This is a genomic window from Nocardia sp. NPDC058658 (assembly GCF_042716665.1).
GTDB lineage: Bacteria > Actinomycetota > Actinomycetes > Mycobacteriales > Mycobacteriaceae > Nocardia.
The window spans coordinates 1-55406 of sequence record NZ_JBHXRR010000012.1; the positions used below are offsets into that span (position 1 = coordinate 1).

At 67.5% G+C, this 55406-nt stretch carries 57 protein-coding genes (1 of these 57 running past the window's edge); 18 read left to right on the top strand and 39 right to left on the bottom strand.

What is annotated here, in order from left to right; translation table 11 throughout:
- Positions 1-90 precede the first annotated feature (90 nt).
- From ACFWUP_RS18370 to ACFWUP_RS18430, 13 genes are all read right to left on the bottom strand, one after another.
- Complete coding sequence (locus tag ACFWUP_RS18370) at positions 91-1632, bottom strand: phytoene desaturase family protein (protein WP_379235724.1); 1542 nt, start codon at positions 1630-1632, stop codon at positions 91-93.
- Positions 1625-2377 carry an SDR family NAD(P)-dependent oxidoreductase gene (locus ACFWUP_RS18375; protein WP_379235726.1) on the bottom strand — a complete coding sequence of 251 codons (753 nt, stop codon included), beginning with the start codon at positions 2375-2377 and terminating at the stop codon, positions 1625-1627. The genes ACFWUP_RS18370 and ACFWUP_RS18375 overlap by 8 nt, the downstream gene beginning before the upstream one ends.
- The gene (locus ACFWUP_RS18380) at positions 2361-2753 is read right to left on the bottom strand and encodes a lipocalin-like domain-containing protein (protein ID WP_379235728.1); all 393 of its coding nucleotides are present in this window, start codon (positions 2751-2753) and stop codon (positions 2361-2363) included. The genes ACFWUP_RS18375 and ACFWUP_RS18380 overlap by 17 nt, the downstream gene beginning before the upstream one ends.
- Before the next feature lie 3 nt (positions 2754-2756).
- On the bottom strand, positions 2757-2921 hold the full coding sequence (locus tag ACFWUP_RS18385; RefSeq protein ID WP_379235730.1) for a hypothetical protein: 165 nt from the start codon (positions 2919-2921) through the stop codon (positions 2757-2759).
- A 9-nt stretch (positions 2922-2930) separates the two neighbouring features.
- Positions 2931-4436, bottom strand: coding sequence for an acyl-CoA carboxylase subunit beta (locus tag ACFWUP_RS18390; RefSeq protein WP_379236015.1), 1506 nt, complete (start codon positions 4434-4436; stop codon positions 2931-2933).
- 92 nt (positions 4437-4528) lie between these two features.
- Entirely contained in the window at positions 4529-5383 is an 855-nt protein-coding gene (locus ACFWUP_RS18395; protein WP_379235732.1) for an alpha/beta hydrolase, read from the bottom strand.
- The gene (locus tag ACFWUP_RS18400; protein WP_379235734.1) at positions 5380-6330 is read right to left on the bottom strand and encodes an aromatase/cyclase; all 951 of its coding nucleotides are present in this window, start codon (positions 6328-6330) and stop codon (positions 5380-5382) included. Before ACFWUP_RS18400 ends, ACFWUP_RS18395 begins: the two co-directional genes overlap by 4 nt.
- 13 nt (positions 6331-6343) lie before the next feature.
- The gene (gene fabG, locus ACFWUP_RS18405; protein ID WP_379235736.1) at positions 6344-7120 is read right to left on the bottom strand and encodes a 3-oxoacyl-ACP reductase FabG; all 777 of its coding nucleotides are present in this window, start codon (positions 7118-7120) and stop codon (positions 6344-6346) included.
- 11 nt (positions 7121-7131) lie between these two features.
- Positions 7132-7389 carry an acyl carrier protein gene (locus ACFWUP_RS18410; RefSeq protein ID WP_379235738.1) on the bottom strand — a complete coding sequence of 86 codons (258 nt, stop codon included), beginning with the start codon at positions 7387-7389 and terminating at the stop codon, positions 7132-7134.
- On the bottom strand, positions 7386-8630 hold the full coding sequence (locus ACFWUP_RS18415; RefSeq protein WP_379235740.1) for a ketosynthase chain-length factor: 1245 nt from the start codon (positions 8628-8630) through the stop codon (positions 7386-7388). Before ACFWUP_RS18415 ends, ACFWUP_RS18410 begins: the two co-directional genes overlap by 4 nt.
- Complete coding sequence (locus ACFWUP_RS18420) at positions 8627-9898, bottom strand: beta-ketoacyl-[acyl-carrier-protein] synthase family protein (protein ID WP_379235742.1); 1272 nt, start codon at positions 9896-9898, stop codon at positions 8627-8629. Before ACFWUP_RS18420 ends, ACFWUP_RS18415 begins: the two co-directional genes overlap by 4 nt.
- Positions 9895-10509 carry a TcmI family type II polyketide cyclase gene (locus ACFWUP_RS18425; RefSeq protein ID WP_379235744.1) on the bottom strand — a complete coding sequence of 205 codons (615 nt, stop codon included), beginning with the start codon at positions 10507-10509 and terminating at the stop codon, positions 9895-9897. The genes ACFWUP_RS18420 and ACFWUP_RS18425 overlap by 4 nt, the downstream gene beginning before the upstream one ends.
- Before the next feature lie 16 nt (positions 10510-10525).
- Positions 10526-12256, bottom strand: a complete 1731-nt coding sequence (locus ACFWUP_RS18430) for an acetyl/propionyl/methylcrotonyl-CoA carboxylase subunit alpha (RefSeq protein WP_379235746.1) — start codon at positions 12254-12256, stop codon at positions 10526-10528.
- A gap of 300 nt (positions 12257-12556) precedes the next feature.
- On the opposite strand from ACFWUP_RS18430, the gene ACFWUP_RS18435 reads away from it, so the two are divergent.
- The 3 genes from ACFWUP_RS18435 to ACFWUP_RS18445 are packed head-to-tail and all read left to right on the top strand — an operon-like array spanning position 12557 to position 14037.
- On the top strand, positions 12557-13015 hold the full coding sequence (locus tag ACFWUP_RS18435; RefSeq protein WP_379235748.1) for a MarR family winged helix-turn-helix transcriptional regulator: 459 nt from the start codon (positions 12557-12559) through the stop codon (positions 13013-13015).
- 20 nt (positions 13016-13035) lie between these two features.
- Positions 13036-13524, top strand: coding sequence for a hypothetical protein (locus ACFWUP_RS18440; RefSeq protein ID WP_379235750.1), 489 nt, complete (start codon positions 13036-13038; stop codon positions 13522-13524).
- Between the two features lie 3 nt (positions 13525-13527).
- On the top strand, positions 13528-14037 hold the full coding sequence (locus tag ACFWUP_RS18445; protein ID WP_379235752.1) for a nuclear transport factor 2 family protein: 510 nt from the start codon (positions 13528-13530) through the stop codon (positions 14035-14037).
- Between the two features lie 50 nt (positions 14038-14087).
- On the opposite strand, the gene ACFWUP_RS18450 is transcribed toward ACFWUP_RS18445, so the two are convergent.
- Positions 14088-14828: a response regulator transcription factor gene (locus tag ACFWUP_RS18450; protein ID WP_379235754.1), complete on the bottom strand. Its 741-nt coding sequence runs from the start codon at positions 14826-14828 to the stop codon at positions 14088-14090.
- 183 nt (positions 14829-15011) lie between these two features.
- Positions 15012-15965, bottom strand: a complete 954-nt coding sequence (locus tag ACFWUP_RS18455) for a helix-turn-helix domain-containing protein (RefSeq protein WP_379235756.1) — start codon at positions 15963-15965, stop codon at positions 15012-15014.
- Positions 15966-16050: 85 nt separating this feature from the next.
- Between ACFWUP_RS18455 and ACFWUP_RS18460 the strand changes: the two genes are divergently transcribed.
- Positions 16051-16218: a hypothetical protein gene (locus ACFWUP_RS18460; protein WP_379235758.1), complete on the top strand. Its 168-nt coding sequence runs from the start codon at positions 16051-16053 to the stop codon at positions 16216-16218.
- Between the two features lie 58 nt (positions 16219-16276).
- Here the strand turns inward: ACFWUP_RS18460 and ACFWUP_RS18465 are convergent, their stop codons facing one another.
- Positions 16277-16876 carry a DUF3043 domain-containing protein gene (locus tag ACFWUP_RS18465; RefSeq protein WP_379236017.1) on the bottom strand — a complete coding sequence of 200 codons (600 nt, stop codon included), beginning with the start codon at positions 16874-16876 and terminating at the stop codon, positions 16277-16279.
- Between the two features lie 315 nt (positions 16877-17191).
- Between ACFWUP_RS18465 and ACFWUP_RS18470 the strand changes: the two genes are divergently transcribed.
- On the top strand, positions 17192-17548 hold the full coding sequence (locus tag ACFWUP_RS18470) for an iron-sulfur cluster assembly accessory protein (protein WP_056816608.1): 357 nt from the start codon (positions 17192-17194) through the stop codon (positions 17546-17548).
- A 221-nt stretch (positions 17549-17769) separates the two neighbouring features.
- Positions 17770-18696 (top strand): carbohydrate kinase family protein, encoded by a 927-nt coding sequence (locus tag ACFWUP_RS18475; RefSeq protein ID WP_379236019.1) that lies wholly within the window; start codon positions 17770-17772, stop codon positions 18694-18696.
- A gap of 115 nt (positions 18697-18811) precedes the next feature.
- Here ACFWUP_RS18475 and asnB read toward each other — a convergent pair whose 3' ends face one another.
- Positions 18812-20755, bottom strand: coding sequence for an asparagine synthase (glutamine-hydrolyzing) (gene asnB / locus ACFWUP_RS18480; RefSeq protein ID WP_379236021.1), 1944 nt, complete (start codon positions 20753-20755; stop codon positions 18812-18814).
- A 475-nt stretch (positions 20756-21230) separates the two neighbouring features.
- On the opposite strand from asnB, the gene ACFWUP_RS18485 reads away from it, so the two are divergent.
- Entirely contained in the window at positions 21231-22226 is a 996-nt protein-coding gene (locus ACFWUP_RS18485) for a cytochrome c oxidase subunit II (protein ID WP_379236023.1), read from the top strand.
- 10 nt (positions 22227-22236) lie between these two features.
- Positions 22237-22653, top strand: a complete 417-nt coding sequence (locus tag ACFWUP_RS18490) for a cytochrome c oxidase subunit 4 (protein WP_379235760.1) — start codon at positions 22237-22239, stop codon at positions 22651-22653.
- A 381-nt stretch (positions 22654-23034) separates the two neighbouring features.
- Here the strand turns inward: ACFWUP_RS18490 and ACFWUP_RS18495 are convergent, their stop codons facing one another.
- The 13 genes from ACFWUP_RS18495 to ACFWUP_RS18555 all read right to left on the bottom strand — a co-directional run bounded on the left by ACFWUP_RS18495 (position 23035) and on the right by ACFWUP_RS18555 (position 36473).
- Positions 23035-24306 carry an FAD-dependent oxidoreductase gene (locus ACFWUP_RS18495; RefSeq protein ID WP_379235762.1) on the bottom strand — a complete coding sequence of 424 codons (1272 nt, stop codon included), beginning with the start codon at positions 24304-24306 and terminating at the stop codon, positions 23035-23037.
- Positions 24307-24357: 51 nt separating this feature from the next.
- On the bottom strand, positions 24358-25911 hold the full coding sequence (locus ACFWUP_RS18500; RefSeq protein ID WP_379235764.1) for an alkaline phosphatase D family protein: 1554 nt from the start codon (positions 25909-25911) through the stop codon (positions 24358-24360).
- An 87-nt stretch (positions 25912-25998) separates the two neighbouring features.
- Positions 25999-27384: an ABC1 kinase family protein gene (locus ACFWUP_RS18505; RefSeq protein WP_379235766.1), complete on the bottom strand. Its 1386-nt coding sequence runs from the start codon at positions 27382-27384 to the stop codon at positions 25999-26001.
- A gap of 183 nt (positions 27385-27567) precedes the next feature.
- Complete coding sequence (locus tag ACFWUP_RS18510) at positions 27568-28296, bottom strand: lysophospholipid acyltransferase family protein (RefSeq protein ID WP_379236025.1); 729 nt, start codon at positions 28294-28296, stop codon at positions 27568-27570.
- Positions 28297-28414: 118 nt separating this feature from the next.
- Complete coding sequence (locus ACFWUP_RS18515) at positions 28415-29410, bottom strand: ROK family protein (protein ID WP_379235768.1); 996 nt, start codon at positions 29408-29410, stop codon at positions 28415-28417.
- Entirely contained in the window at positions 29407-30168 is a 762-nt protein-coding gene (locus tag ACFWUP_RS18520) for a hypothetical protein (protein ID WP_379235770.1), read from the bottom strand. Before ACFWUP_RS18520 ends, ACFWUP_RS18515 begins: the two co-directional genes overlap by 4 nt.
- On the bottom strand, positions 30158-31438 hold the full coding sequence (locus tag ACFWUP_RS18525) for an ArsA family ATPase (RefSeq protein ID WP_379236026.1): 1281 nt from the start codon (positions 31436-31438) through the stop codon (positions 30158-30160). Before ACFWUP_RS18525 ends, ACFWUP_RS18520 begins: the two co-directional genes overlap by 11 nt.
- Positions 31435-31872, bottom strand: coding sequence for an SRPBCC family protein (locus tag ACFWUP_RS18530; protein ID WP_379235771.1), 438 nt, complete (start codon positions 31870-31872; stop codon positions 31435-31437). Before ACFWUP_RS18530 ends, ACFWUP_RS18525 begins: the two co-directional genes overlap by 4 nt.
- A gap of 35 nt (positions 31873-31907) precedes the next feature.
- Positions 31908-32300, bottom strand: a complete 393-nt coding sequence (locus tag ACFWUP_RS18535; protein WP_379235773.1) for a polyketide cyclase / dehydrase and lipid transport — start codon at positions 32298-32300, stop codon at positions 31908-31910.
- A gap of 43 nt (positions 32301-32343) precedes the next feature.
- Entirely contained in the window at positions 32344-33471 is a 1128-nt protein-coding gene (locus ACFWUP_RS18540; RefSeq protein ID WP_379235775.1) for a glycosyltransferase family 4 protein, read from the bottom strand.
- A 76-nt stretch (positions 33472-33547) separates the two neighbouring features.
- Positions 33548-34546, bottom strand: a complete 999-nt coding sequence (locus ACFWUP_RS18545; RefSeq protein ID WP_379235776.1) for a peptidase MA family metallohydrolase — start codon at positions 34544-34546, stop codon at positions 33548-33550.
- A gap of 9 nt (positions 34547-34555) precedes the next feature.
- Complete coding sequence (locus tag ACFWUP_RS18550) at positions 34556-35620, bottom strand: NlpC/P60 family protein (RefSeq protein WP_379235778.1); 1065 nt, start codon at positions 35618-35620, stop codon at positions 34556-34558.
- 283 nt (positions 35621-35903) lie between these two features.
- Positions 35904-36473, bottom strand: a complete 570-nt coding sequence (locus ACFWUP_RS18555; protein ID WP_379235780.1) for a C40 family peptidase — start codon at positions 36471-36473, stop codon at positions 35904-35906.
- Between the two features lie 584 nt (positions 36474-37057).
- On the opposite strand from ACFWUP_RS18555, the gene ACFWUP_RS18560 reads away from it, so the two are divergent.
- The 3 genes from ACFWUP_RS18560 to ACFWUP_RS18570 all read left to right on the top strand — a co-directional run bounded on the left by ACFWUP_RS18560 (position 37058) and on the right by ACFWUP_RS18570 (position 39765).
- Positions 37058-38845, top strand: a complete 1788-nt coding sequence (locus tag ACFWUP_RS18560; RefSeq protein WP_379235782.1) for a DEDD exonuclease domain-containing protein — start codon at positions 37058-37060, stop codon at positions 38843-38845.
- Between the two features lie 88 nt (positions 38846-38933).
- Positions 38934-39485, top strand: coding sequence for a hypothetical protein (locus ACFWUP_RS18565; protein ID WP_379235784.1), 552 nt, complete (start codon positions 38934-38936; stop codon positions 39483-39485).
- A 4-nt stretch (positions 39486-39489) separates the two neighbouring features.
- Positions 39490-39765: an Lrp/AsnC family transcriptional regulator gene (locus ACFWUP_RS18570; RefSeq protein ID WP_379235786.1), complete on the top strand. Its 276-nt coding sequence runs from the start codon at positions 39490-39492 to the stop codon at positions 39763-39765.
- A gap of 5 nt (positions 39766-39770) precedes the next feature.
- On the opposite strand, the gene trpD is transcribed toward ACFWUP_RS18570, so the two are convergent.
- Both trpD and ACFWUP_RS18580 read right to left on the bottom strand, forming a co-directional pair.
- Positions 39771-40832, bottom strand: a complete 1062-nt coding sequence (trpD, locus tag ACFWUP_RS18575) for an anthranilate phosphoribosyltransferase (RefSeq protein ID WP_379235788.1) — start codon at positions 40830-40832, stop codon at positions 39771-39773.
- A gap of 93 nt (positions 40833-40925) precedes the next feature.
- Positions 40926-41342, bottom strand: a complete 417-nt coding sequence (locus tag ACFWUP_RS18580; protein ID WP_379235790.1) for a hypothetical protein — start codon at positions 41340-41342, stop codon at positions 40926-40928.
- A gap of 181 nt (positions 41343-41523) precedes the next feature.
- On the opposite strand from ACFWUP_RS18580, the gene ACFWUP_RS18585 reads away from it, so the two are divergent.
- From ACFWUP_RS18585 to ACFWUP_RS18600, 4 genes are read left to right on the top strand one after another with little or no spacing between them, the layout of a single operon-like run.
- Positions 41524-42135, top strand: a complete 612-nt coding sequence (locus ACFWUP_RS18585) for a heme-copper oxidase subunit III (RefSeq protein WP_379235792.1) — start codon at positions 41524-41526, stop codon at positions 42133-42135.
- 58 nt (positions 42136-42193) lie between these two features.
- Positions 42194-43060, top strand: coding sequence for a c-type cytochrome (locus tag ACFWUP_RS18590; RefSeq protein WP_379235794.1), 867 nt, complete (start codon positions 42194-42196; stop codon positions 43058-43060).
- Entirely contained in the window at positions 43057-44193 is a 1137-nt protein-coding gene (locus ACFWUP_RS18595) for a ubiquinol-cytochrome c reductase iron-sulfur subunit (protein WP_379235796.1), read from the top strand. Before ACFWUP_RS18590 ends, ACFWUP_RS18595 begins: the two co-directional genes overlap by 4 nt.
- Positions 44190-45821, top strand: a complete 1632-nt coding sequence (locus tag ACFWUP_RS18600; protein WP_379235798.1) for a cytochrome bc complex cytochrome b subunit — start codon at positions 44190-44192, stop codon at positions 45819-45821. Before ACFWUP_RS18595 ends, ACFWUP_RS18600 begins: the two co-directional genes overlap by 4 nt.
- A gap of 52 nt (positions 45822-45873) precedes the next feature.
- On the opposite strand, the gene ACFWUP_RS18605 is transcribed toward ACFWUP_RS18600, so the two are convergent.
- Positions 45874-46371: a polyadenylate-specific 3'-exoribonuclease AS gene (locus ACFWUP_RS18605; protein ID WP_379235800.1), complete on the bottom strand. Its 498-nt coding sequence runs from the start codon at positions 46369-46371 to the stop codon at positions 45874-45876.
- A 307-nt stretch (positions 46372-46678) separates the two neighbouring features.
- On the opposite strand from ACFWUP_RS18605, the gene ACFWUP_RS18610 reads away from it, so the two are divergent.
- Positions 46679-47002 carry an HNH endonuclease gene (locus ACFWUP_RS18610; protein ID WP_379235802.1) on the top strand — a complete coding sequence of 108 codons (324 nt, stop codon included), beginning with the start codon at positions 46679-46681 and terminating at the stop codon, positions 47000-47002.
- Between the two features lie 3 nt (positions 47003-47005).
- Entirely contained in the window at positions 47006-48391 is a 1386-nt protein-coding gene (locus ACFWUP_RS18615) for a class II 3-deoxy-7-phosphoheptulonate synthase (protein WP_379235804.1), read from the top strand.
- A gap of 90 nt (positions 48392-48481) precedes the next feature.
- Here ACFWUP_RS18615 and pknB read toward each other — a convergent pair whose 3' ends face one another.
- Positions 48482-50428 (bottom strand): Stk1 family PASTA domain-containing Ser/Thr kinase, encoded by a 1947-nt coding sequence (gene pknB, locus ACFWUP_RS18620; RefSeq protein WP_379236028.1) that lies wholly within the window; start codon positions 50426-50428, stop codon positions 48482-48484.
- Positions 50429-50520: 92 nt separating this feature from the next.
- On the opposite strand from pknB, the gene ACFWUP_RS18625 reads away from it, so the two are divergent.
- Positions 50521-50889 carry an Rv2175c family DNA-binding protein gene (locus ACFWUP_RS18625; RefSeq protein WP_379235806.1) on the top strand — a complete coding sequence of 123 codons (369 nt, stop codon included), beginning with the start codon at positions 50521-50523 and terminating at the stop codon, positions 50887-50889.
- Positions 50890-50894: 5 nt separating this feature from the next.
- On the opposite strand, the gene ACFWUP_RS18630 is transcribed toward ACFWUP_RS18625, so the two are convergent.
- The 5 genes from ACFWUP_RS18630 to crtI form a co-directional block, all read right to left on the bottom strand.
- Entirely contained in the window at positions 50895-51305 is a 411-nt protein-coding gene (locus ACFWUP_RS18630; RefSeq protein ID WP_379235808.1) for a type II toxin-antitoxin system VapC family toxin, read from the bottom strand.
- On the bottom strand, positions 51302-51583 hold the full coding sequence (locus tag ACFWUP_RS18635) for a type II toxin-antitoxin system Phd/YefM family antitoxin (protein ID WP_379235810.1): 282 nt from the start codon (positions 51581-51583) through the stop codon (positions 51302-51304). Before ACFWUP_RS18635 ends, ACFWUP_RS18630 begins: the two co-directional genes overlap by 4 nt.
- Positions 51584-51757: 174 nt before the next feature.
- The gene (locus tag ACFWUP_RS18640; protein ID WP_379235812.1) at positions 51758-52756 is read right to left on the bottom strand and encodes a phytoene/squalene synthase family protein; all 999 of its coding nucleotides are present in this window, start codon (positions 52754-52756) and stop codon (positions 51758-51760) included.
- A gap of 30 nt (positions 52757-52786) precedes the next feature.
- Positions 52787-54448 (bottom strand): alpha-(1->6)-mannopyranosyltransferase A, encoded by a 1662-nt coding sequence (locus ACFWUP_RS18645; protein WP_379235814.1) that lies wholly within the window; start codon positions 54446-54448, stop codon positions 52787-52789.
- 101 nt (positions 54449-54549) lie between these two features.
- Positions 54550-55406: the 3' portion of a phytoene desaturase family protein gene (gene crtI, locus ACFWUP_RS18650; protein WP_379235816.1), read on the bottom strand. 691 nt of this gene lie beyond the right edge of the window; only the last 857 of its 1548 coding nucleotides appear in the window; the start codon falls outside the window, past its right edge — the gene reads right to left on this strand; its stop codon occupies positions 54550-54552.

The following is a 55406-nucleotide window of genomic DNA, read 5'->3' on the forward strand; positions in this document are numbered from 1 at the left end:
GGCGTGCTGGCGCACTGAAACCGCTTACAACCCTGCCCGGCACGAGCCCGAAAAACAGCTGATTGCAGCGTAGGGGTTGACTCAGGAAACTCATGCGCCGACCCCCAGATCGCCGAGGACGGCCAGTGCTGCGGCTCTGGCACCGCCGGTGACGCCCTGGCCGGGATGGGTGGACGGTCCGACGAGGTAGAAACCCTCGGCGGGCAGCCGGTAGCCCATGTTCGGCAGCGGTCGCATTCCCATGAACTGGAACAGCTGGCAGCCGAAGTGCCCGGGATCGCCGTCCACCCACGCCTCGTTGTAGCGCGCCATGTCCAGCGGGCTGTGCACCACCCGCGAGAGCACCTGATCGGGACCGATGTTGGTGGTCATGCCCGCGAACGTGGCGAAGACCTGGTCGAAGATCTCCTCCTTGCGGCTGTCCCAATCGCCTTCGGCCAGCTCCATCGGCGCGTACCCGAGCAGGTAGAGGGTGTGATGGCCGTCGGGCGCCCTGGTCGGGTCCCAGCGGGTGGCGGTCGAGACCGTCGGGATGGTGTGCACCGGTTCGCCGTATTTGAGCGTGTCGAAGGTGCGCAGCAGGTCGGGCAGGTCGAGGGCGACCTCCTGGAAACCGGCCTCGGTGACCTCGGGCCCGGCCCGGAATTCGGGCGCCTCACTCAGCACGAGATGACCGGCGACCAAGCGGAAACTGGCCGATTTGATGCGGTCGACCTTGCGCGCCCACTCGGCACCGAACCGGTGCTCCACCATGGCGGGCAGCTGCTTGATATTGAGGTTCGCCAGCACCGCGCGGCGGGCGGTGAACTCGGCGCCGTCGGCGCAGCGCACCCCGCTGACCCGGTCGCCGTCGAAGTGGAACTGCTCGACCTTGGCGCCGGTGTGGATGGTGCCGCCGTAGCCGCGCAGTGCGGCGGCCAGCGCGTCGGACAGCGACTGCGAGCCGCCCACCGCGAAACCCATGCCGTAGCGGTGGATGAACGGCACCATCAGCAGCAGGAACGCGCCGGTGCCGCCCTCGTCGGGGGAGATCAGCAGTTCCGACACCCAACGGCACAGGGCCGCTTTGACTTTCGGGTGCACGAACCACTCGTGGCAGACGTCGAGGTAGCTCATCATGAGCACCCGCATGGTCTCCTGGCCGATCTCGGACTGTTCCAGTTGCGCGAACAGCGCGCCGAGCGGGGCGGGCGGATTGAACATCGCCGGCAGCAGTTGGTCGAGCAGGGGACTGGCGAATTCGTAGAAACGCAAGTAGTTCTCGGCGTCGACCGGTGAGATCCGGGCGATCGTCTCGGCCGTCTTGTGGACGTCGTGATAGAAGGCGATGAAGTCGTCGTCTTCGAACACCACCGACATGCTGGGGTCGGGGTAGACGTAGCTCAGCCCGTGCTCGCTGAGCAGGCCGAGTTCGTCGTCGAGGATCATCGGGTTGCCGTGGATGAAGATGTGCGCGGCGGCGTGCAGGTCGTGCTGGTGACCGGGCAGGGTCACCGCCTCGCTGACGACACCGCCGCCGATCTCCGATTTCGCTTCCAGCACAACAACATCCAGCCCCGCCTTGGCGAGGTAGGCAGCGGCGGTCAGGCCGTTGTGGCCCGCGCCGACGACGATCACGTCGTATTCATCCATGGTGTGCTCCGAGTCCGTAGCCGCCGTCGATGTCCCAGATCGAGCCGGTGACGAAACCGGCACCGGCGGAGTCGAGCAGGGTGAGTACCGGTGCCGCGACCTCCGCGGCGGTCGCGATGCGCTTGATCACGTTCGTGGCGACGACGCCTTCCTCGAGCCCGGGAATCGCCTCGGCGCCCGCACGGAACCCGGGGGTCTCGGTGATACCCGCACACACGCCGTTGACCCGAATTCCCATGGGGCCCAACTCGCTTGCCCAGGTCGGGACGAGGTACTGCAGGGCGGCCTTGGTGGCGCCGTAGATGCCGGTGCCGGGTCCCGGTTTGCGGCCGATGGAGGAGGAGATGACCGCGATCGACGATCCGGCCTGCTTGGCCAGCACGGGCGCCGCCGCGGCGACCGTGGCGATGGTGCCGCGCAGATTGACGTCGATGATCCGGTTCACCTCGTCCATCGGCTGGGCGAAAATCACGCCGGGAATGAGAATGCCCGCATTGCACACCAGTAGGTCGAGCCCGCCGAACTGCGCGACCGCGTGGTCGACGGCGCGGTGTGCGGTGTCCGGGTCGGCGATGTCGCCGCTGATCCAGGCCGCGTCCAGCGTGCCCGCCGCCTCGGCGAGTTCCTTCTCGCGGCGCCCGGTGAGCACCACTGTGGCACCTTCGGCCACGAGTGCCGCCGCGATGGCGTAGCCGATGCCTTCGCTCGATCCGGTGATCAGAGCGGTCTTACCTTCGAATCGCATGCTTCTCCTGTGTTGCCTCGGCCCTGCGCCATTGCACGATGCGGCCGTTGTCGGGGGTGGTGCGGATGGTGAGCAGACCGTCGGTCAACTCGGCGATGCGGACTTGTTCCTCGCCGACCCAGTCGGTGCGTGAGCAGACGAGGATGCGATGGCGCAGCACCCCGTCGTCGATGCGCCAGGTGCCCGCGTAGCCCATGAACGCGGGTTCACCTGGGGCGGTGCGCATCATGGCGACGGAGAGGTGCCCGGAGGCGGTGTAGGTGAGGAAACCGGCGGGCTCGGCGCCGAGTGGGCCTGGTGTGGGCGTGCCCGTGGGATCGGTGTCGTGGAACGACGCGAGCTGCCAGGTGCCGATCAGGTCGTCGGGCTCGGGCATGGGCTAGCGCCAGCCACGCGGATCGCGAAACCGGGCGTGGGGTCGGGTAATTCGACGCGTCGATAGGAGTTCTGGCTCGTCGTAGGTCAGTAGGACGGCGGCGACGGCGGCCAGCATCTCCTCGCTCAGCTCGATCTCGGAATCGACCAGAGCTACCGAATCGGACATGAGTTCCTCCTACTGGGGTGGGTTGCCGTGTTTGCGCACCGGCGGTTCGGAGTGCTTGGCGCGCAACATGTTCAGCGAGCGGATGAGGATCGAGCGGGTGTCGGCCGGGTCGATCACGTCGTCGACCAACCCGCGCTCGGCGGCGTAGTAGGGATGCATCAGCTCGCGGGCGTAACGGGCGACGAGTTCGGTCCTGGCCGCGTCGGGATCGTCGGCGGCGGCGATCTGCTTGCGGAACACCACATTCGCCGCGCCCTGCGCACCCATCACCGCGATTTCGTTGGTGGGCCAGGCCAGCGCCAGGTCGGCGCCGACGCTGCGCGAGTCCATCACGATGTAGGCGCCGCCGTAGGCCTTGCGCAGCACGATCGAGATCCGTGGCACGGTCGCGTTGCAGTAGGCGTAGAGCAGTTTCGCGCCGTGCCGGATGATGCCGCTGTGCTCCTGGCCGACACCCGGCAGGAAGCCGGGCACATCGAGCAGCGTGATCAGCGGGATGTTCATCGCGTCGCACATCTGGACGAAGCGGGCGGCCTTCTCGCTGGCGCTGATGTCGAGAGTGCCTGCCAGACAGTTCGGTTGATTGGCGACGAAACCGACGGTGTGGCCGTCCATCCGGGCCAGTGCGATGACGATATTGGCGGCCCAGCGTTCCTGGATCTCCAGATACGCACCGTCGTCGACGATTTCGGCGATCACCGCGCGGATGTCGTAGGGCGTGGTTCCGGTGTCGGGGACGAGCTCGCTCAGCGCGGGGCAGGAGCGGTCCACCGGATCATCGGTCGCCACCACCGGCGGCAGCTCCCGATTGTTCTGTGGCAGAAAGGAAAGCAGGTAGCGCACATCGGCCAGGCACGCCGCCTCGTCGTCGTGGACGAAATGTGCGACGCCCGAACGCTCGGCGTGGATGTCGGCACCGCCGAGCCCGTCGAGGGTCACCGATTCGCCCGTGACCGCGGTGACCACCTCGGGTCCGGTGATGAACATCTGCGCGGTGCCCCGCACCATGAGCACGAAATCGGTCAGCGCGGGGGAGTAGGCCGCACCGCCGGCGCAGGGCCCGAGCATGACGCTGATCTGCGGAATCACCCCGGAAGCGGCGGTATTGCGCCGGAAGATGCCGCCGTAACCGGCCAGCGCGGCCACACCTTCTTGGATCCGCGCGCCCGCACCGTCGTTGAGCGACACCAGCGGTGCGCCCGCGCTGATCGCCAAATCCATGACCTTGTGGATCTTTTCGGCGTGCGCCTCGCCCAGCGCACCACCGAAGATCCGGAAGTCGTGGGCGTAGACGAAGGTGGTGCGCCCCTCGACGGTGCCCCAGCCTACCACGACGCCGTCGGTGTAGGGCCTGCTGCGCTCGAGGCCGAACCCGGTCGCCTGATGCCTGCGTAGCGGTTCGAGTTCGGTGAACGAGTCCGGGTCGAGCAGGAGCGAGATCCGTTCGCGGGCAGTCAGTTTGCCTTTGGCATGCTGACGTTCGGTGGCGGCTGGATCGGGCCCGAGTTCGGCCATTTCCTTGCGGAGGCGTAGCTCGTCGATCCGGTTCACGTCGCCGTCGGTGGTGAGCCCCAGCGTGTATTCCTCGGTCACAGCGGTGTCCTCTCTCAGCCCGCGACGCGGTCGAGCAGGCAGGTTTCGAAGAAGGCGAGCGCGCTCAGGTGATACGCCCGCGCCGCCCAGCCCAGACTGATGTTGTGGCCGGCCTGGGGGACCCGGGTCAGGCCGCGGCGGGGCGCCGAGGCCAGCAGGTCGCACAGCTCGGCGAGCGCGACATCGTCGGTGCGCCACCACTTCTCCTGTTCGGCGAAGCTGAGCCGCACCGGAACCCGGATGCGATCGGCCAGTTCGGCGAAGGTCTGCGGCCAGGCGGCGGCGTCGACCAGTTCCAGGATCGGCGTGGAGTCCACCGCCGCACCCGCCCGCGCGAAGGTGCCGGGCGGGTACAACTGCAGGTCACCCCAATTGCGTTGCCACATCTTGGTTTCGGTGTCCTCGTTGTAGCGGTGACCGCAACCCGAGACGTCGACACCGTCGAACTCACCCTCGGCGGCCATGGTGAGCGCGAGCTTGCCGCCGAAGGAATGTCCGAGCAGAAACACTCCCGCGCCGGTCTCGTTCTCGGTGCCGAAGTCGGCGAGCGCGGCACGCACCGTCGAGGCCTGATCCGTCAGCGACTGACCGTCGGGCAGGGCGTCGGCGGACGCGCCGTACCCGGGACGGTCCAGTGCCAGCACCGCGTAACCCAGGCGGGTGGCGGTGCTGAGCAGTGAGACGTCCGGGTGGGCGCGTCCGTGGAAGTACGCCGATGACATGCCCGCCCCGTGCAGGGCGACCACGGTAGCCCTTGGCAGGGCCAGCGCGGGCGTGCTGAGCAGCCCGGACATCGGAATCCCCGCCGCATCGAGGGTGATCCGATGCACGCCCGGCGACAGGACCGCGCTCGCCTCGACGGAGCTCACGACCGTTCCTCGGCGAACTTCTTGGCGTGCTGCAACGTCGCCATGCTGTTGGTGCTCAGCGCCCGCTGCACGTACTCCCGTGCGGTCGCCACGTCGGCGTCGGGCCCGAGCACGGCGGTGATGTTGTCGGTGTTGATCACCACGCTGTGCTGCGACGACACCGTCACTCCGCCCTCGGTCGGCCGCACCGTCCAGTACCCGGTGTGCAGGGTCATCAGCTTCGGCATGGTGAGCTGCTTGTAGGCGATCATGGTGTCCGGGAACATGATTCGATACGACATCGTGCGGTGCTGGGAGCCGTCCATCGCCACGGTGTCCATCGCGAGAGACTGGATGCCGTGGCCCGGTTCGATCAGCTCGACCCCGGCCACGTGCGGCAGCCGCTCCGGCCACAGCTGCGCTTCGCTGATGAACCCGAACACATCGGCAGCCGTTCCCGCCACCTCGACGGTGTCCTCGAAGGAGAACGTCGCGTCGGTGCCCGCGTCGCCGAGTTCGATATTGCGCTTCAACGCGGCCAGCTCGGTGCGCGAATTGCGGTCGACGACCTGGTCGATCCAGTCCAGCTTGTCTTCGGTGACGGCCTGATAGTCGTGCAGCAGAACGACATTGCTCTGATTCGCCGAGAGTTCCTCGATGATCCAGGTGCCGCCCATCGCGGCGACCGGCGGGCTGCTGACCTCCTGGCGGAACTCGATGCGCCGCTGCTCGGGGTCGAGCACCCGCTTGGACACCCAGTGCTTCACGCTGTCACCGGCGGTGGCCCAGATCCGGATGCGCTGTTCGCGCGGATCGTTGTCGAGGTAGTCGGCGAAGATAGTGGGCGGGAACAGCTGTGGCCAGTTCTCGACTTCGGCCAGCAGCCGGTAGACGGTGTCGGCGGGCGCGGCGATCTCGATCGAGTGCTCGGCCCGGCCGGTCGTGGTGACGGAAACAGATGCGGACATGGTCGATCCCCTTTCAGTAGTTCCCGAGTCCGCCACAGACATTCATCGCCTGGGCGGTGATGGAGGCGGCGGTATCGGAGGCCAGATAGCCGACCAGGCCCGCCACTTCCTCCGGGGTGCAGTAGCGGCCGAGCGGGATCTTGGCGGTGAACTTCGCCATCACCGCGTCCTCGGTGCTCTGCTGCAAGCTCGCGTAGTTGCGCCGAACCTGTTGTGCCATCGGTGTTTCCACGTAGCCGGGGCAGACCGCGTTGACGGTGATACCGGTCGGGGCGAGTTCGTTGCCCAGTGCCTTCGTGAACCCGACGACGCCGTGCTTGGACGCCGAGTAGGGTGCGCCCAGGACCACGCCCTGCTTGCCCGCGGTCGAGGCGATATTGATGATCCGGCCGCGGCTGCGGTGGCGCATCCCGCCGGTGTTGAGCACCTCACGCGTCATCCGGAAGACGCTGTTGAGGTTGGTGTCGATGACGTTGTCCCAGATCTCGTCGAGCAGATCGGCGGTGACGCCGCCGCCGCTGATGCCCGCGTTGTTGACCAGCACGTCGACCGGGCCGAATCGGGCGGTGGCGGCTTCGACGAACTCGTGCACCGATTCACCCGAGCGCACGTCGACGGCGCTGCCGTCCACCTCGAGGCCCGCCTCGGTGAACTCCTTGACGGTGGTGGCGACGTTCTCCGCGGTGCGGGCGCCCAGGTAGACGGTGTGTCCGTTGGTGGCGAGCAAGCGGGCAACGGCGAGCCCGATTCCGCTGGTGGCGCCGGTGACCACTGCGTGCATTTTCGACATGACGACTCCTGTCAGGGGGTGCGAACGGGAAGGAGGGCGTTGACCGCGTCGAGGAAGGTGCGCGGGGTGGTCGCTTCGATGACGGTCGAATCGTCGAGGGTGACCCCGAATTCGCGTTCGACCCGGCTGGCGGTCTCGAGCATGGCCAGGGAGTCGTAGCCGAGGTCGTCGAAGGTGAGGTCGAGAATGTCGGAGTCCAAGTCGACGTTCTCGGGTTCGCCGGAACCTTCGAGGAGGATTCGGGTCAGGTCGTCGAGGGTGAATGTCATGAGATTTCCCTTCCTTCGGGGGCGGTGAGGACCATGGCGGAGTTGAAGCCGCCGTAGCCGCGGGCCAGGACGAGCGCGGCACGCACCGTCGCGTGCCGCACCCCTCCGACCACCAGGTCCAGCGGCGAGTCGGAGTTCGGGGTGACGTTGATGGTCGGCGGGATCTCGCCGGTCGACATGGTGAGCAGCGCCGTGGCCACATCGAGGGGGCCCGCACCCGAATACAGCCGTCCCGTCATGGTTTTCGGTGCGGTGACGGGCACGCCGCGATGGCCGAAGACGGCGCTGATCGCGTCGGCCTCGATCTGATCGTGCTCGGGCAGACCTGCGGCATCGGCGAACACCACGTCGATATCGCTCGCCGCCAGACCGGAGTCGGCCAGCGCCCGCTCGATCGCGGCGCGCAGAGCAGGTTCGCGACCGGTGTTGGGCGCGGGATCGAAAGTTGCCGCGTATCCAGCGATCTCGCCATAGCTGCGTGCCCCGCGAGCAGCCGCCGCTGCCGCGGATTCGAGGATCAGAATCGCGCCGCCCTCGCCCGGAACATGGCCCGCCGCCCGCTCGTCGAACGGCAGATAGGCGGCTGAGGGATCGGTGCCCGCGTGCAACCGCCCGCTCGTCCACAGCGCCGCCCACCCCCACGGGCACAGCGTGGCGTCCATCGCGCCCGACACCATCAACGCGGTGCCCTTGCGAATCTGCCTGCGCGCGTGGGCGATCGCGTCGAGCCCGCCTGCCTGATCGCTGACCAGAACACCGCTGGGCCCTTTCATCCCGTGACGAATCGAGATCTGGCCACTGTTGACCGCGTAGAACCAGGCGAAGGACTGATACGCGCTGACGAAACGACTACCCCGGCTCCACAGATTGCCGAGCTCCTTCTGCGCGAATTCGAAACCGCCCGAGGAGGAGGCGGTGAGCACGCCCATGTCGAAGTCGTCGAGTTTCTCGGTATCGACGCCGGCATCGGCCAGCGCCCACTCGGCCGCGACGAGAGCGAGGCGGGTCACCTGATCTGTCTGGGGGAGAAGACGATTGGGCAGGTACTGCTTGGGATCGAAATCATCGATCTCCCCGGCCAGGGTGGCCGGATAGCCCGCCGGATCGAAGCGGGTGAGTCGCCCGATCCCGCTGCGCCCCGCACGCACCGCATCCCAATAGGGCTGGGTGCCAAGACCATTGGGTGCGGTCACGCCGAGGCCGGTGACCACCGCGCGGGTGTCGTCGAGTACTGCGGTCATGCCGCGGCTCCCTTCGGGGTGGTGAGCACCATCGCGCTCTGGAACCCGCCGAAACCGCTGCCCACCGTGAGGACGGTGTCGGTGCGGTGTTCGCGAGCGGTGATCGGCACGTAGTCCAGGTCGCATTCGGGGTCGGCGGTGTGCAGGTTCGCCGTCGGCGGCACCACATCGGCGCCGATCGCCAGCACCGAGGCCGCGATCTCGATGGAGCCGATCGCGCCGAGCGAATGCCCGACCATCGACTTGATCGAACTCACCGGGGTGTCGTAGGCGTGCGAGCCCAGACTGCGCTTGAACGCGGCGGTTTCGTGCCGGTCGTTCTGCTTGGTGCCCGAGCCGTGCGCGTTGATGTAGTCGATCGAGTCACCGGGCAGTTGCGCCTCATCGAGGGCGACCCGGATGGCCTCGGCCATTTCGGCGCCGTCCGGGCGCAACCCGGTCATGTGATAGGCGTTCGCGCGGGTGGCGTAGCCGGCGATCTCGGCGTAGATGTGCGCGCCGCGCCGCCGGGCCGCGGACAGTTCCTCCAGGACGAACAGGGCCGCGCCCTCGCCGAGGACGAAACCGGTGCGGGAGGCGTCGAAGGGTCGGGAGGCGGTTTCGGGGGCGTCGTGGCGCGGGGTGGTCGCTTTGATCGCGTCGAAGCAGGCCATGGTGATCGGCGAGATCGGCGCGTCCGAGGCGCCGGTGACCATCACGTCCACCGAACCCTCGGCGATGAGCTGGGCGGCGTAACCGACCGAATCCAGCCCGGACGTGCAACCGGAGGACACCACCGTCGCCGGGCCCTGGGCGCCGACTGCGAAGGCCACCTCGGCGGCGAACGAGCCGGGGGACAGGTGGTGGTAGAGGTGCTGGTCGGCGTACTTCTGGTCGACCAGTTCCAGGCGTCCGCCATTGCTGATCACGCGGTAGTCCTGCTCCAGGCGCATCGTCGCGCCGACCGCGCTGCCGAGCGCCACGCCGATCGAGTACGGGTCGATGCTGTCGAACTCGAGGCCGCTGTCGGCCACCGCGCTGCGGGCACCGACGACCGCGAATTGTGCCGCCCGGTCGAGACGTTGGATCTCGTGGGGCGTGAGGCCGTGCAGTTCGGGGTCGAAATCGACCTCCGCCGCGACCTTGGAACGGAACTGTTCGGGATCGAAGAAGCTGATCCGCCGGGTGGCGGTGCGGCCCGCGGTGAGCAGTTCCCAGAACTGCTTGGTGCCGACTCCGCCGGGGGCGATCACCTCCATGCCGGTGATGACGACGCGCCGGGTGTTCACTGTGCCTCCCAGTGGTAGAAGCGGTGGGCGACCGCGTCGGCCGGCTTGCGCCAGGTCGTCGAGTCGTACTTGTCGATCAGGGGGTCGAGGTCGTCGCAGATCTGGATGAAACGGGGGTCGGCCTGCTTCCAGGCCTGCTCGATCACCTCGCCCCCGTCGGGGGTCTCGAAGTCCTGCAGGTGGAAATAGACGCCGCCGAGGGCGAACAGCTGCCTGCGCCGGGTCCCCATGCGATGCGGGACGTCGGTGGTGTCGAAGTCGGCGAACAGTTGCGCGACCTGCGGACGGCGTTCGGGAACAAGCCGATTGACGACCAGGGTGCTGAACATGGCGGGGTCGACGGGGCCGGGCAGCCAGTGGTAGTAGCGCTGCGCCAGTGCGGTGGTGTCGAAGGGGGTGATGTCGGCGCCGAGGTCGGGGCCGTCGGGCTCACCGGGCAGGGGAGCGTCGGTGTCGACGATGTGGATGAGCAGGTCGTCGTGGTAGTGGAACAGTTGGCGGCGAAGGGTTTTCGCGTCCGTCGTGGGTTCCGTGGCGTCGTAGTCGGCGAACCTGGCGGCCAGGCGATCGCGAGCGGTGGTCGTCCTGGCGACCGTGACTGTCGTGTGCATCCGGGCTCCTCCGGTGTCAGTTCTGGATCCGGCACAGCACGGCGCCGCTGCCGATGCTGGTGCCGATGTCGGTGATCAGGCCGACGATGGTGCCCGCCTTGTGCGCGGTGACCGGTTGCTCCATCTTCATCGCCTCGATCACCGCGATGAGCTGGCCCGATGCCACCGAATCACCTTCGGCGGCAGCGACTTTCACCAGCGTTCCGGCCATCGGAGCAGTCAGTGAATCGCCGCTCGGCGTCGTGGCGGCGGCCCTGGCCGGGCGGGGCGACGGCCGCGCCGACGGTTTGTGCCCGCGCGCGGGCAGGGTCACCTCGACCCGCTTGCCGCGCACCTCGAGCACCACCGTCTCGCGCGGCGTGGGTGAAGGGCCCTCTGCCGCAGCGGTATTCGGATAGGGCTCGATGGTGTTGTCGAACTCGGTCTCGATCCAGCGGGTGTGCACCCGGAACGGTGCATCGGTGAAGGCGGGGTCGGCGACCACCGCGCGATGCAGGGGCAGCACCGTCGCGATGCCCTCGATCTCGAACTCGCTCAACGCCCGCGCCGCCCGCTGCAGGGCCTGGGTGCGGTCCTCGCCGGTGACGATGAGCTTGGCCAGCAACGAATCCCAGTTCGCGCCGACCGTCGTTCCCGCCTCGACGCCGGAATCCACCCGCACGCCCGGCCCGCTCGGCGCCCGGTAGCCGGTGATCGTGCCCGGCATCGGCGCGAAATTGCGCCCCGCGTCCTCGCAGTTGATCCGGAACTCGATCGAGTGACCGCGCGTCGGGGGATCGGGGTAGTCCAGCAGGCCGCCCGCGGCGATGCGCAGCTGCTCGCGGACCAGGTCGATACCGGTGACCTCCTCCGAGACCGGATGTTCCACCTGCAGTCGGGTGTTGACCTCGAGGAACGACAGCGTGCCGTCCGCGCCGATCAGGAACTCGCAGGTGCCAGCACCGCGATAGCCCGCGGTGCGCAGGATGGCCTTGGAGGACTCGACCAGCGCGCTGTGCTGCGCCGGCGTGAGGAACGGCGCGGGCGCCTCCTCGACCAGCTTCTGATGACGGCGCTGCAGCGAACAATCCCTGGTCGAGACCACCACCACGGTGCCCGCCGCATCGGCGAGACACTGCGTCTCCACGTGCCGCGGTGAGTCCAGATAGCGCTCGACGAAGCACTCACCGCGACCGAACGCGGCCGTGGCCTCGCGGACCGCCGAGGCGAAACACTCCGGGATCTCCGCGAGGGTGCGCGCCACCTTCAGCCCGCGCCCACCACCGCCGAACGCGGCCTTGATGGCGACCGGCAAGCCGTGCGCACGGGCGAACGCCACCACCTCGTCGGCATCCGAGACCGGGCCGGGCGTGCCTGCCACGATCGGGGCTCCCGCGGCGAGCGCGATCCGGCGGGCGGTGACCTTGTCGCCGAGATCGCGGATCACCGCGGGCGGCGGCCCGATCCAGATCAATCCCGCCGCGAGCACCGCGGTCGCGAAATCGGCGTTCTCCGAAAGGAAGCCGTACCCGGGGTGGATCGCGTCGGCGCCCGCCGCCCGGGCCGCGGCGAGCACGGCGTCGATGTTGAGATAGCTGGCCTGCGCGGTCTCGCCGCCCAGCGCGTACGCTTCGTCGGCGGTGCGTACATGCGGTGCGTCGCGATCGGGATCGGCATACACCGCCACCGCGACGAGGCCGGCATCACGGCACGCTCGTGCGATTCTTACCGCGATCTCACCGCGGTTGGCGATCAAGACTCTTCGCACGGTGTCTCCTGAAAGTCGTTGTGGCGCTTCACCAATCGTGCGCAGCGAAGATCACCACGCGATGAACGGAACCTCCGGGGATCTTCAGGAGCTGTGCACGGCGAGTCACGCACTCTGCGGACTTCATCCAGTTCCTCCGGGGCGGTTCAGGTTTCGCTCCGAGCGGTTGCCCACCGGGCGCGATCGCCCTACCATCGCGCGCTGTCGCCGCGTCGGGCGGGGTCCGGTTACCGGTCGCATTTACATGGCTTGCCATGTAATCTGGAGCCAGCCGCAGATCAATGACGATGGAAGGTGGGAATGGAACCGCTCGAGACGCTACCGATGGATCGGAGCAACTCCCTGGGGTACGTGATCAACCATCTGGCGCGGCTCATGGAACAGGCGCTGCGCGACCGCATCGCCGGGCACGGCGTGGTGCCCGGTCAGTTCGCACAACTGCTCGCGCTGTACGAGGAGGAGGGAATCTCGCAGCTGCAGCTCTGCGAGAAGGTCAGGATCGACCAGTCGACGATGGCCCACACGCTCAAGCGGATGGAGCGCGACGGCCTCATCCAGCGCACCGCCGACCCGCAAGACGGCCGGCGCGCGCTGATCTACCTCACCGACCGATCCCGCCGACTGCGCACCGCGCTCATCGGCGCCGCCCGGGAGGTGAACGACATCGCCACCGCGGGATTCCCCGACGTCCGCGGTGACGACTTCATCCGCATGGTTCGACAGGCGATCGGCAACCTCGAGGCCGATCGGACCACATGACCATCGAAGAGAGGTAAACCATGCTCTCCCGCATCCATCCCGTCGCGGGCACGATCGGATTTCTCACCATCCTCAGCTTCTGGACCTCGACCGTGGTGAGCGAGCTCAGTGGTTCCAAGGACGCGATCATCGCGGTGAAGCAGACCATCCCGTGGTTCCTGCCGATCCTGGTCCTCGCCCTCGCCGCGACCGGCGGCACCGGCTTCCGGCTGGCCGGTGACTCCACGATGCCCGCCATCCTCGCCAAGAAACGCCGCATGCCGTTCATCGCGGCCAACGGACTGCTCGTGCTGATCCCCTCGGCGATCATCCTGGCGGTACTCGCGGGCCGCGACGAATTCGGTCCGCTGTTTTACGGCGTGCAAGCGCTAGAACTCCTCGCCGGTGCTACGAATATCGTGCTCATGTCACTCAACATTCGCGACGGATTCCGGATCACCGGCCGTTTCGACAAGCCGAAATCAGAAACTCCGACCGCTACCGTGGGTAGCGAGGAATCTCAGGGATAAATGATGAACGACACCATTCTCCGTGCCGAGCTCGAATCATTGCGAGCAGAAGTCCGTGAATTGCGCGACCATCGTGAAATCGCGGCGCTGTTCGACACCTTCTTCTTTTTCGAAGACCGTAAATCAATGGACGACGCGTGGGCGCAATCCATTTTCACCGACGACGTCCTGCTCGAATTGCCGCCCGAGGATTATCGCGGCATCGAGGGTATCGCCGCGCACATGACCTATGTCGTCAACCTGTTCGGTCCCACCCATCACACCACCACCGATTGCCACGCCGATATCGACGGTGACACCGCCGCGGTGCGGCTCAATCTCACCGCCACCCACAAGCACGTGGTGCCGGGTGAGGCGCCGCTGCTGGTCTGGGGCTACCTCGACGCCGACGTTCGCCGGACCGCGGTCGGCTGGCGGATCGCCCGGATGAAGTTCATCAAGATCCTGCGCACCGGCGAGGCGCCCCCTGGATTCGCGTTCGACGAGAACCTGAACGTGGTCGCGGTCAGCTGACCCGACGAAGCCGCCGACTCGCCTGGCGAGTCGGCGGCTTTCGTTCTCGGTCAGGCCCGTGGCATCAACTTGAAGCCGATGCCGCGCACCGCGACGATCCAATTGCTGGCACCCAGCTTCGCCCGCAGGCTGCTGACGTGCGTGTCCACCGTGTGTTGGGACCAGGAACCGTCCCAGACCTCGCCCAGAATCTGCTTGCGCGCCACCACGATCCCCGGCCTGCGCGACAGCATCAGCAGCAGGTCGAACTCTTTCCTGGTGAGCGCCAGCGGGCGCCCGTGCAGGGTGGCCTCGCGTGCGCCCTCGTCGATGCGCAGCGCGCCGCACCCCGTGGCCCTGGCCTCGCCGTCGGGGTCCGGGCGGACCCGGCGCATCAGCGAGTCGATGCGGGCGACCAGTTCCCTGATGCCGAACGGGCGGGTGAGGTAGTCGTCGGCGCCCGAGCGTAGCCCGAGCACGCAGTCCAATTCGGAATCGCGGTCGGTGACCACGATGATCGGCACGGTGTGCCTGGCACGGATGGAACGGCAGACCTCGAATCCGTCGAAATCGGGGAGGTCGGGATCGAGCAGCACCAGATCGGCGCGCTCGAACAGTTTCAACGCCATTCTTCCGGTATCCACGGTGGCGACCTGATGGCCGTAGCGGGGAAGTTCGCTGTCGAGTGATCCGACAGCGTCGGAACCGGCCGCGATAAGAATTCGCCATGACCGTTCGACGGCGATGAGATGAGGCTCGGGGAAATTCGGGGCGAGCTCGGCATCTTTTTCTGTGAGTTCGCTGCTACGCATGGCTCGAATACCCTACCGTCCTGGGCATCGAAATGCCACGCTGACGACCACACTGCTACGGGCGGTCGGGATTTCACCTGTCAGTATCAGGGTAACTGACTCGTTTCGTTCGTGCACTCCGGAGTTCTGCACTTTGTGCGGAAAAGCGTCCAGTTCGGAATTCGCAAAATAATGGACGGTCGCTCAACTGGCGGCGCCGAAGCGGCGCCGGTATTCGGTGGGGGCGATACCGACCTGGCGCTGGAAGTGGTGGCGCAGCAGGGCGCCGGAGCCGAAGCCGGACTCGTCGGCGATGCGTTCGAGGGCCATCTCGGTGCCCTCGAGGAGTTGTTTGGCGAACAGCACGCGCTGGGTGGTGAGCCATTTGACCGGGGTGGTGCCGGTCTCGGCGGCGAAGCGGCGGGCGAAGGTGCGGGTGGACATGTTCGAACGGGCCGCCAGCTCGTCGACGGTGTGCGGGTGGGCGAGGTTCTCGGTGAGCCAGGCCAGGGTGGTCGACAGGCCGACCGAGCTGCACTCGGGCACCGGTTGTTCGATGAACTGGCGCTGGCCGCCGTCGCGCTGCGGGGGGACGACCATGCGGCGTGCGATGGCGTTGGCGGCGGCGGTGCCGATCTCGCGGCGCACCAGGTGCAGGCAGGCGTCGATGCCGGCGGCGGTGCCCGCGCTGGTGATCAAGTTGCCCTCGTCGACGAACAGGACGTCCGGGTCGACGGTGGCCTCGGGGAACATCGCGGCGAGTTTGTCGACGTAGCGCCAGTGGGTGGTGCACTTGCGGCCGTCGAGCAGGCCCGCCGCGCCGGCCAGGAACGCGCCCGAGCAGACGGTGAGCACGGTCGCGCCCCCCGCGGCGGCGTCGCGCACTGCCTCGAGTACCCGATCGTCGTACCGGCCGATCGGGGAGGCCGGGATGGCGACCAGGTCGGCGTCGGCGAGCTGATCGAGGCCGAAGTCGGGAGCGACGGAGATGCCAGGGGTGGTGGAGCGCAGTGGTTTGCCAGGCTCGGCGCCGCACACCCGGAAGTCGAAGCCGGGCAGGCCGTCGGCGGTACGGTCGAGGCCGAAAACCTCACAGACGACACCGAATTCGAACATGGCGAGGTGATCGTTGAGGACCACGGCAACCTTCGACAGCATGCCTCATCGTAGCTGGCCGAATCTTGACGCACAATGACAGAACAGCCACTTTCGGCTGAAAATCATCGAGCGCAAAATTACTGCCATGCTTACTTTTCTGATCGTCCTCACCGTCATCATCGGACTCGCCGTACTGATCGGTCGCGGCACCGCCGGTTCCACCGGAATCATCGACCGAGATGCCCAGCGCATGGACGCCGAACTGCAGGCCATCGCGGGCTATGCGGACTACATCCGCCCGAGTCATCACTGAGAACGCGAATGCCGTCCCATCCGGTTGGATGAGACGGCATTCGGGAGTAAGGAAGAGCTCAGACCGCGTCGCCGGGGCCTACTCGGGGCTTGGGGGCGCGCATCTTGCGGATCTGGGAGGCGCGGACGAAGGCGTACCAGCCCAGCTTGAAGCCGGAGTCGGTGGTGTCGGGGAATCGCTCGATCACCCGGTTGTTCACGATCTTGCCGAGGACGAAGCCCTCGATGATCATGAAGACCATCATCACCAGCATCGCCAGGGTGACGATGGTCTGCAGGCCGGGGGCCACGAACATCGACAGGATCAGCACCAGTGCCATCGGCATGAACAGGCCGACCAGGTTGCGGCGGGCATCGACCAGATCGCGCACGTAGGCGCGGACCGGGCCCTGATCGCGGGGCAGCAGGTACTTGTCCTCGCCTGCCAGCATGCGGGCGCGGCGCTCCTGCACGGCGGCGCGGCGATCGGCCGCGGCGGCCTTGCGGTCCTGTTTGGTCCCCTTGACGGCCTTGCGGCGAGCGCGGGCTTCCTTGGCGGTGAGCGGTGCGGGCGCGACCGGGCCGCGCCGTTTGCCTTCTGCCTCACGCCTTTTCGGCGTCGGCCTGCCCTTGCCGGGGGTGGTCGAAGCGGTGGCGGCGGCCTGATCGGAGCCGGACACCGACGGGTCGACGGACTCGTCGATGGTGCTGGACTCGTCGCGACGGAACAATTTCACGTTCACCAGGCTATTCGATGAGGCCGAGCATCGGGAAATGCGGTCCGCTCAGCGGTGGGCCCCGTCTCATACCGGCTGGTCTGCGACGCAGATCACGTCGCTGTAGGGCGTAGTGTTGGGCACAAGCACCCAGGTGGCGTCTACTGGCTGCGCCGAGGGTGGCAAAATAGGAATAGCAGTTGCTGCGACAGCGTTGAAGTCAGTCGTGCGCTGTGCACCTGAGGTCCGTTGACGGGCTGAGTCGAACTAGGAGTGTCCATGACTGTGCAGAACGAGACCGCCACCGAGACCCACGGTGCGACGCTGACCGACGCTGCCGCCATCAAGGCGAAGGCGCTGCTCGACCAGGAGGGTCGCGACGACCTTGCCCTGCGCATCGCCGTGCAGCCCGGTGGCTGTGCCGGCCTGCGTTACCAGCTGTTCTTCGACGACCGCATCCTCGACGGTGACATCGTCGTCGAGTTCTCCGGCGTGAAGCTGGCCGTCGACCGTATGAGCGCCCCGTACATCGACGGCGCCTCGATCGACTTCGTCGACACCATCGAGAAGCAGGGCTTCACCATCGACAACCCGCAGGCCACCGGTTCCTGCGCCTGCGGCGACAGCTTCAACTGACGTTCGGAGCTGCGAGTTAGCCGAGCTTCGCGTGCCACGCCCGGGAACATTGTGGTTGCGTGGCGAGGTAGCGAACAGGTGAACCACAGGCGGTAGCGCTTGCTAACGTTGAAGTCCGGGATCCGGTGATCCCGGACTTCTTTGTTTTCCTACCTCTAGCGTCGAAGGGGCCCTGCCTCGTGTCTGTTGCCGTGTCCGCATCCATCGCCACCGACCACCTCATGCGCTTTCCCGGCCGGTTCGCCGATGCGCTGCTCGCCGATCAACTCGATCATGTGTCCCTGAGCTTCCTCGTCGACGATCTGCAGATCCGCCGTGGCGGAGTGGCGGGCAACATCGCCTACGCGATGGGTCTGCTGAAGCAGCGGCCGGTGCTGGTCGGTGCGGTCGGCGCCGATTTCGCCGAGTACCGGCAGTGGCTGGAGGCCAGCGGTGTCGAGTGCTCGGCGGTGCACATCTCCGAGAAGGCGCACACCGCGCGTTTCGTGTGCACCACCGATGAGACGATGGCGCAGATCGCGTCGTTCTACCCGGGTGCGATGAGCGAGGCGCGCGATATCGACATCGCCGCCATCGCGGCCGCGCACGACATCGACCTGGTGCTGGTCGGGGCCAACGATCCCGAGGCGATGGTCGCGCACACCCGCCAGGCCAAGGCCCAGGGCATCCCCTACGCCGCCGATCCGTCTCAGCAGCTGGCCCGCCTCGACGGCGAGCAGGCGACCGAGCTGGTCGACGGCGCGGCCTACCTGTTCACCAACAAGTACGAATGGGCCCTGCTGCAGCAGAAGACCGGACTCAGCGAAGCGGAGATCACCGCCAAGGTCGGCATCCGCGTCACGACCCTGGGTTCCGAAGGTGTGCTCGTCGTCGACGCCGACGGCACGGAGGTCCGCGTCGCGGTCGTCCCCGAGGTCGCCAAAGTCGACCCCACCGGCGTCGGCGACGGCTTCCGGGCCGGCTTCCTCACCGCACACCGCGCAGGCCTATCCCTGGAACGCGCCGCCCAACTCGGCTCCCTGATCGCCGTCCTCATCCTGGAAACCACCGGCACCCAGGAATGGACCCTCAACACCGAAGACGCCCTCGAACGCCTCACCAAGGCCTACGGTACCGACGCCGCCGACGACCTGTCGGTGTTGCTCTAGTTGGACCGTTGATCACCATGTAATGGTGCGAGCATCGACCGAGTGGCGACCTGCATCAGGACATGGTGATCTTGAAAGCGAACGCCCCCTGGGATTTCCGGGGGGCGTTCGTGGGTTAGAGGGAGACCGGGTATACGGGCTCTTGGATGTCGGGCTTGATGCGGTCCTCGACGAAGATGCCGTGCCAGACCATGAAGACCAGGACGGTCCAGAGGCGGCGGCTGTGGTCGGAGAGGCCTGCCTTGTGGTCGCGGAGCATTTGGAGGATGGCGGGCTTGTTCAGCAGGTGGTCGGTCTGGGACTCGGCGATCTGGGTTTCGGCCCAGTCGTAGAGTTCGGTGCCGCGCAGCCAGTGGCGCAGGGGGACCGGGAAGCCGAGCTTGGCGCGGTTGAGGACGTGGTCGGGGACGATGCCGTCCAGGGCCTGGCGCAGGGCGTACTTGGAGGTTTCCTTGGTGATCTTCTGGTCGAAGGGGATGCCTTCGGCGACGCGCATGACCTCGTTGTCGAGGAACGGCACGCGCAGTTCCAGGGAGTTGGCCATGGTCATCTTGTCGGCCTTGACCAGGATGTCGCCGCGCAGCCAGGTGAACAGGTCGAGGTGCTGCATGCGCGCGACCGGGTCCCAGCCCGCGGACTGGGCGTAAATGGGGGCGGTGACGTCCTGGTGGGTCCATTCGGGGCGGAAGTCGCGCAGGACCGCGCGCAGTTGGGCATCGTTGAAGCTGCGGGCGTTGCCGTAGTAGCGGTCTTCCAGGGACAGCGAGCCGCGCTGGAGCAGGGACTTGCCGCGCTTGCCGTCGGGCATCTTGTCGCCGAGGCGGCCGAGCAGCTTGCGCGCGCCGGCGGGCAGGTACTCGAAAGGCTTGAGCGACAACGGCTCCTTGTAGATCGTGTAGCCGCCGAACAGCTCGTCGGCACCCTCACCGGAGAGCACCACCTTGACGTGCTTGCGAGCTTCCTTGGCCACGAAGTACAGCGGGACAAGGGCCGGGTCGGCGACCGGGTCGTCGAGGTACCAGACGATCTCGGGGATCGCGGCGGCGAACTCGGCGGGGGAGACCACCTTCACGATGTGGCGCGCGCCGATCAGCTCGGCGCTTTCGGCGGCCACGTCGACCTCGGAGTAACCCTCGCGCTCGAAGCCGGTGGTGAAGGTGATCAGCTTCGGGTTGTGGCGCATGGCCAGCGCCGCGATGGCGGTGGAGTCGATGCCGCCGGACAGGAACGAACCGACGGTCACATCGGCGCGCATGTGCTTGGCGACCGAATCTTCCAAAGCGGCGGCGATTTCGGCGTAGCGGGCCTTCTCCGAACCGGCGACGAAGGGGCGCACCCGGAAGTCGGGGCGGAAGTAGCGGGTGGTGACCGGCTCCTGGCCGACCTTCACCGTGGCGTAGTTGCCGGATTCGAGGCGACGGATGTTCTTGTGCAGCGACTCGGGCTCCGGCACGTACTGCAGCACCGTGTAGTGCTCGAGCGCGCGCGGATCGAGTTCGTCGGACAGCTGCAGCGGGCTCAGCAGTTCCAGGAGGCTCTTCTTCTCGCTGGCGAAGGCGGTGCCGCCGGGGCCGGTCGCGATGAACAGCGGCTTGATGCCGAACGGGTCGCGCGCGAGGAACAGCTCGGAGGTCTCGGTATCCCAGATCGCGAAGGCGAACATGCCGCGCAGCTTGCGCACGGCCTCGGGGCCCCAGAAGTGGAAGGCGGCCACGATGGCCTCGCCGTCACCGCCGGTGGCGAAGATCTTGCCGTCGGGGAACTCGGCGCCGTGCTCGGTGGCCAGCTGCTCGCGCAGCTCGAGGTAGTTGTAGATCTCGCCGTTGAACGTCATCGCGTAGCGCTGCGGGTTGTCCGCCGGGCCCCAGCGCAGCGGCTGGTGCGAATGCTCGATATCGATGATCGACAGGCGGTTGAACCCGAAGATCATGTGATCGTCGTGCCAGGTGCCCTTCTTGTCGGGGCCACGATGCCGCTGGCAGTGCAGCGCGTCGTAGACCTGATCGACCACCGCGGTCGTCGCGGCATCAGCTGTCAGGAATCCGAGCAGTCCGCACACGGTGTCGCCCAACCTTCTCTCGATCGATGATGGGTGGCCACAAAACGGGCCGAAACGCTGTGTCCGAGTATGCCGCACACCCACCCGACACGCCGCGCTCGCCCGCTCACACGGGGTGCGCGCAGGGCAGACGAGGGCCAAACCGCAGGTCGCGAAGATCGACGCGGTCACGGCGGAGTGTCGAAAGTGACCCCGCGACAAGACAGTGCCCGCTTTGGTCTACGCTGCGTAGTACTCAGGTCCTTCTCAGGTGTGCGTGCGTCACAGCGGCAATACTTCGAGAGGCCTGAAACTGCTTTGAAGAGGTGTCGGAACAGGCGAATCGCCGCCTGTGACGACGCAATGTGTCGGAATGTGTGGCGACCAGGAAGGCGTGAGCGTGGCGCACAAGGCGAGCGAAGAGATCGGGGCACGACCCGAGAAGGGTCGGCAGGGCCGGATCCTTCGGCGGGCCGGGCTGGCGGTATCCCTGGGGATGACCGCGATGCTCGTCTCGGGCTGCTCGATCGACAATGTTTGGCTCCGGTTCGGTTGGCCGTCGGGTATCACCCCCGAAGCCGCCCGGATGCGTGAGCTGTGGACCTGGTCGGTGCTGGCCGCGCTCGTCATGGGCGTACTGGTCTGGGGTCTGACCTTCTGGACGGTCATCTTCCACCGCAAGCGCAAGAACTCCCCGGAGTTCCCGCGCCAGACCGGTTACAACGTGTCGCTGGAACTGACCTACACGGCGATCCCGTTCGTGATCATCGCGGTGCTGTTCTACTTCACCGTGGTCGTGCAGAACTACGTCCACGAGAAGCACGACCCCGATGTCACCGTCGACGTGACCGCCTTCCAGTGGAACTGGAAGTTCGGCTACCGCAACGTGAACAACGTCGGCGGTCTCACCTGGAACGGCATCGACACCGAGCGGGAACTGCTGAACGAAGAGCAGCTCGCCGAATACCGCGAGCTCAAGAACGACGCGGGGCACCCGCAGCCGGGCCCGCTGCACGGCAAGCCGGCCAACGACATCCTCTCGTACCTGCACTACGACAAGGTCGAGACCTTCGGTTCCAGCACCGAGATCCCGGTCCTGGTGCTGCCCACCGGCAAGCGCATCGAGTTCCAGCTCGCCGCCGCCGACGTGATCCACGCCTTCTGGGTGCCGGAGTTCATGTTCAAGCGCGACGTGATGCCGAACCCGAAGGAAAACCAGTCCGACAACGTCTTCCAGATCTCCGAGATCGAGAAGGAAGGCGCGTTCGTCGGCCGCTGCGCCGAAATGTGCGGCACGTACCACTCGATGATGAACTTCGAAGTCCGCGCGGTCTCGCCGGAGAAGTTCGCCCAGTACATCAAGGCACGTGAGTCCGGCATGACCAACGGTGAGGCGCTCGCGTCGATCGGTGAGTCGCCGATCGCCACCTCCACGTACCCCTTCAACACCAAGCGCGACATCAAGAGCGCTTCGTTGAACGAAAGCAAGTGAGGATTCTGATATGAGGATCGAAGCGCGGATCTTCGAACTGCTCACGGCGTTCTTCATCCTGGTGGGCATCGTCTACGGCTTCTTCACCGCTCAGTCGCGCACCGGCATCGAGTGGGCAGGCACCACCGCGATCGTGCTGACCGCGGGCCTGTCGCTGATCATCGGCACCTACTTCCGATTCGTCGCGCGCCGCATCGACCTGCGGCCCGAGGACTACGAAGAGGCCGAGATCGTCGACGGCGCCGGTGACCTTGGCTTCTTCTCGCCCGGTAGCTTCTGGCCCATCACCCTGGCAGCCGCTGGTTCGGTCACCGCTCTGGGCCTGGCGTTCTTCCAGTTCTGGCTGATCGGCCTCGGCGTGGTGCTGGTGCTCGCCGCCTCCGCCGGTCTGGTATTCGAGTACTACCTGGGTGCCGAAAAGCACTGAGCCACAGACACATAAGAGAGGCTCCCACCAAAACGGTGGGAGCCTCTCTTTATGTGTCAGCCACCAAAATCTAGGACCCCCGCACGTCCCCCACAAACCCAGCCCCGCACGACCCGACCTCGAGGAGGGTCCGCCGCGAAGCGGCGTAGCGGCCCGGCCGCGAGTTAGCCGCCGTTGCGTCCGAGGCGCAGCCTCCAGCAACGGCGGCTAACTCGCGGCCCCAAGGGGGCCGTCCGCCCACCCCCGCGCCCGCGCCCCCCCCCCCCCCCGCCCGCCCCCCCCCCCCCCCCCCGCGGCCCCAAGGGGGCCGCGCTCGAGCGCGCCAGCGCTCCAAAAACACAGCTCAAACCTCTGGGACTACCGAACCTGGGCTGTACCGGCCTACACGCTGTAGCGCAGGGCCTGTTCCGAGCGGCAGATGTCGTCGATGCCCGAGACGATCTCGCGCAGCTGCTCCGAGGGCAGGGCCGACGGGCGAAGGCGGCAGGTGAAGGTGATCAGGCCGTAGTCGGCGGGGGCGAGGCCGCGGGCAGCGGCTTCGGCGCGCAGGTACTCCGAGCGCACGCCGTAGGTCATCGCGGAGATGACGGTGAAGCAGCCCGAACGTTCGCGGTGGGCCGAGAACAGGTCGTGCAGGCCGTAGAAGACCGAACCGTAGTTGGCAAGGGGGGCGAACACGCCGACGCGGTAGGCGGGGCCGCGCTCGGAGGAGTTGATCACGGTGTCGGCCAGGTATTCGGCGTCGCGCATGGTGAGCACCTTCGGCGCGAACATCAGCGCGCCCGCCGCCGCGTTGCGCACCGGCATGCCCGCGCGTCCGCCCGCGGCGGAAGCGATGGCGCCCAACGATTTACGCGTGCGCGTGCCGACCTCGCGCCGGGCCCGCAGGCCACGGGTGGGGGCGGTCGGGTACAGGCTCGACCACTGACCGAAGCGCACCGCGCCCAGGGTCACCTGACCGGCGCCGACGGGGCGCGCCACCTTCAGCGGGGCGGTGTCGACCCAGCGGCCGACCTGCAGGGCCGCGCTGCCGGGGTTGGTGATCTCGTTGGTCGCGTGCTCGACGAAGGAGTCGAAGTCGAGGAACCGGTCGGCGTCGGTGGTGAGCATGGTGTAGTCTTTGTCGACCTCCACCACGTCCAGAGTCAGCGCGGTGATGATGCCCGCGCGCCCGCCCGCACCGAGGATGCGGTGGAAACGTTCGGTGTGGTGGCCGCGCCCGCAGGTGCCGATCCGGCCGTCGGGGTCGACATACTCGAGGTCGACGATCTGGTCGATGAACATCCCGTAGCGGTGCGAGGCGGTGCTCACCCCGCCGACGGAGGCGAAACCGCCCGCGGTGATGTCGCGATGATCGCCCACCACCGGCAGACCGAGACCGTGCGCGCCGAGGCGACGGTCGATCTCGGACAGTTTCGCGCCCGCCTGCACGCGCACGGTGCGTCGACCCAGGTTGATGTCGAGCACCGAGTTCATCTTGCGCAGCGAGAGCACCCCGCGCTGATCGGTCATGCCGTAGGACTCTTCGGTCTGCTCACCGCCGCGCACCGTCAACTGTTCGGACCGGTCGCGCGAATCACGCACAGTGCGAACGACATCCGCCGTGTCGGTGGGGAGATATTCTTCGGAGATGACGGTATGCGGCGTGCCCATGACCGCATAGCTAACCATAGGTGCGCGGTTCTTGCGCAGGGTACTTCGCACCTATTTCCGCGTGGGGGCGAGTTGTTTGGTGAACAGGACTTTTCCGGTCGCGTCGCACAAGTTGACGGTCATTTCGCTCGAGCGGCCGTCGATCTTCACCTCACCGAAGTGTTGGTACTCCGGGTCCATGGGTGAGGTGTTGGGGGTCGGCGGAGCGTGGACGTACACCGCTTCGGGTCCGAAGGTGGGGTCGAGAGGGTTCGGGCCGAACGCGCCCGCGTTGAGCGGGCCCGAGACGAACTCCCAGAACTCGTCGAAATCGGTGAAGGCGGCGCGGGCGGGGGAGTAGTGGTGCGCGGCGGTGTAGTGGACGTCGGCGGTGAGCCAGACGACATCGGCGACCTTGTTCGCCTTGATCGACGAGAGCACCTGGGCGATCTCGGTTTCGCGGCCCGAGGGTGCGCCGGGAGCGGCGTTGGCGGGGCCTTCGAACGCGGTCTTGCCGTCGGGGACGACGACGCCGAGCGGCAGGTCGGCGGCGACGATCTTCCAGGTGGCCTTGGAGTCGCGCAGGCCGTCGGTGAGCCACTTGGTCTGGGCGGCGCCGAGGGTTTGGCCGGTGGGTGCGGTGTTCGCGGTGTTGGCGTCCTTGTAGGCGCGCATGTCCAGGACGAAGACGTCAAGGAGCGGGCCGTAGGAGATCTTGCGGTAGAGCCTGCCGTCGACAGCTTCCTTGGGCTCCAAGGGCATCCACTCGTGGAAGGCCTGCCAGGAGCGCGTCGCGAGGGTGTCCATGCTGCGCTCGGTGTAGCCCTTGTCGGCGGCGACCGTGCCGCCCGGGGACCAGTTGTTGGTGGTCTCGTGGTCGTCCCACTGGACGATCTGGGCGACCGAGGCATTGAAGCGGCGGTAGTTGTCGTCGGTGAGGTTGTAGGCGTAGTTGCCGCGGAACTGGTCGAGGGTTTCGGCGGGCGCGTTCTTCGCTTCGGACGTGATGTTCTTCCAGATCCGGCCGTCGGGCAGCGTCACCGACTCTTTGAGAGCGTTGTCGGCGTAGATGCAGTCGCCGGAGTGCAGGAACAGGTGCGGGTCGCGGGCGGCCATGGTGGCGAACACCTTCATGCCGCCGAGTTCGGGGTTGATGCCGAAACCCTGGCCCGCCACATCACCGGACCACAGCAGCGAGATGTCGGACGGCGCGGTCGGGGCGGTGCGGAAGACGCCGGTCAGCGTCTCCGAACTCGCACCGCCTTCGCCCTCCAGTCGCACGCGATAATGCACGAGTTGCCCTGCGGGTAGACCGTTCACGCGCACCCGCCCGGTGCCGTCGGTCGCCGGGGTGAGCAGCGGTCCGGTGAATCGCTTGACGTCACTGAACTTCTCGCTCGCCGAGGTCTCCACCACCAGCGTCGCGGGCGTGTCCGACCGCGCCCAGATCAGCGCACCGTCACTGCGCGGATCACCGACGGCGATCCCGTGCGTGAGCGTGGGCCGCGCCCGCACCAAGCCGGGACCGTCGTCGCCGCAGGCCACCAGGGCCGGAGCGGCCACCACACCGAGGCCTGTTGCGCGCAACAGAGTGCGCCGAGACATCGAGAAATCCGAGACAGCCATAGCTCTCACGGTGCGCCACCGGTCGGAACATGCGGTCGTTAGCAAGGCAACGGAGCATGAACGCTGCCGAACGTCCGGGTGATACGTCTACAACCCCGCGGCAGCCGCGGTTTCGGGGTACCAGCGGGTGCACTCGGTGCGCAGGGGGACGGTGGTGTGGAGCTGGCACAGGACCGCGATGCCGCCGAGGAAGGAGCGCAGGATGGGCGTGTGGGCGGGCGGCATGGTGAGTTGGCGCAGGATGTTGGTCAGGCGTAGGTCGGTGACCAGACGGACCTGTTCGCGCAGCCACGCCGACGACAGGGGGTAGGTGGGGGCCAGGAGGGCTTCGCGGACGACTTGGAGGCGGGCGGCGACGGTGGTGATGTCGAGGTCGCCGCCGGGGGCTACGAAACCGTGGCGGCGGATGGCGGCCTCGAGGTCGGCGGGGGAGTCTGCGATCACGGCGGCGCCCACGTCGCCCGCCACATCGAGGAAGGCGGGGGGCCATGGGGTGCAGGCGCCGAAGTCGACGACGCCGAGGCGGCCGTCGGGCATCCGTAAGAAGTTGCCGGGGTGGGCGTCGCCGTAGACGAGGGCCGCGCGGGCGGGGGCCGAGAGCAGAAATCGCAGGATGAGCACACCGAGGCGATCGAGCTCGTCGGCGTCACCGCGAATGATCAAGCGGGGCAGCGGAATTCCGTCGAGCCATTCGGTGACGAGGACGTCGCCGCGCTGGGCGATCACCCGGCTCACCACCACGTCGGGGTCATCGGCGAAGGTCGCGGCGAAGGCGCGCTGGTTGTCTGCCTCGCGGGCGTAGTCGAGCTCGTCGCGGATCTCGCTGCACAGGGCCTCGACCACCGGGCGGGTGTCGGCGCCGGGCAACAGGGCGGTGAACAGCGGGATCGCGCGACGCAGGGCCTGCAGGTCGGCCAGAACGGCACGGCGGGCGCCGGGGTACATGACCTTGACCGCGACCTGGGTGCCGTCGTGCCAGCGGGCCCGATGGACCTGGCCGACCGAGGCGGCGGCGCAGGCGCGGTCGTCGAACTCGACGAACAGTTCGCGCCAGTGCGGGCCGAGATGGGTGGCGAGTTCGGCGTGGACCGCGCCGGGGAGCATCGCCGGTGCTGAATCATGTAGGCGCGCGAGGGCTTTGCGGTACGGCTCGGCCAAGTCGGGGGCGAGGCCGAGTTCGAGCAGGCCGAGTAATTGGCCCAGTTTCGCGACGCAGCCTTTGAGTTCGCCGAGTACCTGGAAGAGGTGTTCGGCGGTGCGGGTGCGGATGTCGCGGTCGACTTGGGCGGGATCGCGTCCTGCCGCGCGTTTGCCGAAGCCCGCGATACGCCGACCGGCATAGGCGACGGGCACCGCGGCCAACCGAGCGCTACGGGCGACCCGCCCGGTGGGCGGATGGCCGGTGCGACGGGCGAACGGCACGACGCGACCCTCGTCGGATTCGCCTGCGGCCATGGTCACCTCGCTGTCCACTGACCACCTGAGGGTGGTCCCGGTCCGGGCAAAGGTTACCAATCGGACGCGGGGGCGTCCGGGCAACGATGGCAGACGGTCGAGGTCGAACGTCGAGTTCGGTTGTCGCCCAACCGATTGCCGGAAAGGTGGTGCTTCGAGACCGATACCGGCGCGCCGACAAGCTGGGCGGCGCAACCGGTTTCAGCCGGCTTTGGTCTCGGGGATGCGGGTGGCGTCGATCTGGTTGTCGGTGGGCGCGACGCCCTTCTTGAGGCTGTGCGCGTACACGTCGACATACTCCTGGCCGGTCAGGCGCATCAGCTCGTACATCACCTCGTCGGTGACGGCGCGCTCGACGAAGCGGTTACCGCTCATGCCCTCGTAGCGCGAGAAATCAAGGGGCGCACCGAACTTCAGCGTCACCTTCTGGCGACGCCACTTGAACGGTCCGGGCGGCGAGACCTTGTCGGTGCCGATCACCGCGACCGGGATCACCGGGACGCCGGTCTCCAGCGCGAGGCGCGCCATGCCGGTCTTGCCCTTGTAGAGGCGGCCGTCGGGGGAGCGGGTGCCCTCGGGGTACAGGCCGACCAGACGGCCCTCGTCGAGGAGTTTGGTGGCCGCCCGCAGCGCGTCCTCGGCGGCCGAGGCGCCGCTGCGGTCGATCGGGTACTGGCCGGTGCCGCTGAAGAAGAACTTCTGCAGGCGACCCTTGAAACCGGGGGTGGTGAAGTACTCGGCCTTGGCCAGGTAGTTGATCCGGCGCGGGCTCAGCAGGGGAGCGAACAGCCAGTCGGAGAAGGAGAGGTGATTGCCCGCCATGATGGCCGGGCCGTCGGTCGGAATGTTCTCGACGCCTTCGACCTCCGGCCGGTTGTACAGGTGCATGAGCGGCCCCACGAGAACGAACTTGAGTAGCCAGTAGAACATGGCGTCCTTTCCCCAGGGGCCGGGATGGTTGTGTAGAGCCTCGTCGGACAACGACTTTACCGGTGGTTCCAGGTCACAACCAACCCAGGCTGGTAGCCGACCTGCATGAATGTGACTGTCATCTCCTTGGATGCCCGGCCAGTGGCGCGTCAACCGCCGCCCTGGCCAATTCCGCGGCGCCGATCATGCCGGCGGCCTCGCCGAGCTGGGTGGTGCGCAGACGGGCAAGCGGTCGATGCCCGGCGCCGGTGACCGCGCCGGCGTAGTGCTCGCGGGCCTCGTCGAGGAACAGCGGCGCCGAACTGCTCACCCCGCCCGCGATCACCACGAGGTCGGGATCGAACAGGTCACTGACGAAAGCCAGGCCGAGGCCGAGCCAGCGGGCGAAGTCGGCCATCACCCGCACAGCCAGTGGATCGCCGTCCTGGGCGGCACCCGCGACGCGGCGGCCGGTGAGCGAGCCCGGGTCGCGGAGCACGTCGCGGGCCAACACCGAGCGCACGGGGTCGGTGGCGAGCATTTCGATGGCGGTGTCGGCCAAGGCCGTTCCGCTGCAGTAGCGCTCCCAGCAGCCGTGTTTACCGCACGGGCAGGCGCGGCCCTCGGGGACCACCTGGAGATGACCGAGTTCGGGGGCGATGCCGTGGCTGCCGCGGTAGAGCTGACCGTCGATGAGCAGGGCGGCGCCGATACCGGTGCCGATCGCGACGAGCACCACCGTGCGTCCGCCCGCCGCCGCACCGAAGCGGTATTCGGCCCAGCCCGCAGCGTTCGCGTCGTGTTCGAGGATCACCGGCAGGCCGAGGCGCGCGCTGAGGCGTTGGGCGACAGGGGCGTTCTGCCACGGCAGGTGCGGGGCGAACAGGACCGTCGACTGATCGGTCGAGATGAAACCGGCCACGGCCAGCCCGACCGCCGCGATCGGGTGGCGCCGGGCCAGCTCGCGCACCGAGCGGTCGATGGCGTCCTCGAGTGCGCGCGCCGAATGCGGGGTCGGCGCCTGCACGGTGTCCAGCACCTCGCCGTCGACGTCGACCACCGAGGCGCGAATGTTCGTGCCGCCCACGTCGATTCCGACGGTGAGCAGGTGTTGAGGGTCGATCCGGCTGGTCATCCCCGGATCGTCACCGGAATGTCGACATATTGCGAGCGTGGCGCGCGGGCGGTGGTCGATCGATCCTCGGGGGCGGGTCGGCGGCGTTCGCCCTTCGGTGGCGCGGTGGCGAAGGCGCCTGCGTCCGAAGCACTTGCGGCCTCACCGGATTCGGGGGCGATGTGTGGTGCCTGCGGAGTGCGGGGTGGTCGCGGGGCCGCGTACTCGTCCACCCGGCGCGGACGCGCGGTGGGCTCGGTTCGGCGGGGCGCGCCACGGGAGGCGCCGCCACTCGCGACGTCGGCATGTTCGGCGGCGGTGTATCGCGGTCGGCCCGGCGCGCCCGACGCCGACTCACCCGGGTGCTGCGACGGAGGAGTCGTCCCGGCGCCCGGCGTCTGATCGTGGCCGGTCGCCTCGCCGCCGTTTGTCGCACCGTGGGATGAATGCTGGTGTCCCGCACCATGTTCGGACCACTCCGGCGGGAGGACCGGCTCGACGGGGATGCCCGCGAGGGCTTCGCGCAGGACCGTCACCATCGAAGTGCCGTGGTCGGCGAGGGCGGCGACGACGTCGTGGTGGTCGCCGCGGACCAGGGCGGCGGCCGCGCAGACCGGGCACCAGGCGCAGCCGCCCAGATCGGCCTGGCCGTCGGCGGCGGTGCGGCGCAGGACGGGTTCGACCTTGGCGAGCAGGACTTCGGCGAGTAGGCGCAGCTCCTCGGTGAACTCGGCGAAGCCGTCGTGGCCGTGGCGCTCGGACTGGCGATCAGTGCTCATCTGCGGTGGCCTTCGTGTAGTTCGGATCGGCGGGCCACACCCGCGGATCGGGCCGGAAGCGGACCACGAGATGACCGGTTTCGAGCTCGGCGCCCGCCACCGTGCAGCGTCGCAGCACCGGCGCGAGCCGTACGCGCGTGCGTACCCCGTCGGCTCCCACGATCAGATCGTCCTCCACTCGGCCCAGCCGCAAGGTGCCGGGATCGACCACCGGCAGCCGCATCCGCATCGCGTACACGGAGTCGACACCGGAGCCGGACTCCCATCGAACCATCGGTTCGCCCGATTCGGGGGTCTGAGCGTGCGCGGCGGGCAGCGTGTCGACCGAATGGGAGAACGCCGCCAGCGAATTCACCCCCACCGGTTCGGCACCGGCGTGCTGGGCGATCAGGATCGGGACGTCGGTGAGTTGTTCGTGCAGCCGGGCCACCACTTCGAGTTGTTCGGCACGGCGGTTGAGGTACCAGTGCACGGCTGGATGAGCGTTGTCACCGGGCGGCGGCACCGGCGCGAGGACCTTGTTGACCACCACCGCGTCCATCCGCAGGCCGAGCAGCGCGGCCGCCGAACGCACCCGGCGCGCCTCGGCGACGGCGACCTGTTCGGGGCCGGTGATCAGGCGGGCGCTGGTGCGGGTGCGGTCGGCGAGCAGGTCACGGACCTGGGTCACGGCGACGACGATCCGTTCCACCGCGGCGGCGAGCACCGCCTTGCGCAGGTCGAGGCCGATCGCGCTCATCGTGCGTTCGTGCTTGGGCCACAGCCGTTCGAGATAGTTGAGCATGGTGTCCGGCGCGGTGATGATGCGGAGCATATCGGCCGAGGGCGGGCAGTCCACGACGATGACGTCCCAGTCGTTCTCCTCGGCGTACTGGCCGATCTCGACCAGCATCAGCAGTTCCTGCACGCCGGGCAGGCCGGTCAACTCGGCCGGGTCGAGGGCGGCCAGGTCGAAGCCGTGATCGTGGCCGCCGCCCTTGGCCAGCATCGCCACCACATCGCGGAATCGGTCCTCGAGCAGGGCGAGGGAGTCGATCTCGATCACCTCGATGCCGGGCGCCACCCTGGTGACCCCGGCGACGGTGCCCGGATCGTGCGGGAAACGGAATCCGAGCGCGTCGCCGAGCGAATGGGCCTGATCCAGCGAGGCGATCAGCACGCGCTGACCGGAGCGGGCATAGGTCATGCTCGTCGCGCAGGCGAGGGTCGTCTTCCCGACACCACCCTTGCCGACGAACAGTTCGACGCGAGTAACGCCCGGCGCGCTCAGCCTTCGACCCGCTTCTTGAGCTCGGTGAGCGCGGTATCGGTGATGACCTTCTCGGCTTTGCGTTTGAACATGCCGATCATCGGGATGTTCAGGTCGACGGTCAGTTCGTAGACCACCTCGGTGCCGCCGCCGGGCGCGTCCAGGAGTTCGTAGCTGCCGTCCTGGGCCTTCTGCAGGTCACCGCTGAGCAGCCGCCAGCTCACCGCCTTGCCGTCGGCGCGCCAGGAGTAGGACAGCACGTAGGTGTCCTTGACAACGCCCGCGTCGAGCACGAAACGGGCAGTGGCCGCGCGTCCTTCGGCGTCACGGTCGATGACTTCGACCGACTTCGCGGCGGCCACCCACTCCGGGTAGGACTCCAGATCCGCGATGACGGCCATCACCTGCTGCGAGGGGGCGTCGATCAGGATCGATCTCTGAGTCCGGTCAGCCATGAAAGCAAGCTCTTTCTGTCTGGGAACGATGCCGGTCAGGAGGCGGTGGCGACCGCAGGCGCGACGCCTGCCGGTCGACCTGCTTCGAGCCTTGCCTTGAGTTCGAACGCCATGTTGCGGCCCGCGACCCGGCGGGACCGATTCGCCGCGGCCAGTGCGCGCGGCGACTTCGGTTCGGTCGCGGGTTCGGCGTGCAGGAAGTAGTGCAGGATCGCTCCGTCGGGGACGGCCTCTAGCCATACCTCCATGGTGCCGGTCAGTGCGCCTGCCACCGTCCAGCGGATGCCCTTGTCGCCGCGATCCTCACGCACGTCGAGGCGCAGATCGGGCCACCAGCGGCGCCAATTGTTCGCGGCATTGAGCACCTCGGCGATCGCGGCGCCCGGTGCGGCGAGAAAGGTCTGATCTGCGACCTGGATACTGCTCACCCGGCTGAGCGTAGTTCACGCCGCGCCGGGCCCGGCCGAGGTGTCACCGCAGCAGGTGCCGCAGGCGGGCGCCTTGACGGTCCCAGTGCCAGTTCTGCTCCACCCAGGCCCGGCCCGCGGCGCCCATCTCGGCGGCCTTGTCCCGGTCGGTCAGCAGTTCGACGATGGCGTCGCTGATCTGGGCCACCGAGCGTCCGTGCACCACGATGCCGGTCTCGCCCTCGCGCACGGTCTCGGGGGCGCCACCGGAATCACCGGCCACGACCGGCACCCCGGTCGCCGAGGCCTCGAGGAACACGATCCCGAGACCCTCCACGTCCAGGCCTGCTCCGCGCGTGCGGCACGGCATCGCGAACACATCGGCGATCGTGTGGTGGGCGGCCAGTTCGCCCGAGGGGACGCGCCCGGTGAACACGACACTGTCGCCCACACCCAGCGCCTCGGCCAGCGCGCGCAGCCGCGGTTCGTAGGGCCCACCGCCTGCGATCACGAGCACCGCGCCGTCGACGCGCTCACGGATCTCGTTCATCGCCACGATCAGCATGTCCTGGCCCTTGCGCGGGACCAGCCGCGACAGGGACAGCACGGTCGGGCGCTCACCAAGTGAGTAGCGGGCGCGCAACTCAGCCCTTGCAGCCGGGTCGGGCCGGAATTCGGCGGGGTCGACGCCCGGCGGCAGGTGCTCCAACGCCGCGCGCGGACCGAAGGCCGAGGCGAAGCGGCCACGGGTGTACTTGCTGACATAGGTCACCACATCGGTGTGCTCACCGATCGACCGCAGCACCTGCCGCGACCCCGGCAGCATCGACCAGCCGACCTCGTGCCCGTGCGTACTGGCCAGAATGCGTTCGGCACCCGCCCGTCGCAGCATCGGCGCCATCGCCGCAAGAGGCGCGGCCGCGCCGAACCACACTGTGTCGCAATCATTTTCCCGCAGCAGCGCGCTCGCTCGCTTGATGACCGCTGGCGTCGGCAGCATCAGCGTGCTCGGATGACGCACCACCTGGAACTTCTGCGCGGCATCGAACTTCTCGTGGCTGTCACCGCGCCAGCGCGGGGCGTAGACCACCAGGTCCTCGGGCGGCAGTTGATTCGACAGTGCCTGCAGATATGACTGGATTCCGCCCGGCCGAGGCGGGAAATCGTTGGTCACCAGCAGAGTTCGGGCCATAAGAGAACAACCTAATCGGTCGGCTGACAGGTGGGCGGACGTGGTCACACAGCATCTGATGACGCAGCACGTGGTTTTACACAGCGCGGCCGCGCAACCAGGCTCGCCATTCGTCCACCAACTCGGCCCATGAGGTACCGAGCACGGCGGTGAACGCGGCGTCCTGTGCCGTGGGGGACTGCGGGCCGGTCGCCAGGCGCTTGTACAAGGTGGTGAGGGCGGTGGTGCCGTAGTGATCGGCGAGGAACGCGCAGACGCTCCACGCGCTCTCGTAGGCGTAGGCCGCGTCGACGCCCGTGAAATCGGCATCGGAGACCAGATCGGCGGGCAGGGTGCCCGCGCGTAATCGGGTGGTCAGCGTGGGCGCGATCTGGGAGAACGTGGTGGCCTGGTCGCGCTGGGCGACATACTCGGCGAAGCCCTCCACCATCCACAGTGGTGCGCCGTCGATGGTGTCGGCCCTGGTGGCGACGTGGGTGAGTTCGTGGCGCAGCAGCGTGGCGAGGCCCTCGTCGCCGACTCGACGGCGCGCGTCGGGATTGAACACGATGCGTTGGTCGGTGGGCTGAGTGCCAGGGACGTAGGAACCGGTGAGCGACACCGCCGCCACATCGGCGCCGGTGCTACCCGCGGACCTCGTCAGCGCGGTGAACTCGGCGGACGTGCTCGCCACCACCACAACGGGCGCGCGATTCCAGTCGGTACCCCACACGGCACTCACATCCGAAATGGCCGGGCCCAGTTGATGTTCGAGGGCATCGAGGTCAGCGCGATGGCTGGGATGGGCCACCAGCAGCGCCTCGGATTCGGCGACTTCACGCACCAGGATCGGGCCGTAGGGCTGCAGATCCCGACGCACCGGACTCAGGCGCGGATTGTCGGTGCCCTCGGAGGTGTCGAGCACCTCGGCCTCGTCGGTGGCCAGCTGCAACGGACCCACGTTGCGCGGCACCAGGATCAGCGCGACGCACGCCCCGGTCAACAGCGTGACCGAGGCGAGGGTGATACAGAATTCCAGGCGGCCGTTCGACGAGAACCACGAACGCAGGCCCGAGCGGGGGGACGGATCGGTCACCGGTCTGGCTCAGTATCGCCGGGCCGAGTGGTACGGGGTGGTGTTGATCGGCGCGACCGCGACCGGCACACCGAACGTGGAGGCGTGCACCATCATTCCGTTGCCCGCGTAGATGCCGACGTGGGTGATGTCGGGATAGAACAGGATCACATCGCCGGGCAGCAGTTCGTCCTTGGACACCGGCGTGCCGTAGCCCGCCTGCTGGGAACTGGTGCGCGGCACGTTCTTACCGACCTGCTTGAACGCCCACTGCACGAGACCGGAGCAGTCGAACTGATCGGGTCCGGTCGCGCCCCACACATACGGGTCGCCGACGCGGGTGAGGGCGGCGGCCAGCGCGCTGGTGCCGCTGCCGGGGACCAGGCCCGCCAGCAGCGAGTCACGGTCGAAGCCGGGCGGGAACGGCGAACCCGCGAGGGTCGACTTGTCGCGCGCGGAGAGCTGACTCCACGCCTCGACCACAGAGGTCGTCGAGGTGGCGAGATCCTGGCGTTTGCGTTCGACATCGGCGCGCACGGCATCGGCGGCGGCGGTGGCGGACCGGGCGGCCTCGGCGGCGGTGCGGGCGATGTTGTCGGCCGCGGTGGCGGCGTCGGCAGCCTGCTTGAACTGGCGGACCGTCTCGGTGGTCTGCTGCGCGAGCACATCCAGGGTCGACATCTTGTCCAGCAACTGCTGCGGCGAACCGCTCGACAGCACGGCGAACATGCTGTTGGTGCGCACGCCGGTATAGGCGGCGACGGCGGTGCGGTCGATCATCGGCTGGAACTTGCGCACTTCGGCGCGGGCGGCCTCGACGACGGCGGAGGTGGCGGCGACCTTGTCGTCGGCTTCGCGCTGCACCGCCAGTTTGGCGTCGAGGTCGACCTGAGCGGTGAGGGCCTGCTGGTTGAGCTGTTCGGACTGGCGCGAGAGGTCGACCATCCGGGAGATCGCGTCGGAGGCGGTGGTGGGCAGGGCGACCGGGTCGGCACCGGAGGGCCCGGCGGTGTAGATCGCGCACACCAACATCGCGGCGGACAGGGTTCCGGCGAAACCACGCGTTGCGTGCGAATTCCGGTGGTGTGCAGTCACAGTGGCCCGTGCCCCGTTCTCTTCGTTGTCCGCCGATGCAGCGCAATACCTGAGCGCGAACTTCTCGTCAGCCGAGAAGGTCTCGATCAGGTTACGGAACAGTATGCATTCGTGTCCAGTAAAGATACGGGCGCCGTCCAATTGGCGCAGACGCGGCAGCGTTCCTCAGCTGCGCACGGCCGGAGCGAAGGCGCAGGTACGCCCAACCCAGTGGACGGCGCCCGTATTCACTTGCGGTTACGGCGCGCCCTTCCCCGCGAATGACGCACCGTACCCCGATTGATCAGAAGCGGCGAGCGCCCGCGAACGGCATCGACGACAGCGACGCGAGCTGGACCGGCGTGCCGGAGGTGGAGGCGTGCACGACATTGCCGTCACCGGCGTACAGGCCCGAGTGGCCGCCGCCGTAGAACGACACCAGGTCGCCGGGCTGCAGGCTGTCGATCGAGACCGGGGTGCCCGCACCCAGCTGGGCGCCACTGGTGCGCGGCAGGTCCATACCGGCCTGGGCGTAGGCCCACTGGACCAGTCCGGAGCAGTCGAAGGCGTTGGGGCCTGCGGCGCCGTAGACGTAGGGCGAGCCGATCTTGCTCATCGCGGCATCGAGGGCGATGTCGGCGGCGGTGGCGGTCGGCGCGGTGAAGACGGGCGGTGCGCCCGGGATCTCGATGCCGGGGGTGCCGGGGGGCAGCGGAATCTCGTTCGGAACCTCGAAGGTGCCGATGCCGGGCACGGTCACCGGCGTCGCCGATGCCGGGGCGGCCGGCAGGAGGAACGCGCCGATGGTGGCAGCGCCGACGGCTCCGACGGCAACGGCACGCTGCGCCTGACGCTTGACGGTGTTGTTCGCCATGATGCGGTACTTCCAATCTGCCCCACGACGACGTGTCCGTTTGACGCGGCGGGCTTCGTCTCGCTAGCCGTTTCCGGTCAGCGGGACTCCGTGAGGTCTCGAAAAGGTTACGAAGACATCACGGGGGTTTGTAAAGTCGGACATCGGTCCAAAGAGGGTTTCGGTTGATATCGCCGTGGGATGTGTGCGACCTGGGTCACACGCGATCACGAAACGATAACGCCAGGTCGCGTCGACCGAGATTTCGGGTGCTACCGGCGCGTTGCCAATAGCGCTCGCGCGGCGATTTTCACTCCTGGAACCGGCGAACGCGCAGGTGGTGCGTGCTCGGTGCGGTTGTCGGCTGCTCGCTGGGAGGGTCACCTCGCGGGCGGCGTGCCGCGGGTTTCGATGCCCACGGAGTGGTAAGGCCGATTACCCGTCGAATTCTGGTGAATTCATGTGAATTCGATAAGTATGTGAGCCCGGCCACAATTGAGTTTGATCTTGAGCATATTGTTCGCACCAGAACGAAAGTCTCGAACCGAAATATCGGCTTCGAGGACCTGTCGAGCTTGTCGGACCCCGGCCCTACGCTGCTGGCCGTGCCCGATCCTGTTCCGCTCCCGGCTGCCGCACGGCAGTTGGCCTTCGACGAGCTCGATACCCCGTTGTATGCCACCACTTTCGTCGTCGTCGACCTCGAAACGACCGGGACCAGCCCGGATGGGGATGCGATCACCGAGATCGGGGCGGTGAAGGTGCGTGGGGGAGAGGTGCTGGGGGAGTTCGCGACGCTGGTGAATCCGGGGTACGCGATTCCGCCTGCGATCGTGCAGATCACGGGGATCTCCACGGCCATGGTCTACGGGGCGCCGCGGATCGCGGAGGTGTTGCCCGGGTTCATGGAGTTCGCGGCAGGGGCGGTGCTGGTCGCGCACAACGCGCGATTCGATACGGCCTTCCTGAAGGCCGCCGCGGCACGTCAGGACATCGCCTGGCCCAATCCGCAGGTGCTGTGCACGGTGAAGCTGGCGCGGCGGGTGCTCACGCGCGACGAAGCGCCCTCGGCGAAACTCGGTGTGCTCGCCCGGATTCTCGGCGCCTCGGTCACGCCGACGCACCGCGCGCTCGACGACGCCCGCGCCACCGTCGACGTGCTGCACGCGCTGATCGCCCGGGTCGGCAATCAAGGCGTACACAGCCTGACCGAGCTGCTCGACTACCTGCCCGGCGTCACCGGAACCCAACGCGCCAAGCGCACATTCGCGACCGACCTGCCTGCCTCGCCCGGCGTCTATCTCTTTCGTGGACCGTCGGATGAAGTCCTCTATATAGGGACCGCGGTGAATCTGCGCCGTCGCGTGCGCAACTACTTCACCGGTTCGGAAACCCGTGGCCGGATGAAAGAGATGGTGGCGCTTGCCACTCGGGTCGACCATGTGGTGTGCGCGCACGGACTCGAAGCCGGGGTGCGCGAGTTGCGGTTGCTCGCCGCGCACGCACCGCCGTACAACCGCCGCTCGAAATTCCCCAAGCGAGGGTGGTGGCTCACGCTCAGCGACGAGGCCTTCCCGCGATTGACCGCCGTGCGCACCCCGTCCCGAACCGCGGTGGGGCCGTTCACTTCTCGAACCGATGCGGTCGACATGGCGTTGACGATCGCCGAATTCGCCGGAATCCGAACGTGCGCCACCCGCCTCACCCGCACGGCGAAACACACCTGCCCGCCCGCCGTCGTCGGCGGCTGCCCCGCCGCCCGTCACGACGTCGACCACGACGCCGCGGGCTACGCCCCGGCCGTCGCCGCGGTCCGCGACCTGTTCACCGGCCGCGCCGACACCCTCTTGCGCGCGATGATCGACCGCATCGAAACCCATTCGGCCGCACAACATTTCGAAGCGGCAGCCCGCCTGCGCGACCGCACCGCCACCGTCGTCACCAAACTCCACCGCACCCAGCGCCTCGCCGCCCTGGCCCGCCTCGCCGAACTGATCATCGCGCTCCCCGACGGCGCAGGCGGCTGGGAATTCTCGGTGATCCGCTACGGCCGCCTCGCCGCCGCGGGCACCGCCGCCCGCGGCACCCCACCCATGGCCGTCGTCGACCAGATCGTCGCCGCCGCCGAAACCGTGATCCCCGACCTGGGTGGCGCCGAGCCAACGGCCGATCCTGCCGACGACGATATCCCCCCACTACGCGGCGCACCCCCGGAGGAAGTCGGCGTCATCGCCCGCTGGCTAGCCAAACCCGGTGCCCGCATCGTCCGAACCAGTGACGGCTACCGCGAACCGCTCCACAGTGCCGCACGGTGGGTGGGCTGGGCGCAGCTCGCGCGCACGGCGGCGACCACGCGGACCGAACAGGAGCAGTACCTCGCCGAGCGACAGTGACCGGGCGCGACAACCCGGTCGGGCGGTCCTGGATCATGGATGTCGACTCCGTGCATCGCGGGGCGTAGGTAATAAGGAGCAGCGGCGGATGTTCGTGAAGGTGTGCGGTCTGACCACCGAGGAACAGATCGACTGGGCGGTCGAGCTCGGTTACTCCGCGATCGGCGTCATGGTGACGACGAAGAGCAAGCGGTACCGCACCCCCGAACAGGCCCGCGCCCTCGCCGATTACGCCCGCGGCCGCATCACCACCTTCGCTGTGGCCCTCGAGGCGAGCGAAGTCGCAGAGGTGGCGGACGCGTTCGACGTAGTGCAGCTCTACCAGTGGGCCGACCTGCCGAACCTGGCCTTCTGCTCCTCGAACCCACCCGCACCCGAGCAGACCAGCAAATACTTCTTCTACGACGCCAGCGCGGGCTCCGGCGTCTTCGAGGAGTTCCCCGACTGGGTCCGCGCGCACCCGGGCCGGGTCGTACTGGCGGGCGGCCTCGACCCCGACAATGTCGCCGAGGTCATCGCCGAACACCACCCCTACGGCGTCGACGTGTCCAGTTCGGTGGAAACCGCACCCGGCGTGAAGAGCCGGGAACTGATGCGACGATTCAAAGCCGCCACCGAAGCCGGCGAAGTTCTAGAGTGATCCCATGATTACCGCGATCGTGATGATCCAGGCGCAGAACTCTCGCATCCCCGAAACCGCGCAGGCCCTCGCTGATACCGAAGGAGTCGCCGAGGTCTACTCCTGCGCGGGCGACGTCGACCTGATCGCGATCGTGCGTGTCCGCGACCACGCGCGCATCGCCGACGTGGTCACCGGGGCCATCGACAAGGTGGACGGCGTGGTCCGCACCACCACCCACATCGCCTTCAAGTCCTATTCCAGCCACGATGTCGAGGCCGGATTCTCCTTGGGGGAGTAGGTCTTTCAGCGCTCGTCGAGTACCTGGGTGAGTTCGGCCCAGCTCTGCAACAACTTGGCCGCCGCGCCGCTGTCCACCGCGGCGGCGGCGCGCTCGAGCCCACCGGCCAGCGCCGCGTCCAGGTCGGCATCGACATCGCCGACCCCGCGCGAGAGGTCGTAGGCCACGATGGCCGCGGCCGAGTTCAACAGCACCGCGTCGCGCACCGGCCCCGGCGTCCCCGCGAACACATCACGCGCGATCCGGGCGTTGACCTCGGCGTCCCCGCCGCGCAGTTCGTCGAGATCCACCCGGGCGATACCCAGACGCGTCGGGTCGATCACCGTCTGACGGATCCGCCCACCGCTGACCACCCACACATCCGTGAGGTCCGAGGTGGTGATCTCGTCGAGCCCGTCGCGCCCACGCACCACCAGCGCACTCGCGTCACGCGCTGCGAAAACTCCCGCGATCACGGGCGCCAGATCGGCGAACGCGCACCCGATCAGCCCCGCGCGCGGCTGCGCCGGATTCGTCAGCGGTCCGAGCACGTTGAACACGGTCGGAATGCCGATCTCCTTGCGCGCCGCGCCCGCGAAGCGCAGCCCGGAGTGGAACAGCGGCGCGAAACAGAACCCGATTCCCGCCTCGCGCACCGACCGCGCCACCGACTCGGGCCCGAGCGCGAGCTTCACCCCCAGCGCTTCCAATACATCGGCGCCACCGGATTTCGACGAAGCCGCCCGGTTCCCGTGCTTGACCACCGGCACCCCCGCCGAGGCCACGACCACCGAGGACATGGTCGAGATATTCACCGACCCCGATCGATCCCCACCCGTGCCGACGACATCGACCGCGTCGCCATCGATGCGCACCAGCTTCGCGTGTCCGAGCATCCCGGCCACCATGCCCGCCAGTTCGGACGGCGTCGGTCCCTTGATCTTCATGGCGACGCCGAAAGCCGCGATCTGTGCCGCAGTGGCGTTGTCGGTGAAGATCTCGTCGATCACCCAGGTGGTGTCGTCCGCGGCCAGGTCGCCACCGTCGGCGAGGGTTCCGAGCACCTGGGCCCAGCTGCGAACGCTCATCTGCTCTGCTTCTCCTTCGACGACACCGTTGCGCCACTACTAGATCGGGCACGCGGGAGGTGGCGCAATGTCTTTTGCGCCGTTCGGGCAAGTTTAAGGGGCCGTACGCGGCGGTTGCATGGCGTCCCACCCGTCGGCGATCCCGTCGTGACGCTGGGCCAGGCCCGCCATTCGCGAACGTTCCTGCGAACAGGTCAGCGGATCCAACCGTTGCACCCGCTGCAGGATGATCGGCACCAGACCGTCGGACGCAACATCGTCGCCGACGCGCGCATATCCGTCGTATCCCGCGATCTCCACCGCCCTCTCGATCTGCCCGGCGGGCAGGCGCAGATGGTGGCGCAACACCGCGTCGGCCTCCCGATCCAGCTCGCTCGCCCGGTCCAGCGCCGTCGAACACGCCTCGACGTCGTCGAAACTCGACGCCACCACCACCAGATCGTCCCGCAGGGGATCCAGCTCCTGGGCGGAACCGCCGAACAGGCGCCGCCACATCCGAACCACGACCATCGTCGCCTCCTCGCGTCTCAGCCTATCCACATCAACCGCTGTCACAATGAGTTGTCGCGCGATCGTCGCCAACACGCCGACGGAAGTCGTAGACCCCCTCTGTGCGTGGGTTTTCCGACTCGCGCCACAAACTTTCGTACCCGGGTACATGTGTCGTACTACGAAGAGTCATACTTACCCCGTGACGACCGCAGTAGGCACCCCAGGATCGGCCATTACTCAGCGTGTGCATTCGCTGAACCGGCCCAACATGGTCAGCGTCGGAACCATCATCTGGCTGTCGAGCGAGTTGATGTTCTTCGCTGGTCTGTTCGCCATGTACTTCGTTGCGCGCGCGCAGGCGCACGGCAACTGGCCCCCGGAGCCGACCGAGCTGAACATGAAGCTCGCGATTCCGGTGACGGCCGTGCTGATCGCATCGTCGTTCACCTGCCAGATGGGCGTGTTCGCCGCGGAGAAGGGCGACGTGTTCGGCCTTCGCCGCTGGTACACGATCACCCTGCTGATGGGCGCGTTCTTCGTGTTCGGTCAGGGCTACGAGTACTACCACCTGGTGCACGAGGGAACCACGATCGCCGGTAGCTCCTACGGCTCGGTTTTCTACATCACCACCGGCTTCCACGGTCTGCACGTGATCGGCGGTCTGATCGCGTTCGTGTTCCTGCTCATCCGCACCACGCTGAGCAAGTTCACGCCCGCCCAGGCCACCGCCGCGATCGTGGTGTCCTACTACTGGCACTTCGTCGACATCGTCTGGATCGGGCTGTTCGCCACGATCTACTTCGTCCGCTAGCGCGCGGTACACCCAGCTTTTTGCACAAGTCGGTTCCGTCTACTCCAAAGGGACACAGATGAGTTCATCTCCCCCGTCGGCCCCCGAGCCCGCCGGCCCCGGCACCGGGCAGGCCGCCGCCAAGGCGCGTAAACAGCGTCGCGCCCGCCGTCGTATCGCGGGTGCTCTCGCGTTGATGATCGGCTTGGTCGGAGCCGGCTTCCTGGCTACCGCGCTCACCCCCGAGCCGCAGGTCGCCACCGCGCACGAGGACCAGTCCGCGCTCATCCGCGAGGGCAAGCAGCTCTACGACACCTCCTGCGTCACGTGCCACGGCGCGAACCTGCAGGGTGTGCCCGACCGTGGTCCGAGCCTGATCGGTGTCGGCGAGGCAGCGGTTTACTTCCAGGTCTCCTCCGGTCGCATGCCGATGGCCATGAACGGTGCCCAGGCCGTGCGCAAGCCGGAGAAGTTCGACGCGCACCAGACCGACGCGATGGGCGCCTACATCGCCGCCAACGGCGGTGGCCCCTCGGTGATCCGCGACGCCAACGGTGAGATCGCGCAGGAATCGCTGCGCGGCGACGACATCGCCCGTGGCTCGGAGCTGTTCCGCATGAACTGCGCCTCGTGCCACAACTTCACCGGTCGTGGTGGCGCGCTGTCGAGCGGTAAGTTCGCGCCGCCGCTGGCCGAGGCCAACGAGCAGCAGATCTACCAGGCGATGGCCACCGGCCCGCAGAACATGCCCAAGTTCTCCGACCGGCAGCTGACGCCGGAGGAGAAGCGCGACATCGTCGCCTACGTCAAGAACTCCGCCGAGGAGAAGGCTCCCGGCGGTTGGGATCTCGGCGGATTCGGTCCGGCCACAGAGGGTCTCGCCATCTGGGTCATCGGCATCACCGCGGTTGTCGGCGCGGCAATGTGGATCGGTTCCCGGTCATGAGTAAGGAGCACAGCGACATGGGTCGCGAACCCACCGAAGACGAACTCGACGCGATGTCGACCGCCGAGCTCGCCGAGCTCGGCACCAAGCGCGACGACGTCGACGTTGTCTACCGCAACGAGCGGTGGCCGGTGCCCGGCACCAAGGCCGAGAAGCGCGCCGAACGTGAGGTCACGTTCTGGTTCGCGATCTCCGGTCTGGCCGCTGCCGCGCTCATCGGTGTCTTCCTGTTCTGGCCGTGGGAGTGGAAGGGCTACGGCGACGAGGGCCATACCGCCTACTCGCTGTTCACCCCGCTCGTCGGCCTGACGTTCGGCATCTCGGTGCTGGTCATCGGTGTCGCGGTCGTGCTGATCCGCAAGAAGTTCATCCCCGCCGAGATCTCCATCCAGCAGCGCCACGACGGGCCGTCGGACGAGGTCGAACGCCGCACCCTGGCAGCCGAGCTGCAGGAAGCGCTGGACTCCTCCACTCTGGGTCGCCGCAAGATGATGCTCGGTACTGCGGGCGCCGGTGTCGGCGTGCTCGGTGTGGGCGCGCTGCTGGTGTTCGTCGGTGGCATGGTGAAGAACCCGTGGGCGAAGAAGGACAAGTCGCCGCTGTGGGTGTCGGGGTGGACCCCGGACTACCCGGGCGAGACCGTCTACATCCGTCGCGACACCGGCCGTCCCAACGACATCGTGCTGGTCCGTCCCGAGGATCTCGACGCCGGCTCCATGGAAACGGTTTTCCCGTGGAAAGAGAAGTGGCGCGGGGACTCGCACGAGACCCTGCAGTCGCTGCGCGGCATCCGCAACGCTGTGATGCTGATCCGCCTGCGCACCGAAGACGCCGAGAAGGCGATCAAGCGCAAGGGCCAGGAGAGCTTCAACTTCGGCGACTACTTCGCCTACTCGAAGATCTGCACCCATCTCGGCTGCCCCACCTCGCTGTTCGAGCAGCAGACCAACCGAATCCTGTGCCCCTGCCACCAGTCGCAGTTCTCGGCGACCGAGTGGGGTAAGCCGGTCTTCGGTCCTGCCGCCCGTGCACTGCCTCAGCTGCCGATCACCGTCAACTCCGAGGGCTTTCTGGTCGCCGCGGGCGACTTCATCGAGCCGCTCGGCCCGGCCTTCTGGGAGCGTCGTTCATGAGCTTGGGAGATATGGCCGCCAACCAGGCCAACGAGATGGACGAGCGGTATCGCGCCGCCGCGTTCGTGAAGCGGTCGATCAACAAGGTCTTCCCGACCCACTGGTCGTTCCTGCTCGGTGAGATCGCGCTCTACGCGTTCATCATCCTGCTGCTGTCGGGTATCTACCTGACGCTGTTCTTCGATCCGTCGATGACCCACGTGGTCTACGACGGCGCCTACCAGCCGCTGCGCGGTGTTGGCATGTCGCGGGCGTACGAGACCGCGCTCAACATCTCCTTCGAGGTGCGCGGCGGTCTGTTCGTCCGGCAGATCCACCACTGGGCGGCCCTGCTGTTCGCGGCGTCGATCATCATCCACCTGTTCCGCATCTTCTTCACCGGCGCGTTCCGCAAGCCGCGTGAGGCGAACTGGGTGATCGGTTCGCTGCTGCTGATCCTGGCGATGTTCGAAGGCTTCTTCGGCTACTCGCTGCCCGACGACCTGCTCTCGGGCACCGGTCTCCGCGCCGCGTTCTCGGGTATCACCATCGGTGTTCCGGTCGTCGGTACCTGGCTGCACTGGCTGATGTTCGGCGGCGACTTCCCCGGCGACATCATCATCCCGCGCCTCTACATCGCGCACGTGCTGCTGCTGCCCGGCATCATCCTGGCGCTGATCGGCGCGCACGTGGCGCTGGTCTGGTACCAGAAGCACACCCAGTTCCCCGGACCGGCCCGCACCGAGAACAACGTCGTCGGCGCGCGCATCATCCCGGTGTTCGCCGCCGACCAGGGCGCGTTCTTCGCGTTCACCCTCGGCATCGTCGGCATCATGGGCGGTGTCCTGCAGATCAACCCGATCTGGAACCTCGGTCCGTACAACCCCTCTCAGGTGTCGGCGGGTTCACAGCCCGACTTCTACATGATGTGGACCGACGGTATGGCGCGTCTGATGCCCGCGTGGGAGATCTACCTGGGCAACTACACGATCCCGGCAGTGTTCTGGGTCGCGCTGGTCATGGGCCTGGTGTTCACGCTGCTGATCGCCTACCCGTGGATCGAGAAGCGCCTCACCAACGACACCACCGCGCATCACAACCTGCTGCAGCGTCCGCGCGACGTGCCCGTGCGTACCGCGATCGGTGCCATGGCCATCGCGTTCTACGTGGTGCTCACGCTCTCGTGTGTTAACGACATCATCGCGCTGAAGTTCGACATCTCGCTGAACGCGACCACCTGGATCGGTCGCATCGGCGTGCTGCTGCTGCCGCCGATCGCGTACTTCGTGACCTACCGGTTCTGCATCGGTCTGCAGCGCAGTGACCGGGCGGTGCTCGAGCACGGCATCGAAACCGGTGTGATCAAGCGTCTGCCGCACGGTGAGTACATCGAGGTGCACCAGCCGCTGGGCGGGGTCGACGAGCACGGCCACGCCATCCCGCTGGAGTACCAGGGCGCCCCGGTGCCCAAGAAGATGAACAAGCTGGGTTCGGCGGGCAAGCCGGGCACGGGTAGCTTCCTGAAGGCCGATCCCAAGGCCGAGGGCGAGACCTGGGCCGAGATCGAGGAGAACGAGGAGCACAAGATGCTCAGCGTTCTCGCCGAACAGCAGGCGATCGCCAACAGCAGTGAGCCGTTCGGTCACTGACCGAGCGCAAGCGATAGGCCCCGAGTCGAATTCGACTCGGGGCCTTCGCTTTTTACAGCCGTGGCGTGCGTCGGTAGGTCTCGATCGCCTCGAACTTGGCCAGGTTGTGCCGGGCGTCGGCGAGCGCGTCGTGGGCGTCGTCGGGGATCGGCGGCAGCGCGGGGGAGCCGTTGACGGCCCAGTGCTGGCGCAGTTCGTTGGTGTAGCGCGGCATCCCCTTGGGCAGGGCGGTCATGTCACCCCACAGCTGGCACAGCGCCACATGGTCGTAGGCGCCGACCCAGGCCCACAGCTCGGGCACCACGCTCGGCCGCGGCAGGAAGAACTTGAACAGATCGTCGCGGATCTGCTCCCTGGTCCGAAACAGCGGCGACCCGGCAGGCGGCAACTTGGGCAGCACATGCTTGCGCACCCACGGCCCCGCCTTCGTCGCATCGAATTCGGTGGACACCGCGTAGTACTCGCGCCCGTCCTCGCAGACGACGCCGATCGAGATCAGATCGATCGTCACCCCATCCTCAACGAATTCCGAATCGTAAAAATATCGCAAGAATCCTGCCTTCGAGTTAGGATGCGGTCGGCTGATTCGATGACCGGGGGGTGTCGCGTGGGTTCGACCGCTATCTGTTCCGTCGTGGATTGTATGCGTAGCGCTGTCGCACTCAGCATGTGCCGGATGCACTATGACCGGGACACCCGCGGTGTCAGGCCAAAATGTGGCGTCGACGGTTCTGCTCGACCCGCGACACCGAAGCACGGTATTTGCAGACCGCATGTAGTGCAGGTTCGCCGGTGGGGCAGTGTTGAAGCCGCTCCTGGACGCGGCGCACCAGGTAAGCGCAGGAAGAGCACGTTTGATGGCACACCGCTTGTCGTCGGCGGGCTACTGGTTGATCCGTCTTCCGGAGGGCGGTTGGGAATTGGAGCATCGTCTCGTGATGGAGGCGGTCCTCGATCGCAAGTTGGTCCGAGGAGAGAATGTCCATCACATCAACGGCGACAAGCTCGACGACCGCCCGGAGAACCTTGAACTGTGGTTGCGTGGTCAACCGAACGGCCAGCGCGTATCGGACCTTGTCGAGTGGGCTCGTGAAATCCTTCGGCGCTATGGCGACGAGGGTGATCAGTACGGGTTGAGTCGACCGCGCGGGAAATGTGACGAGGCGGGAACGTATTCTTAGCGGGTGACCTGGACCGTCGACGTACCCATTGACCGCCTGCCGGAACTGCCGCCGCTGCCCACCGAACTGCGTGCGCGCCTGGATGCCGCTCTGGCCCGGCCCGCCCTGCAGCAGCCGTCGTGGGACGCCGACGAGGCCGCGACCATGCGGACCGTGCTCGAGAGCGTGCCGCCGATCTGCCTGCCCGCCGAGGTCGAGGACCTCAAGACGCAGCTGGCCGCCGTCGCTCGTGGTGAGGCGTTCCTGATGCAGGGTGGTGACTGCGCGGAGACGTTCGTCGACAACACCGAACCGCACATCCGTGGCAACATCCGCACGCTGCTGCAGATGGCCGTGGTCCTGACCTACGGCGCGAGCATGCCGGTGGTGAAGGTGGCCCGGATCGCGGGTCAGTACGCCAAGCCGCGCTCGTCCGACACCGATGCCATGGGCCTGAAGTCCTACCGCGGTGACATGGTGAACTCGATCGTGGCCGACGAGGCATTGCGCCGCCACGACCCCTCCCGTCTGGTCCGCGCCTACGCCAACGCCAGCGCCGCGATGAACCTGGTTCGCGCGCTCACCAGCGCCGGCACCGCCGACCTGCACCGCCTGCACGACTGGAACCGCGATTTCGTCGCCCAGTCGCCGGCAGGCGCGCGCTACGAGACCCTGGCCGAGGAGATCGACAAGGGCCTGCGATTCATGGCCGCCTGTCAGGTCAACGACCCGAGCCTCAAGACGGCCCGCATCTACGCCTCGCACGAGGCGCTTGTTCTCGACTATGAGCGCGCCATGCTGCGGTTGAGCGAGAGCGAATCCGGCGAACCGCTGCTCTACGACCTGTCCGCGCACTTCCTGTGGATCGGTGAGCGCACCCGTCAGCTCGACGGCGCCCACATCGCGCTGGCGGAGTTGCTCGCCAACCCGATCGGCCTCAAGATCGGGCCGACCACCACGCCGGATCAGGCCGTGGAGTACGTCGAGCGGCTCGACCCGAACAACGAGCCAGGCCGGCTCACCCTGGTCGCCCGCATGGGCAACGGCAAGGTGCGCGAGGTGCTGCCGCCCATCATCGAGAAGGTGCAGGCCACCGGCCACCAGGTCATCTGGCAGTGCGACCCCATGCACGGCAACACCCACGAGTCGTCCACCGGTTTCAAGACCCGCCACTTCGACCGCATCGTCGATGAGGTCCAGGGCTTCTTCGAGGTCCACCACGCCCTCGGTACCCACCCCGGCGGCCTGCACATCGAGCTGACCGGCGAGAACGTCACCGAATGCCTCGGCGGCGCCCAGGACATCTCCGACCTCGACCTGAGCGGTCGCTACGAAACCGCCTGCGACCCGCGCCTGAACACCCAGCAGTCCCTGGAACTGTCGTTCTTGGTAGCGGAGATGCTGCGGTGAGTCAGTAGGACGAGCCCGGGGCGGTCAGCGAGGACCGCGCCCGGGTTTTTCTTTCTCTTTTTCTTTGTCCGTCTCGGGATCCTTGCCCCTTCAAGGCAGGGCGGTGAGCGTCACGACGCTGCCCGCCTCCACATTCGAATTGATGCCGGGTACCTGGCCGATCACCAGGGAACTGTCGGAATCGGTGAGGGACTTGACCTCCACCCGCAGGCCCAGCTGCTGGAGCTTGGACCGGGCGTTGCCGACGTTCTGACCCATCACATTGGGCACCTTCACCGCGTTCGAGACGATCAGCGTGATGGTGTCGCCCGATTGCAGGGTGGTGCCGACGGCGGGCTCGGTCGCGATCGCCTTGTCGCCCTCGACGTTCTTGTCGAACTGCACGCGGGTCTCGCGCACGACCAGTCCCGCGGTGGTCAGGGCGCTGGCTGCTTCCTCGGCGGTCTTGCCGCGCACATCGGGCACGTTGACCGGCTGAGATCCCTTACTGCGGTACACCTTCACCTGCGCGCCCATCGGCAGGATCGTGCCCGGTGCGGGCTCCACCTTCGCCAGTGAACCCTTCGGCGCGGTGCTGGCCGCTTCACCGGCGTCGATCGGCTGCAGACCGCCGTCGCGGATCGCCTGGTTGACGGTGCTGATCTGATCGCCGGTCTTGACGTCGGGCACCCGCGGTTTGCCGTTGGAGATCAGCACCGCGATCGTGGTGCTCTTGGTGACCCGCGACCCGGCCGACGGATCGGTGCCGACGACGCCGCCGATCGGAATGGTGTCGGAAGCCTTCTGCCGCAACTCCGTTTCGAACCCGGCCTCCTGCAGCACCGCGACGGCCCGCTCGGAGTCCATGCCGGCGATCGGCGGCACCGCGCTGTAGCGGCCGACCCCGAGCCACCAGCCGCCGATGCCGACCAGCAGGGTCAGCGCGGTGACGATGCCCACCCACATCAAACCCGTACGGCGAGCGTGACTGTCGCCGAACGCGGTGGCCGCGGGCACGGGGGCGTACTCCTCCGGCCGTGGGCGCTGCGCGGTGACCACCCTGGTGTGGTGCGGTTCCGGCGCGGGGGCATGGTGTGCGGCAACAGGATTCGGCGTGTGCGGGCGCTCACCGGGGTGGTGTGCGGCGCCGGTCTGATAGGTCTCGCTGAGATGCTCGGCCGAATCCCGCGGCGCCGGAACACGATACGGCGGCAGGTTCAGCTCCATCGCGATCGTCTGCAGCCGCGCCGCCATCTCGTTGGCGTCGGCGAAACGCTGCGCGGGGTCGCGGGAGGTGGCCTTGGCGACCAACTCGTCGAATTCGGGCGGCACGCCACCGATGAACTTGCTCGGCGCGGGCACATCGTTCTCGACCCGCTGATAGGCCACCGACAGCGAGTTGTCGCCGCTGAACGGCACCCGCCCGGTGAGCAGTTCGAAGATCAGGATGCCGAAGGCGTACACGTCGCTGCGTGCGTCGGCGGTGCCGGTGGTGACCTGCTCGGGGGCGAGGTAGGCGGCGGTGCCGAGGATCACGCTCGCGGAGGTGGTGTTGGCCGCGGCCACGGCACGCACCAGGCCGAAGTCGGCGATCTTCACCTCGCCCGCGTCCGAGATCAGCACGTTCTCCGGCTTCACGTCACGGTGTACCAAGCCCGCGTCGTGGGCGGTGCCGATCGCGCGCAGCACCGGCTCTGCCACGGCGCGCACGGCGTGCGGCGGCATCGGCCCGCGTTCGCGCAGCAGTTCGCGCAGGGTGCCGCCCTCGACCAATTCCATGATCAGGAACGGGTATTCGCCGTCGATGCCCTGGTCGTACACGGCCACCAGCGACGGGTGCTTGAGCTTGGCCACCGCCCGCGCCTCGAACTCGAAACGGCTGAGGAACTGCGGGTCACCGGCGAATTTCGGGTCCATCACCTTGATCGCCACGGGGCGATCGAGCCGGGTGTCGGTTCCGCGGAAGACCATCGACATCCCGCCGCGAGCGATCGGCGCGTCGATGCGATAGCGCCCTTCCAGCATCTGGCCGATCAAGTGATGTCCTCCGGCATTCAACCGGCCGCCGTGTGCGGCCACCACGATCGTAACCGGGCGGTGTCGGCATGCCAGACGATGCGTGTTCGCCGACACGTACTACCGTTGTGAAGGTGAGTGCCTTCCCCTGCTGCGATGACGTGCTGTCCGACACCGAAACCATTATTTCGCTGCCCGGGGTAGCCGACATACTCGGCGTCCCGGTCACCTCGGTGCATCAGTTGCTGCGTGACTACCAGCTCCTCGCGATCCGCCGCAACGGTGTGCCCGGCGTTCCCGCCCGCTTTTTCGACGCCGACGGCGAGATCGTCCGCATGCTCCCCGGGGTGATCACCGTCATGCGTGACGGCAAGTACAGCAACGAGGACATCCTCGAATGGCTCTACACCGATGACCCCTCCCTCCCCGGTCGGCCTGTCGACGCCCTGCACACCCAACTGGCCCGCGAGGTGGTCCGCCGCGCCCACGCCGAACCCTTCTGATCCGGTCACGCCGGTTCGAACGGGTTCACCAGGGCGGCGCCCGAGCCCTTGAAGTGCTTGATGTTCCGTGTCGCGACGGTGTTCCCGTGCGCCAATGCTGTTGCCGCGATCAAACCGTCGCTGACATCGATGGGTGCTGGAATCAGCGCCCATCGATGGATGACGGGGGTATCGACGGCCAGGATGCGTTGAGCGAAGCTGCCTTCGATCTCGTCGACGGCCGCTTCGATCCGGTCCGCACGGGCGCTCTCCGCTCGCGCACGCAGGAGCGCGACGCCACGGCGCAGTTCACCGACGGTGATCACGCTCAACCACAACTCGTTGGTGCGATTGCGCGCGAACCAGTCGAGAACGGCGGGATGCGGTGTCCGTCGCATCAGTTCGGAGACGACGTTGGTGTCGATGAGGAAGCTCACGACAGCTCGGTGAAGTCGAATTCACGCGGCTGAGATCGCGCCCGCTCGGCCTCCACCTCATCGATGACATCGGCGGTCTCGTCGTCGAGTCCACCGAAGGTCACCAGTAATCGATCGACGAAGCTGATGTCGGGCCTGACCAGTCGTCGGTACTCGGCGATGTCGATCACCACCGCGACCTCGTCGCCGTGCCGGGTGATGGTCTGCGGACCTTCCGCTTCCACCGCGCGAAGCACCTCGGAAAATCGCTGTTTGGCTTCCTGTACCTGCCACCGCATAGTGCACCACCTCTGGTCGGTTCCTATCTGGACAGACTAGACAGATTTCTGTGCGATGTCGAGAGGTCCGCCGAGGCGGCAACAGCTCGGCAGTGGGAATGTGGCGGTGTCCAGCCAGGTACGTAATGCCCGGGAACGACTGCGGCGCGGTTCAGCTGGCGGTGTGCGGCGACGCTAAGGGCGACCGGTAGTTGCTAAACCCTTGGCGGCCACCAGGATTCGGCGACGGCGGGAAACCGTCGCTCGTGTGGTGAAGACCTGGTGTTCGGCTGCTTCGATGCGGTCGAGGATTTCGGCGTAGAGGGTGGCGGCGGTGGAGATCGCCGGGCGTACGCGGGGTGTGAGCAGGGCGATGCCGGGGACGGATTGCCGGTAGATGTCGCGGTTGACCGCGATCAGGTGGGCCAGCGCGCGGCGCAGCGGTGCGTCGGTGTGGCCGCGCTGGTGGCAGGCGCGCAGGTGGGCTTCGTCGACACCGAACGCCGCGAGTTCGTCGGTGGGGAGGTAGATGCGGTCGCGGTCGAGGTCTTCGGCGACGTCGCGCAGGAAATTGGTGAGCTGGAAGGCTTCACCGAGCGCGGCGGCCGCCGGTTCGGCCTCGGCGACCGGAACGACGGTGCCGAGGACCGGGAGCAGCTGTAGGCCGATGGCGGCGGCGGAACCGTGCATGTACTCGCGCAGCTCGGTCATCGTGGCGTAGCGAGTGCGGTGGGTGGCCGTGCCGGGGACGTCCATGCGCATGGCGTCGAGGAATGTCCAGAGGTGGGTGTGGGCGATGTCGTAGCGGGTGATGGTGTCGGCGGCCGCGGTGACGATCTGCCTGCGGCGCAGGTCGGTGGTGTCGAGGTTGCCGTGTTCCAGTGCCAGCCGCAGTTGCTTCTCGACCAGGTCGAGGTGCTGGGCGGGGGAGACGTCGGCGAGCGGGGCGGGATCGCGTCGGTCGGTGGCGTCCTGCGGGTCGAGAATGCGGACGGGGTTGTCGGCGTGGTCGACGATGTCATCGACCATCCGCGCGAAGGCGTACAGGGCGTGCACGGCTCGGCGGCGCTCCGGGGAGAGCAGGGTGGTGGCCAGGTAGTACGTGCGGCCGTGTTCGGCGGCGATTCGACGGCAGCTCGCGTAGGCAGCGTCGAGGTCGTCGGTGAGCGGTCGGGCATCAGCGGGCACAGTCACGACGTCCCTCCGAAGCCCTGCGCGCGGACCTCATGCCCGAACAGGCGACGCCGATTCCGTCGCAACGGGCTTCGAACTTGCCGAACGCAGATGCAGCGGATCAACGGTGCGCAGCGACAGTGCGGCGACCACGGCGGCAAATATCGCCAAGGCGACGTGCCAGAAGTTGTAGAGCCCGATCGACCCGTCCGGCTGGAACACCAGCATCAGCCAGGTGCAGATCCCGACCAGCCACATCAAGGTCCTGGTCGACAGTGCGAACCCGGCGGCCAGCGCCAGCGGCCACGAGTAATACCAGGGCAGCGCGGCGGGGGAGAGCAGCACGATCGCGACGAAGGCGATGATGATGCCCATCACGGCCTCGCGCTCACTGTGCCGGAACCGCCACCAGGTCGCGACCAGCAACGCGACCATGGCGATCTGGCACAGCAGGCGGGTCACATCCAGCACCGAATCGAAATTCAGCGGGGTCACCCAGGTAACCATGTGCGCGAGAATCGTCGGCAGCGACAGCCAGTTGATGATCTTGTTCGAACCCTGCAACGCGGTGACCCAGCCGAAGCCGACTCCCGCGATCACCGAGGCCGCGCCGAACACCAGCGCGAACACGCCGACGCCGATACCGGCGATCTTGGCGAAGACGAACAGCGGGTGCGGCATATCCGGGGACGGTCTGGCCGCGTCGGGGTGCTTCTGCTCCTCGGCCAGTGCGGCATCGGAGTCCATCGCGGCTCGACGTTCGGCGGCTCGACGTTCCTTCTCGTGCAGAATCCAGATCCACACCAGGAACGGCAGCGCGACACCCGCGGTGGCCTTGATCGCGACGCCGATGGCGACGACCACGATGCCGGCCACGTGATGGCGTTCGAGCACGAGCGCGACGCCCGCGCACATCAGGCCGACCATCAACATCTCGTTGTGGACGCCACCGATCAGGTGTACCAGAACCAGCGGGTTGAGCACCGCCAGCCACAGCGCCACCGTCGGCTTACCGCCGAGATGCTTGGTCAGATACGGCACGGCCCACATCATCAGCGCCAGTCCCGGCAGCATGACGACGCGAAGGGCGATGGTCCCGGCGATCACATTTTCGCCGGTGATCGAGGTGATCGCGCGGCCGATCAGCAAGAACACGGGGCCGTAGGGCGCGGTGGTGGTGGTCCAGACCGGGCTCACGTTGTCCAGCAGCACACCGGGATTGGCGACGGGACCCACCTGATAGGGGTCGAAACCGTCGCGCAGCAGGGCGCCCTGGGCGAGGTAGGAGTAGGAGTCGCGGCTGAACATCGGCGCCGCGAACAGCAGTGGCGTGATCCAGATCCCGACGATCGCGCGCAACTCGTTGAGCGTGACTGTCGATGCACCCTTACCGATCGTGGTGCGGCCCAACCGAACCCACGCGGTGATCATCATCAGCACGCCGATCCAGATTACGATCGTCGACAGCGCGTACCCGTGCCCGAACCGGAGCCAGGACAGGTGCAGCGCCTCGAGCAGCGGATCGCGTTTGCGGACAGCGCCCGCGCCGAACCCGCCGAAGGTGATCATGGCCGCGCCGAAGAATCCCATCAGGGCCGCGTGGCCTTCGGGGCTCCTGAGGAACTCACCTGCCGTACGCAGCCAGGTCCGGACGCCGGGATCGCTCCCGCTGGGTAGGTGACGCTGGCGCTCGAGTGTGCGCGTGTTGTCCATGGTGCCTACGGTCGTCTCGGAGGGCGGCATGTTCGGTCGGTCCCCCCGGGTGGTCGGCGGTCGCAACCGCGAGCTGATAAGTCGGCCGTCAGTTTACGGCTTCACGTTGGAACACTAACCCGGTGGTCGGTACCGGTGCGCGCCCGGCTGCCGGTGATTCGTGCCGCGGCCAGCTTGCCCGACAGCAGCGTGGTGGGCACACCCACCCCCGGAGTGGTGCCGCAACCTGCGAGAACGACGTTGTCCACACCCCTTGGCAGATTGCGTGGCCGGAACGGTCCGGTCTGCCGGAACAGATGCGCGATCGAGAACGGTGTGCCCGCGATCATGCCCTGGGCGGCCCACGTGGCGGGAGTGTCCAGGTGATCGACGCGGAAGTGCTCGGTGATGCCGGTGTAGCCGCGCTGTTCCAGCACCCCGAGCAGCTCGCGCAGATAGGAGGGACCGAGGCGGTCCCAGTCGAGCGGGGCGGCGACCAGATTGGGGCATGGCGCGAGCAGCGACAGCGGTTCGAAGCTGCCGCTCGCTCGGTCGACGAACTGCCCGGGATCGGTCAGCGCGGGTCGCGTGAGCAGCAGCGACGGGTCACCCATGAGCTGCCCGCGACCCTTACGCGCGGCGATCTCGGTGAACGTCTCGGCCCAGGCGGCCCCGAAGTCGATGGTGTGATGCGCCTGCACGGGCCATTGCGCGGCGATCTCGACCGGGATGGTGCCGTGGGCGACCACGGCCGACGGTGAGGCGCGCAGGCCGCGGCGGTGTCGCAGTCCGAAACGGGGCAGTGAGCCGATGTCGGCGGTGAGGACCACCGCATCGCACGGATAGCGGCGGCCGTCGGACGTGCGAACGGCTTCGGCGTGACCGGCCGCGTAGTCGATGCCATCGACCTCGGCGTTCAGCACGAGCCGCCCACCCGCATCGGTAAAGGCCTGGGCGAGCGCGGCCGTGATCGCGCGCA

What these genes read in the sequence shown, in the direction of transcription:
- ACFWUP_RS18415 (WP_379235740.1), bottom strand. Translation starts at nt 8,630, where the DNA reads ATGACCGCAGTACTCGACGACACCCGCGCGGTGGTCACCGGCCTCGGC.
- ACFWUP_RS18595 (WP_379235796.1), top strand. Translation starts at nt 43,057, where the DNA reads ATGAGTAAGGAGCACAGCGACATGGGTCGCGAACCCACCGAAGACGAA.
- ACFWUP_RS18425 (WP_379235744.1), bottom strand. Translation starts at nt 10,509, where the DNA reads ATGCACACGACAGTCACGGTCGCCAGGACGACCACCGCTCGCGATCGC.
- ACFWUP_RS18445 (WP_379235752.1), top strand. Translation starts at nt 13,528, where the DNA reads ATGAACGACACCATTCTCCGTGCCGAGCTCGAATCATTGCGAGCAGAA.
- ACFWUP_RS18390 (WP_379236015.1), bottom strand. Translation starts at nt 4,436, where the DNA reads ATGGCCGAACTCGGGCCCGATCCAGCCGCCACCGAACGTCAGCATGCC.
- ACFWUP_RS18440 (WP_379235750.1), top strand. Translation starts at nt 13,036, where the DNA reads ATGCTCTCCCGCATCCATCCCGTCGCGGGCACGATCGGATTTCTCACC.
- ACFWUP_RS18475 (WP_379236019.1), top strand. Translation starts at nt 17,770, where the DNA reads ATGCGCTTTCCCGGCCGGTTCGCCGATGCGCTGCTCGCCGATCAACTC.
- ACFWUP_RS18515 (WP_379235768.1), bottom strand. Translation starts at nt 29,410, where the DNA reads ATGACCAGCCGGATCGACCCTCAACACCTGCTCACCGTCGGAATCGAC.
- ACFWUP_RS18495 (WP_379235762.1), bottom strand. Translation starts at nt 24,306, where the DNA reads ATGGGCACGCCGCATACCGTCATCTCCGAAGAATATCTCCCCACCGAC.
- ACFWUP_RS18570 (WP_379235786.1), top strand. Translation starts at nt 39,490, where the DNA reads ATGATTACCGCGATCGTGATGATCCAGGCGCAGAACTCTCGCATCCCC.
- ACFWUP_RS18500 (WP_379235764.1), bottom strand. Translation starts at nt 25,911, where the DNA reads ATGGCTGTCTCGGATTTCTCGATGTCTCGGCGCACTCTGTTGCGCGCA.
- ACFWUP_RS18470 (WP_056816608.1), top strand. Translation starts at nt 17,192, where the DNA reads ATGACTGTGCAGAACGAGACCGCCACCGAGACCCACGGTGCGACGCTG.
- ACFWUP_RS18600 (WP_379235798.1), top strand. Translation starts at nt 44,190, where the DNA reads ATGAGCTTGGGAGATATGGCCGCCAACCAGGCCAACGAGATGGACGAG.
- ACFWUP_RS18610 (WP_379235802.1), top strand. Translation starts at nt 46,679, where the DNA reads ATGGCACACCGCTTGTCGTCGGCGGGCTACTGGTTGATCCGTCTTCCG.
- ACFWUP_RS18520 (WP_379235770.1), bottom strand. Translation starts at nt 30,168, where the DNA reads ATGAGCACTGATCGCCAGTCCGAGCGCCACGGCCACGACGGCTTCGCC.
- ACFWUP_RS18375 (WP_379235726.1), bottom strand. Translation starts at nt 2,377, where the DNA reads ATGCGATTCGAAGGTAAGACCGCTCTGATCACCGGATCGAGCGAAGGC.
- ACFWUP_RS18435 (WP_379235748.1), top strand. Translation starts at nt 12,557, where the DNA reads ATGGAACCGCTCGAGACGCTACCGATGGATCGGAGCAACTCCCTGGGG.
- ACFWUP_RS18645 (WP_379235814.1), bottom strand. Translation starts at nt 54,448, where the DNA reads ATGGACAACACGCGCACACTCGAGCGCCAGCGTCACCTACCCAGCGGG.
- ACFWUP_RS18530 (WP_379235771.1), bottom strand. Translation starts at nt 31,872, where the DNA reads ATGGCTGACCGGACTCAGAGATCGATCCTGATCGACGCCCCCTCGCAG.
- ACFWUP_RS18540 (WP_379235775.1), bottom strand. Translation starts at nt 33,471, where the DNA reads ATGGCCCGAACTCTGCTGGTGACCAACGATTTCCCGCCTCGGCCGGGC.
- ACFWUP_RS18370 (WP_379235724.1), bottom strand. Translation starts at nt 1,632, where the DNA reads ATGGATGAATACGACGTGATCGTCGTCGGCGCGGGCCACAACGGCCTG.
- ACFWUP_RS18385 (WP_379235730.1), bottom strand. Translation starts at nt 2,921, where the DNA reads ATGTCCGATTCGGTAGCTCTGGTCGATTCCGAGATCGAGCTGAGCGAG.
- ACFWUP_RS18485 (WP_379236023.1), top strand. Translation starts at nt 21,231, where the DNA reads ATGACCGCGATGCTCGTCTCGGGCTGCTCGATCGACAATGTTTGGCTC.
- ACFWUP_RS18590 (WP_379235794.1), top strand. Translation starts at nt 42,194, where the DNA reads ATGAGTTCATCTCCCCCGTCGGCCCCCGAGCCCGCCGGCCCCGGCACC.
- ACFWUP_RS18450 (WP_379235754.1), bottom strand. Translation starts at nt 14,828, where the DNA reads ATGCGTAGCAGCGAACTCACAGAAAAAGATGCCGAGCTCGCCCCGAAT.
- trpD (WP_379235788.1), bottom strand. Translation starts at nt 40,832, where the DNA reads ATGAGCGTTCGCAGCTGGGCCCAGGTGCTCGGAACCCTCGCCGACGGT.
- ACFWUP_RS18380 (WP_379235728.1), bottom strand. Translation starts at nt 2,753, where the DNA reads ATGCCCGAGCCCGACGACCTGATCGGCACCTGGCAGCTCGCGTCGTTC.
- ACFWUP_RS18565 (WP_379235784.1), top strand. Translation starts at nt 38,934, where the DNA reads ATGTTCGTGAAGGTGTGCGGTCTGACCACCGAGGAACAGATCGACTGG.
- ACFWUP_RS18635 (WP_379235810.1), bottom strand. Translation starts at nt 51,583, where the DNA reads ATGCGGTGGCAGGTACAGGAAGCCAAACAGCGATTTTCCGAGGTGCTT.
- ACFWUP_RS18555 (WP_379235780.1), bottom strand. Translation starts at nt 36,473, where the DNA reads ATGGCGAACAACACCGTCAAGCGTCAGGCGCAGCGTGCCGTTGCCGTC.
- ACFWUP_RS18490 (WP_379235760.1), top strand. Translation starts at nt 22,237, where the DNA reads ATGAGGATCGAAGCGCGGATCTTCGAACTGCTCACGGCGTTCTTCATC.
- fabG (WP_379235736.1), bottom strand. Translation starts at nt 7,120, where the DNA reads ATGTCGAAAATGCACGCAGTGGTCACCGGCGCCACCAGCGGAATCGGG.
- ACFWUP_RS18580 (WP_379235790.1), bottom strand. Translation starts at nt 41,342, where the DNA reads ATGGTCGTGGTTCGGATGTGGCGGCGCCTGTTCGGCGGTTCCGCCCAG.
- ACFWUP_RS18400 (WP_379235734.1), bottom strand. Translation starts at nt 6,330, where the DNA reads ATGTCCGCATCTGTTTCCGTCACCACGACCGGCCGGGCCGAGCACTCG.
- ACFWUP_RS18510 (WP_379236025.1), bottom strand. Translation starts at nt 28,296, where the DNA reads ATGTTCTACTGGCTACTCAAGTTCGTTCTCGTGGGGCCGCTCATGCAC.
- ACFWUP_RS18410 (WP_379235738.1), bottom strand. Translation starts at nt 7,389, where the DNA reads ATGACATTCACCCTCGACGACCTGACCCGAATCCTCCTCGAAGGTTCC.
- ACFWUP_RS18455 (WP_379235756.1), bottom strand. Translation starts at nt 15,965, where the DNA reads ATGCTGTCGAAGGTTGCCGTGGTCCTCAACGATCACCTCGCCATGTTC.
- ACFWUP_RS18460 (WP_379235758.1), top strand. Translation starts at nt 16,051, where the DNA reads ATGCTTACTTTTCTGATCGTCCTCACCGTCATCATCGGACTCGCCGTA.